This is a genomic window from uncultured Chloroflexus sp., assembly GCF_938091255.1.
Classification (GTDB): Bacteria; Chloroflexota; Chloroflexia; order Chloroflexales; family Chloroflexaceae; genus Chloroflexus.
Genome location: NZ_CALLJH010000012.1, coordinates 1 through 46,455 on the forward strand (window position 1 = coordinate 1; position 46,455 = coordinate 46,455).

At 59.7% G+C, this 46,455-nt stretch carries 37 protein-coding genes and 2 tRNA genes; 25 read left to right on the forward strand and 14 right to left on the reverse strand.

The genetic code is table 11. The features are described 5' to 3' along the window. Positions 1-488: 488 nt before the first annotated feature. From Q1A00_RS05320 to Q1A00_RS05340, 5 genes are all read left to right on the forward strand, one after another. On the forward strand, positions 489-827 hold the full coding sequence (locus Q1A00_RS05320) for a zinc-ribbon domain containing protein (RefSeq protein ID WP_298482670.1): 339 nt from the start codon (positions 489-491) through the stop codon (positions 825-827). Between the two features lie 353 nt (positions 828-1,180). Next, positions 1,181-1,825, forward strand: coding sequence for a TetR/AcrR family transcriptional regulator (locus tag Q1A00_RS05325; protein WP_298400834.1), 645 nt, complete (start codon positions 1,181-1,183; stop codon positions 1,823-1,825). A 3-nt stretch (positions 1,826-1,828) separates the two neighbouring features. Further along, positions 1,829-3,589, forward strand: coding sequence for an efflux RND transporter periplasmic adaptor subunit (locus tag Q1A00_RS05330; RefSeq protein ID WP_298400831.1), 1,761 nt, complete (start codon positions 1,829-1,831; stop codon positions 3,587-3,589). Positions 3,590-3,703: 114 nt separating this feature from the next. Further along, positions 3,704-4,510, forward strand: a complete 807-nt coding sequence (locus Q1A00_RS05335) for an ABC transporter ATP-binding protein (RefSeq protein WP_298400826.1) — start codon at positions 3,704-3,706, stop codon at positions 4,508-4,510. Positions 4,511-4,538: 28 nt separating this feature from the next. After that, entirely contained in the window at positions 4,539-5,789 is a 1,251-nt protein-coding gene (locus Q1A00_RS05340) for an ABC transporter permease (RefSeq protein ID WP_298400823.1), read from the forward strand. 71 nt (positions 5,790-5,860) lie between these two features. On the opposite strand, the gene Q1A00_RS05345 is transcribed toward Q1A00_RS05340, so the two are convergent. After that, positions 5,861-6,508 (reverse strand): SH3 domain-containing protein, encoded by a 648-nt coding sequence (locus Q1A00_RS05345; protein ID WP_298400820.1) that lies wholly within the window; start codon positions 6,506-6,508, stop codon positions 5,861-5,863. 76 nt (positions 6,509-6,584) lie between these two features. Next, complete coding sequence (locus Q1A00_RS05350; RefSeq protein WP_298400817.1) at positions 6,585-7,868, reverse strand: NAD(P)/FAD-dependent oxidoreductase; 1,284 nt, start codon at positions 7,866-7,868, stop codon at positions 6,585-6,587. Positions 7,869-8,096: 228 nt separating this feature from the next. Here Q1A00_RS05350 and serC point away from each other — a divergent pair, with 228 nt between their 5' ends. The 4 genes from serC to dcd all read left to right on the forward strand — a co-directional run bounded on the left by serC (position 8,097) and on the right by dcd (position 11,359). Then, the gene (gene serC / locus Q1A00_RS05355) at positions 8,097-9,179 is read left to right on the forward strand and encodes a 3-phosphoserine/phosphohydroxythreonine transaminase (protein ID WP_298400815.1); all 1,083 of its coding nucleotides are present in this window, start codon (positions 8,097-8,099) and stop codon (positions 9,177-9,179) included. Then, positions 9,172-9,567, forward strand: a complete 396-nt coding sequence (locus Q1A00_RS05360; RefSeq protein WP_298400812.1) for a VOC family protein — start codon at positions 9,172-9,174, stop codon at positions 9,565-9,567. The genes serC and Q1A00_RS05360 overlap by 8 nt, the downstream gene beginning before the upstream one ends. 3 nt (positions 9,568-9,570) lie before the next feature. Continuing rightward, positions 9,571-10,674, forward strand: coding sequence for a glycosyltransferase family 4 protein (locus Q1A00_RS05365; protein ID WP_366917416.1), 1,104 nt, complete (start codon positions 9,571-9,573; stop codon positions 10,672-10,674). Between the two features lie 124 nt (positions 10,675-10,798). After that, on the forward strand, positions 10,799-11,359 hold the full coding sequence (dcd, locus tag Q1A00_RS05370; RefSeq protein ID WP_298400807.1) for a dCTP deaminase: 561 nt from the start codon (positions 10,799-10,801) through the stop codon (positions 11,357-11,359). Positions 11,360-11,407: 48 nt separating this feature from the next. Here the strand turns inward: dcd and Q1A00_RS05375 are convergent, their stop codons facing one another. The 3 genes from Q1A00_RS05375 to Q1A00_RS05385 form a co-directional block, all read right to left on the reverse strand. Beyond that, on the reverse strand, positions 11,408-13,078 hold the full coding sequence (locus Q1A00_RS05375) for a ribonuclease J (RefSeq protein WP_298400805.1): 1,671 nt from the start codon (positions 13,076-13,078) through the stop codon (positions 11,408-11,410). 157 nt (positions 13,079-13,235) lie between these two features. Beyond that, positions 13,236-13,826 carry a hypothetical protein gene (locus Q1A00_RS05380; protein ID WP_298400802.1) on the reverse strand — a complete coding sequence of 197 codons (591 nt, stop codon included), beginning with the start codon at positions 13,824-13,826 and terminating at the stop codon, positions 13,236-13,238. Positions 13,827-13,863: 37 nt separating this feature from the next. Continuing rightward, a complete protein-coding gene (locus Q1A00_RS05385) occupies positions 13,864-14,496 on the reverse strand; it encodes a uracil-DNA glycosylase (protein ID WP_298400799.1) in 633 nt (210 codons plus the stop codon). Positions 14,497-14,619: 123 nt separating this feature from the next. Here Q1A00_RS05385 and Q1A00_RS05390 point away from each other — a divergent pair, with 123 nt between their 5' ends. The 6 genes from Q1A00_RS05390 to Q1A00_RS05415 all read left to right on the forward strand — a co-directional run bounded on the left by Q1A00_RS05390 (position 14,620) and on the right by Q1A00_RS05415 (position 19,290). Then, entirely contained in the window at positions 14,620-15,726 is a 1,107-nt protein-coding gene (locus Q1A00_RS05390; protein WP_298400795.1) for a class I SAM-dependent methyltransferase, read from the forward strand. Between the two features lie 313 nt (positions 15,727-16,039). Beyond that, positions 16,040-16,708: a TIGR04283 family arsenosugar biosynthesis glycosyltransferase gene (locus Q1A00_RS05395; RefSeq protein WP_298400792.1), complete on the forward strand. Its 669-nt coding sequence runs from the start codon at positions 16,040-16,042 to the stop codon at positions 16,706-16,708. A 91-nt stretch (positions 16,709-16,799) separates the two neighbouring features. Beyond that, positions 16,800-17,708 (forward strand): MoxR family ATPase, encoded by a 909-nt coding sequence (locus Q1A00_RS05400; RefSeq protein WP_298400788.1) that lies wholly within the window; start codon positions 16,800-16,802, stop codon positions 17,706-17,708. After that, complete coding sequence (locus Q1A00_RS05405; protein WP_298400785.1) at positions 17,705-18,088, forward strand: hypothetical protein; 384 nt, start codon at positions 17,705-17,707, stop codon at positions 18,086-18,088. The genes Q1A00_RS05400 and Q1A00_RS05405 overlap by 4 nt, the downstream gene beginning before the upstream one ends. Beyond that, positions 18,085-19,122, forward strand: coding sequence for a glycosyltransferase family 4 protein (locus Q1A00_RS05410; RefSeq protein WP_298400783.1), 1,038 nt, complete (start codon positions 18,085-18,087; stop codon positions 19,120-19,122). Before Q1A00_RS05405 ends, Q1A00_RS05410 begins: the two co-directional genes overlap by 4 nt. Positions 19,123-19,199: 77 nt before the next feature. Further along, positions 19,200-19,290 (forward strand) — tRNA-Ser (locus Q1A00_RS05415). Positions 19,291-19,296: 6 nt separating this feature from the next. Here Q1A00_RS05415 and Q1A00_RS05420 read toward each other — a convergent pair. Next, on the reverse strand, positions 19,297-19,911 hold the full coding sequence (locus Q1A00_RS05420; protein ID WP_298400779.1) for a cold shock and DUF1294 domain-containing protein: 615 nt from the start codon (positions 19,909-19,911) through the stop codon (positions 19,297-19,299). Between the two features lie 765 nt (positions 19,912-20,676). Here Q1A00_RS05420 and carB point away from each other — a divergent pair. After that, entirely contained in the window at positions 20,677-23,967 is a 3,291-nt protein-coding gene (gene carB, locus Q1A00_RS05425) for a carbamoyl-phosphate synthase large subunit (protein ID WP_298400776.1), read from the forward strand. A gap of 187 nt (positions 23,968-24,154) precedes the next feature. On the opposite strand, the gene Q1A00_RS05430 is transcribed toward carB, so the two are convergent. Together Q1A00_RS05430 and Q1A00_RS05435 are read right to left on the reverse strand one after the other, a co-directional pair. Then, positions 24,155-25,963 (reverse strand): ABC transporter ATP-binding protein, encoded by a 1,809-nt coding sequence (locus tag Q1A00_RS05430; protein WP_298400775.1) that lies wholly within the window; start codon positions 25,961-25,963, stop codon positions 24,155-24,157. A 38-nt stretch (positions 25,964-26,001) separates the two neighbouring features. Next, positions 26,002-27,804 carry an ABC transporter ATP-binding protein gene (locus Q1A00_RS05435; protein ID WP_298400774.1) on the reverse strand — a complete coding sequence of 601 codons (1,803 nt, stop codon included), beginning with the start codon at positions 27,802-27,804 and terminating at the stop codon, positions 26,002-26,004. A 235-nt stretch (positions 27,805-28,039) separates the two neighbouring features. On the opposite strand from Q1A00_RS05435, the gene Q1A00_RS05440 reads away from it, so the two are divergent. Then, positions 28,040-31,192, forward strand: coding sequence for a clostripain-related cysteine peptidase (locus Q1A00_RS05440; protein ID WP_299755617.1), 3,153 nt, complete (start codon positions 28,040-28,042; stop codon positions 31,190-31,192). Between the two features lie 31 nt (positions 31,193-31,223). After that, the gene (locus Q1A00_RS05445) at positions 31,224-32,480 is read left to right on the forward strand and encodes an ATP-binding protein (RefSeq protein ID WP_299755620.1); all 1,257 of its coding nucleotides are present in this window, start codon (positions 31,224-31,226) and stop codon (positions 32,478-32,480) included. Between the two features lie 108 nt (positions 32,481-32,588). Here Q1A00_RS05445 and mvk read toward each other — a convergent pair whose 3' ends face one another. Both mvk and pheT read right to left on the reverse strand, forming a co-directional pair. Next, on the reverse strand, positions 32,589-33,524 hold the full coding sequence (gene mvk, locus Q1A00_RS05450) for a mevalonate kinase (protein WP_298400767.1): 936 nt from the start codon (positions 33,522-33,524) through the stop codon (positions 32,589-32,591). 3 nt (positions 33,525-33,527) lie between these two features. Further along, on the reverse strand, positions 33,528-36,110 hold the full coding sequence (pheT, locus tag Q1A00_RS05455; RefSeq protein ID WP_299755623.1) for a phenylalanine--tRNA ligase subunit beta: 2,583 nt from the start codon (positions 36,108-36,110) through the stop codon (positions 33,528-33,530). Positions 36,111-36,276: 166 nt separating this feature from the next. Here pheT and Q1A00_RS05460 point away from each other — a divergent pair, with 166 nt between their 5' ends. Next, positions 36,277-36,984, forward strand: a complete 708-nt coding sequence (locus Q1A00_RS05460) for a hypothetical protein (protein WP_298482682.1) — start codon at positions 36,277-36,279, stop codon at positions 36,982-36,984. Between the two features lie 65 nt (positions 36,985-37,049). Here Q1A00_RS05460 and Q1A00_RS05465 read toward each other — a convergent pair whose 3' ends face one another. Then, complete coding sequence (locus tag Q1A00_RS05465; protein ID WP_298400758.1) at positions 37,050-37,544, reverse strand: hypothetical protein; 495 nt, start codon at positions 37,542-37,544, stop codon at positions 37,050-37,052. After that, positions 37,432-37,923 carry a hypothetical protein gene (locus Q1A00_RS05470; protein WP_298400755.1) on the reverse strand — a complete coding sequence of 164 codons (492 nt, stop codon included), beginning with the start codon at positions 37,921-37,923 and terminating at the stop codon, positions 37,432-37,434. Before Q1A00_RS05470 ends, Q1A00_RS05465 begins: the two co-directional genes overlap by 113 nt. Positions 37,924-38,300: 377 nt before the next feature. On the opposite strand from Q1A00_RS05470, the gene Q1A00_RS05475 reads away from it, so the two are divergent. The 6 genes from Q1A00_RS05475 to Q1A00_RS05500 all read left to right on the forward strand — a co-directional run bounded on the left by Q1A00_RS05475 (position 38,301) and on the right by Q1A00_RS05500 (position 44,391). After that, the gene (locus Q1A00_RS05475; protein WP_298400752.1) at positions 38,301-38,756 is read left to right on the forward strand and encodes a division/cell wall cluster transcriptional repressor MraZ; all 456 of its coding nucleotides are present in this window, start codon (positions 38,301-38,303) and stop codon (positions 38,754-38,756) included. Between the two features lie 45 nt (positions 38,757-38,801). Continuing rightward, the gene (locus tag Q1A00_RS05480; protein ID WP_298400748.1) at positions 38,802-38,993 is read left to right on the forward strand and encodes a hypothetical protein; all 192 of its coding nucleotides are present in this window, start codon (positions 38,802-38,804) and stop codon (positions 38,991-38,993) included. 60 nt (positions 38,994-39,053) lie between these two features. Further along, positions 39,054-40,388 carry a CHAT domain-containing protein gene (locus tag Q1A00_RS05485; protein WP_299643568.1) on the forward strand — a complete coding sequence of 445 codons (1,335 nt, stop codon included), beginning with the start codon at positions 39,054-39,056 and terminating at the stop codon, positions 40,386-40,388. 107 nt (positions 40,389-40,495) lie between these two features. Further along, entirely contained in the window at positions 40,496-42,421 is a 1,926-nt protein-coding gene (locus tag Q1A00_RS05490) for an N-acetylmuramoyl-L-alanine amidase (protein WP_299755628.1), read from the forward strand. 27 nt (positions 42,422-42,448) lie between these two features. Then, positions 42,449-43,549: a cell division protein FtsZ gene (locus Q1A00_RS05495; RefSeq protein ID WP_299755631.1), complete on the forward strand. Its 1,101-nt coding sequence runs from the start codon at positions 42,449-42,451 to the stop codon at positions 43,547-43,549. Further along, entirely contained in the window at positions 43,546-44,391 is an 846-nt protein-coding gene (locus Q1A00_RS05500; protein ID WP_298400737.1) for a hypothetical protein, read from the forward strand. Before Q1A00_RS05495 ends, Q1A00_RS05500 begins: the two co-directional genes overlap by 4 nt. A 91-nt stretch (positions 44,392-44,482) precedes the next feature. Here the strand turns inward: Q1A00_RS05500 and Q1A00_RS05505 are convergent, their stop codons facing one another. After that, positions 44,483-45,715, reverse strand: a complete 1,233-nt coding sequence (locus Q1A00_RS05505) for a cysteine desulfurase-like protein (protein ID WP_298400732.1) — start codon at positions 45,713-45,715, stop codon at positions 44,483-44,485. Between the two features lie 646 nt (positions 45,716-46,361). Further along, positions 46,362-46,436 (reverse strand) — tRNA-Met (locus Q1A00_RS05510). Between the last annotated feature and the right edge of the window lie 19 nt (positions 46,437-46,455).

Sequence of the window (46,455 nt, forward strand, 5' to 3'; positions counted from 1 at the left end):
GTGGGGGAGGGGCAAGGGGTGGGGGCACCCTCCCCCTCCCCCCTTGTGGGGGAGGGGCAAGGGGTGGGGGCACCATCCCCCCTTGTGGGGGAGGGGCAAGGGGTGGGGGGGATATCTCCCGCGCCCAGCCGTTTGCGAACGACAGAATGAATTCCGTCCTACAGACGCACCCGTGAGACCGGAGCACGCCCTCTCTCTTCAACGGGGGGCGGGCTGGAGTGCAGGGCCTTTCCACTGCGTCGAGCAGGTGCTTAATGCGAGTTTCAAACCCGCCCCTTCCGCACCGCATTGGCCTTTCCGCCGTTCGTCCTATGCGCCGTTTTGCACACTAGTAAAAATTTGGTATAATCAATATTCAAAGATGGTACGGATCTGGTACGCGCGAGCGATCCCCTGCTGAGCCTCCCCCTCGGTCGAGTTCGGACGCAACGCAGCCCACGCACCGGCCACCTAAACCCTTCGTTGTTCTGCTAGAGGAGTAGCGAGCCATGAGCTTCGCAGACAAGACCCTAACCTGTCGGGATTGCGGGATGGATTTCGTGTTTACAGCGGGAGAACAGCAGTTTTACGCTGCCAAAGGCTTCACGAACGAGCCGGTGCGTTGCCCGTCGTGTCGCAAAGCGCGCAAATCGCAGATGAGCGCGGTCCCCGAACGGGGTCGGGCCAGCCATGCTGCGCCAGTTGCCCGCGAGCGAGTCAATTATCGGGTAACGTGCGCTAGTTGCGGCCAAGAGACCACGGTTCCATTCGTACCCCGCGGTACTAAGCCGGTCTACTGCAGCTCGTGCTTTAACCGAATGCGTGGCGATTCGCGCGCGATGTATTAAACGATAGTCACTTCACCCCTTGCCCCGCTCCCCAATGCCGGGAGCGGGGTTTGTGTTGCTGCTTCATATAGCGGTGGCGACCGCAGCAGCTTGGTTGTTGCACGCTTCCTAACGCCGTGGTCGTCAGCCGAGCGTGTTGTTCGCTTCACCGACCCCGCTCTCTGTATAAACGAGCGGGGTTCAGAGTTCCCCCGCCTATTGTCTGATCTGGGATGGACGGCGTTAATCGAGCGGCCTTCCAGCGCAACGTTCTTCCTCTGTTTGGCAAAATATGTTCAAAATATTGACAATTGCTTTGCATTCTGCTATATTACTTACCGGTCGGTAATAATTAATCAGATTGATCCTGTGAAATGGCAGAACTCAACCTTACGCCCGATCCGCGCATCAGTGACAGTCCGACGGCGCTGCGCATCCTTGATGTGGCAGCCCAACTCTTTATGCAGCGCGGCTACCGGGCCGTTTCGATTAACGACATTATTCACGCCGCCGGCGTAACGAAACCGACTCTCTATTACTACTTCGGCGACAAAGAAGATCTCTTTGTGCAGATGGGGCTACGAGTGCTCGCAACAATGCATCAGCCATTAGCCGAGATCGCTGCTTCTGACCGGCCCTTCGTTGAGCGGTTGCAGGCAATGGCAACGCTGTTGATTACCGGCTACGAGGGCGACATGCGCACGATGCGCCACGAGATGATGGAGCATCTCGGCGAGACGGCTCGCACGCGCCTCAGCGCCGCGTTCTACCAGCACTTGTTTGCACCATTGACAACGGTCATGCACGAGGCCAGCGCCGCCGGGATGGTGCGTGCCGATATAGCCCCGGCGATGTTAGCCATGCTCTTTCTCAGTCTGTGCGAGACCTTTCATGAATTGACGCCGGCCCATCCGATGCTGCGTTGGACCGGCGCCGTTTCACCGGCCCTTTTGGTTGATCTGTTTCTGCGCGGCGCCGGCACGCAGGCCGCGCCCAAGTCTTCAACAGGGATGTCATAATCTATGAGTACCTTACCGCAGTCACGCCCTCGGATCGGATTTCCCCGCCTTTCGTTGCCGGTGTTGATCGCTGCCGGTTTATTGATCGCTGTGATCGCAACCGTCGTCATTCGTTTTGTTTCGACCTCTACCGTTGATCCGCTGGCCGGAGTGACGGTTGTCCCCGTCACTCGCGGCGATTTGCGCTTGACCGTCAATGCAACCGGTTCAGTTGAGCCGAATCAGACAGCTGAGCTGAGTTTGACCCTGCCCGGACGGGTGCAAGAGGTGTTAGTAACGGTTGGTCAGACGGTGGCCGCCGGTGATCCGTTGCTCCGGCTCGACGATCGCCAGTTGCGCGCTGATGTAGCGGCTGCCGAGGCGGCGGTGGCGCTGGCCCAAGCTGATGTGCAAGCCCTGCGTGAGCGGGCTACTCCTGAACAGCGGGCCGAGGCCGCTGCGTTGGTAGCGGCGGCGCAGGCTGGGTTGGCCCAGACTCAAACGAGTGTGACCCCGGCTGATATAGCGGCGGCACAGGCTGCGGTTGAGGAGGCGCGCGCGCGGTTGCAGAAGCTATTGGAAGGCCCGCCAAGCGAGCAGCGGGTGCGGGCTGAGACGGCGCTCACGCAGGCTAAAGCCGAGCTTGATCGCCAGCGCGAGCTGTTGTCGGCGGCGAAGTCGGATGCGCTGGCCCGGGTTGAAGCGCAGGCGAATGTGGTGCGCAACGCTCAGAGCGCCTATAGCGATGCCTACTGGAATTGGGAGCACGTCAAAGCGAACGGCACCGATCCGCGCACTGGCCGTTCGCTCAACGAGACCGAGCAGCGCGATTTCGAGCGTGCCTTCGAGCGGGCGAAGCTAGCCCTATCCGACGCTGAAGCGGCGCTGGCGCAGGCGCAGATCGCCTACCAAACTGCTGTGCAGAACGAGATCAGCGGCTTGGCCGCCGCCGAGGCGCGGGTCGCCAGCGCGCAAGCCGATCTCGACGCGCTGCTGGCCGGGCCAAGCGCCGATGCAGTGGCCGCTGCTCGCGCCCAATTGGCCCGCGCTGAAGCCGAATTAGCTCGCCTGACCGGCGCATCTCGCCAGAATGCTATCGCGGCCCAGCAGGCCCAGTTTGAAGCGGCCCAAGCGCGCTTGGCCCAACTCACCGCCGATCCGCGTGCCAGCGATATTGCCCGTGCCGAAGCTCGGCTAGCCCAAGCGCAGGCCCAGCTCGAAGCTGCCCGCATTCGGCTCGACGAAGCCACCCTGCGCGCGCCATTCGCCGGCATGGTTGCCGCCATCAATGTTACCCCCGGCGAAGCGGTCAGCGGCCAAGCACCGATTGTGTTGATTGATGTGAGCCGCTACCTCGTTAAGGTGACGGTTGATGAAGTGGATATTGCCCGCGTTGCAATTGGCCAGCCGGTCGAGGTAAACGTTGAGGCCCTCAATGCGCCGCCCTTTAGCGGGCAGGTGGTCAATATTGAACCGCTGCCCGCCGGTACTAGCGCCGTCACCGCCTACCGGGTCACGGTTGCCTTCGACCCCGCTGGCCAGCCGGTGCGCCCCGGTATGACCATCAGCGCCGCAATTGTCGCTGCTACCCGCAGCAATGTGTTGCAGATCCCGGCTACGGCGGTGCGTAACGTTGGCGCGAAAACGCTAGTTGAGGTAGTGACGACGGATGAGAACGGCCAGCGCAAACTCGTGGAACGTTCGGTGCTAGTAGGCTTGCGTGCCAATGGCGTGGTCGAGATCAAGAGCGGTTTGACTGACGGCGAGCAGGTCGTCGTGCGGTAGTGACATGGCCGCGCAGTTGACTAGCAGGAAACCGGCTGAGTTGTGACGCGAGCACCAAACTTCGTCACAACTCCGGCATATAGTAAACATAACATTACCAGAAGGGAGACTTCTGTGACGACTGAATATGTAAGCCGCCCGATCGTTGAATTACGGAACATTCGCAAGACCTTCCCGACCGGTGATGGCGAATTTGTCGCGCTCGACGACATTAGCTTGACGATTGCCGAAGGCGAGATGGTTGCCATCATGGGACCATCGGGCAGTGGCAAGAGCACGCTGATGACGTTGATCGGGTTGCTCGACAGCCCGACCTCTGGCCAATACATCCTCGACGGGATCGATGCCTCAAGCCTAACCCGGCACGAGCAAGCGCGCATCCGTAATCGCAAGTTAGGGTTCGTGTTCCAGAACTTTAATCTGTTGCCACGCCTCACCGCGCAGCAGAATGTCGAATTGCCGCTCGTGTATGGGCGGGTCGGCGCCCGCGAGCGGGCCGCCCGCGCCCGCGCGGCGCTCGAAGCGGTTGGCTTGGGCCATAAGCTCGACAGCCTGCCCAACACGCTGTCGGGTGGCCAGAAGCAGCGGGTAGCAATTGCCCGTGCACTGGTGCATGACCCGGCCATCATTCTGGCTGACGAACCGACCGGCGCGCTCGATACGCGCACCGGGGCCGAGATTTTGGCCCTGTTCCGCGAACTGAACCGCGATCAGGGGCGCACGATCATCATCGTTACCCACGATCCCGAAATTGGCCGCCACATGGATCGAGTGATCGGGTTGCGTGATGGGCGGCTGGTTGACAACATTCTCAGCGAGTACTACGGCGTCGAAGTATTGGAAGAGGTCGAGCGCACTCGTGGTCTTGAGCCGGTGCCAGTGCCGGTGGTGCGTCGGCCAGCCGATGAGTCGGCGTCATAGCAGTAGATAACCGGGAAGAGGAAGAGGCATGTTCACTGAACTGATCGCCATGGCCTTTGATAGCCTACGCGCCAATAAATTTCGCTCACTTCTCACGATGCTTGGCGTGATTATTGGCGCCGGCACACTGGTCGCGGTGCTCTCGCTCGGCAATGCGCTGCAAGGCCAAGTCTTCGAGCAGTTTGTTGATCTTGGCACCCGCCGGATTGCGGTTACGCCGGGTGATCCGCGAGCAAAGGGTGCGCGTGACGTGCCCGGCTACGGCTTGCTCTCGGTGCAAGATTATCACGTACTCGAAACGATGGTTGCCAACCGGCCCGATCTGTTCCGCGCTATCGCACCGGAGATCACGATTAGCACGCAGGCCCGTGCCGGCGCGGTCGCCTTGCAGACGCTGCTAGTCGGCACGAGTGCAGATTACCCGCAAGTGCAGCGCACACCAATGTTGTATGGCCGCTTCCTCACCCCGGAAGATGAAGCGGAAGGTGCGCGGGTTGGTGTGTTAGGCTGGCTGGTGGCGCGCGATCTGTTTGGCGCTGACAAAGCGGCACTGCGCAATGTGATCGGCCAAACGATTGAGGTCAATGGCCAGCCGATTGAGATTGTCGGCATCATTAACGAAAACGGCGGCCCCTTCTCGACCGATGGCCGCATCTTTACCCCGGTCAGCACCATGCGCTTGCGCTTGATCGGTGATCTCGATCTGCCGGGCCGGGGACTGCGCATGAGCAGTATTTTGCTCGGCTTGCAAAGTGAGCAGCAAGTCACCGAGGCGGTGGCCTTGATCGAGAACACGCTGCGCACGGCGCGCAATGTGCCGGAGGGTGTGATCAATGACTTCAACCTGCAAACGCCGACGCAGGCGCTGAATGTACTGGCCGGGATTAGTACCGCCATCACCGGGTTTATTGCGGTGGTCGCCGGTATTAGTTTGGTTGTCGGTGGGATTGGGATTATGAACATTATGCTGGTGGCGGTGACTGAACGCACCCGCGAGATTGGCGTGCGCAAGGCGCTGGGAGCTAGCGATGGCGATGTGCTCGGCCAGTTTGTGATGGAGGCGGTGGCACTCAGTCTGGTCGGCAGCCTGATCGGCGTGATCGGCGCGATCGGTATCGTGTGGTTGATCAGCACTGCCAGCGGGATCAACACCGGCATTTCGTGGATCGGGATTGTACTGGCGTTAGGGTTTGCGTCAGCAATCGGGATTGGGTTCGGATATTACCCGGCCCGGCGGGCGGCGTTGTTGCCGCCGATTGAGGCTTTACGGTACGAATAACCGTAACCATACGTAGAGCCGCACGGCTCCCGATCCGGCCCGTGCGGCTCTGCGCCGATCTGCAATTGCGATCAATGTTCCGGCGTGGTCACCAATTCGGTGCCGGCTACCCACCCTTCACGGCCATCGGCGGTGCGGATGCGCCACCACGGATAGCCGTCTTTCTCTTGCGGGCCGGCCAGCAGCGTCAACTGTGTACCGGGGGGCAACCCGTCGAGCACAGTTGAGTCAAGGCCGGGAGCGTTGCGCAGGCGCAGGTTTTTGCCGCCGGCCTTTTGCACGTAGGCCACGCCACCTATCTGCAACCCGCCAGCAGCCGGTGCAGCCGCGGCAGGAGCTGGCGTACTGGGGCCAATCTTGACCGCGCCGCCACTACTGAGGGCGCTGGAAATGGCACTAGCGACACTGCTACTCTCTGCTGGAGCGCCCGCGCTTTTACCGCCTGTCGCCGCTGCGGCGCCGGCAGTGGTGGCCGCTGCTAGTTGTTCCTTCAATTGTTTCAGCTCAGCCTCCATCTGCGCCATGCGTGCCTCGGCGGCGGCCAATGCCTTGCGTGCCTTTTCGGCGGCGGCGGCATCTTGTTGTGCCGACTCGAGTTCCTCTTGCAGCCGCTTAATCTCTTGCGCTTGTCGCCCGATCTGATCACTCATCGAGCGCATCGCTTGACTGATGCCCTCATTCGTATCCCCCTCGTTTTTCTTACCGCCGAAGTTGATCATCTCCCTTGCTCCTTCCCAGCGACCCTGCCAACCGTATCTACGGTTAGATGCATTATAGATGGTTCAGGCCGATTCGTCACCGGGGAAGATCGGCCCGAATCGCTTCGGCGCAGCGTTCGCCACTTAACATCGCTGCATTAATGCTGCTCGCTTCGGTCAATTCGCCAGCCAGATATAATCCGGGCCGGCTAGTGCGGTTGTCGGGTAGGTTGGGATGGATGCCGGGCGGCTGCGGAAATTGGGCGAAGGGGATGCGATCCACCCGTAAGATACGGGCATTCGCTAATGCTGTAGTCGCCACTGCTTCGTTCGCGAAGATACGGTGCAGATCAACTATGGCCCGTGCCACGATTGTACTTTCATCACGATCAGAGACGCCAATCACGGCGGCGGCATAGAGATACCAACCGGCAGGTGCATATCCCGGTGCTACTGCGCTCATAGGGGCTAGCGTATTGACAAAAGCATCATCATTGGCATTAAGTAGCAACTTTTTACCGCGGTAGAGCGGATGGCGGGTAGCCAACCAGACGCACGATGAACCGAGGCTACCTTCCGGTACCGGCAGCCCACTTAGCCGAGCAGTCTCAGGCGCCGGCGTTGCTAATACTACTGCATCGGCGAACAGTTCACTGCCATCAGCTAACTGCACACCGCGCACGTGCTGATCACGCGTGATTAACGCTGTCGCACGGGTATTCAGCCGTACCCTACCGGCGGCCACTAATTCGGCCCCAAGCTGCTCGGCAATCGCTCCCATGCCGCGATTGGGGACAACCGTCTGTCCCTCGCTCATCATCTTGAAATTGAAGCGAAAGCATTTCGCACTCGTTTGCAACGAGCGGTCGAGAAAGATGCCGCCGAAGAAGGGGCGGAAGAAGCGGTCAATCATGTGGTCACTGAAGCCAAGCGCCTTGAGTTCAGCCAGCGTGCTTTGATCGGGTCCGGCAAGAAGATTGTCAATCATCTGTTGGCGTAGTCGCATTGCGAGGCGCAGCGTGCGCAGCTTGTCGGCGGGCGATACGACGCTGGCCAGCGCCGCGCCGATGAGAGCGGACGGATCACGGTCGCGCAGCGGGTCGGTCAACACCTCGCGCCGACCACCCCATGCCACAATTGCGCCGGGATCGAAAGCCCGGAGATCGAGTGCAGTGAGGTTGAGCTGACGCTGCGCTGCTGGGTAGGCGGTGAAGAGTACCTGAAACCCGCGATCAAGCACGAAGCCTTCAACCCGATCCGAACGCACTCTTCCCCCTAGCCCATCACTTGCTTCGATCAACGTCACTTGATAGCCGGCGCGGTGCAGTGTGCGGGCGCAGACCAAACCGGCCACCCCGCCGCCAATAATGAGTATGTGCATGCAACAATCCTTCTAGGCTAGAGCGAACGCTATGCTTGCAAACCGAAGGTGCAGAGGGGCAAAGGTATGAAGATGTGTTCACGCAAAGGCGCAGAGAATACGTAAGATATGTTTTCAGTGCGCTCAAGTGCCTACATCCAATCCATGCCTTTGCGCCGTTGCCTTCCCTGTTTTCGAGTATACTATGACTTACGACAAGCCTGCTCGCAAGGGTAAAGGGGGCGACCGATGATCCACAACTTCAATCCCGGCCCGGCGGCGTTGCCGCCCGAAGTGATTGCGCGCGCGCAAGCGGAATTGGCCGATTACCACGGCACAGGGATGTCGATTCTGGAAATGAGCCATCGTAGTAAAGAGTACGAGGCGATCAACGCCGCTGCTGAGGCCAATCTCAAGGCACTGTTAGGGTTAAGCGATGATTACCGCGTCCTCTTCATGCAGGGCGGTGCATCAATGCAGTTTGCGCTGATCCCGCTTAACTTTTTGCCCGCCGGCAGTGTGGCCGAGTATATCATCACCGGTTCGTGGGGTGAGAAGGCTTATGAAGAGGCGCAACGGATCGGCAATACCCGCTTGCTGGCAAGCACGGCGGCTGAAGGTTATCGTCGCTTGCCCGAGCCGGAGGCATTAACGTCCGACCCGCAAGCGGCGTATCTCCATATCACCACCAACGAAACAATTCAGGGTGTGCAGTGGCCGGCTGAACTGCCCGATTTCGCGCCGGCGCCACTGGTCGCCGATATGAGCAGCGACTTCCTCTCGCGCCCCTTCCCTGCTCATCGCTTTGCCCTGATCTATGCTGGCGCACAGAAGAATCTCGGCCCTGCCGGAGTCACGGTCGTGGTGATCCGGCAAGACCTGATCGAGCGCGGGCGCAAGGATCTGCCGGTGATTATGCGCTACGCCACCTTTGCCAAGAACAACTCGCTCTACAACACGCCGCCGGTATTTGCGGTGTATATGGTTAATCTGGTGCTGGAATGGATCAAGGAGCAAGGTGGGTTGGCAGCAATGGCCGAGCGTAACGCGCGCAAGGCAGCAATGGTCTACGAGGCGATTGACACTAGCAATGGCTTCTACGTTGGTCACGCGGCGCCAGAGGCGCGCTCGCTGATGAATGTCACCTTCCGCTTGCCTTCTGCCGAACTCGAAAAGCAATTCTTGAGTGACGCGCAGGCCGCCGGGATGGTCGGCTTGGCCGGGCACCGCTCGGTCGGCGGTATCCGCGCTTCGCTCTATAACGCGGTCTCGCCCGAGTCGGCGGCGGCGTTGGCGAGCTTTATGCGGGAGTTTGCCGAGCGGTATGGATGAGCAACCTTACGCCGCCGCGATCACGTTTTTTCCGGTTGCCGATTTGCAAGCCAGCGCTGCCTGTTACGGCGCGGCGCTCGGCTTGCCGCTTGTGCTTGATCAAGGTGGCATTCATATCTATCGGGTGGCGCGCAGTGGCTACCTTGGCCTGTGCCAGCAAGCCGCGCCACCCATCGCCGACGATCGCCTAATTTTGACCGTCGTGACCGCCGATGTTGATGCGGTCTACCGGCGGCTGGTCGCTGCTGGCGTTGCGACCGACGGTCCGCCGCGCGAGAATCCGCGTTACCGCATTTACCACTTCTTTGCCCGCGATCCGGATGGCTACCGGCTGGAAGTGCAGCGGTTTCTGCATCCGTTCGATGACGATGGAGGCAAGAACCGCTAGCCTATGCGTGTCGTGATGCTTTCAAAGGCCGTGGTCGCCGGTGCTTACCAGCGCAAGCTGGAGGAGATCGCGCGGTTGGGGGTGGAATTGACGGTGCTCGCGCCGTCGGGATGGCGCGAGCCGCGGGTGGGAATGATCCCGCTTGAACGGTGCTTCACCGCTGGGTATACGCTCTTGACCCTCCCGATGGTTTTGAATGGCCATCATCACATTCACTTCTACCGCGGCCTGCGCCCGCTCATCCGGCACTTACGCCCACAGGTGTTCCATATCGATGAAGAGAGCTTCAATCTCGCCACCTTTCTGGCTATGCGGGAAGGGGTAGCAATAGGCGCGCGCTGTTGTTTCTACAACTGGGCCAATATTGACCGTCGCTACCCACCGCCGTTCAGTTGGTTCGAGCGTTACAACCTACGCCATGCCGCGCATGCCATTGCCGGCAATCAAGAAGCGGCGGCGATTATCCGCCGGCATGGCTATGATGGCCCGATCAGTGTTATTCCCCAGTTTGGCGTTGATCCTGATCTCTTTGCGCCAGCGGATGGGCTACGCCAGCACGATGCCTTTATCATCGGCTATGTAGGCCGGCTGGTGCCGGAAAAGGGGGTGACCGATCTGGTAGCGGCGTTAGCCGGCTTGCCGGCCAATGCGCGGTTACGGCTGATCGGCGACGGGATCGAGCGTCCGCGGCTGTTGCAACTGGCGGCAGAACTGGGTCTCAGCGCGCAAGTCGAGGTCTTACCGGCGGTGAGCAGCACGGCCGTGCCGGCAGCGATGCGCGAGCTGGATGTATTGGTCTTGCCGTCGCGTACCCAACCCAACTGGAAAGAGCAGTTCGGGCGGGTGCTGATCGAGGCGATGAGCTGTGGCGTGCCGGTGATCGGCTCGACTTGCGGTGAAATCCCGCAGGTGATCGGCGCAGCCGGTCTCGTCTTCCCGGAAGGCGATGTGACTGCGTTGCGCGCGGCGCTCAGCCGCTTGATCGACCAGCCTGAACTGCGCGCCGAACTTGCTCGGCGCGGCCGAGCGCGCGTGCTGGCCGAGTTTACGCAGGCAGCGATTGCCCGCCGCTATGTTGCGGTGTATCAGGCGATGCTGGAAACGTGAAAGGGGAAGGCGCAGCGATCCCCCCCTCGTGAAAAGTTGGCTCTTTGCGCGTTCAACCATAACGAAGCGACAAACGGTTGTCCATCTCGACGGCGCACTACCCAACCACAGGAGGAATACCACCATGCCGATCAAATCCGATCGCTGGATTCGGCGCATGGCGCTCGAACACGGCATGATCGAGCCATTCGTCGATCATCAGGTGCGGCAGGGCGTCATCTCGTATGGCTTGACCTCGTATGGCTACGACATGCGGGTCACTGACCACTTCAAGGTCTTTACCAACGTATACAACGCGCTGGTCGATCCAAAGAACTTCGATCCGCGCTCGTTTGTTGACATTCGCGCCGAGTATGTCGATATTCCACCCAACTCGTTTGCGTTAGCCCAATCGTTGGAATATTTTCGCATCCCGCGCACGGTCAGTTGCATCGTGATCGGTAAATCATCCTATGCCCGCTGCGGGATCATCATCAACGTCACCCCGCTCGAACCAGAGTGGGAAGGGCATGTGACGATCGAAATCAGCAATACCACGCCGCTCCCGGCGCGCATCTACGCCAACGAGGGCATTGGGCAAGTCTTGTTTCTCGAGAGCGACGAGCCGTGCGAGGTGTCGTATGCCGATAAAAAGGGGAAATATCAAGGCCAAACCGGGATCGTCTTGCCGCGGATCGATCCGTAAGCGGCACAGCGTAGGGGTACAGCGTCGCTGTACCCCTACGCTGTGCTCCTACACTTCCATCACCATCGGCAACACCATCGGCCGCCGGCGCGTCTCGCGGTAGAGGAATTCGCTCACCACATCGCGGATCTTGCGGTTGATATACGCCGCATCAACCGAACCGGCACCGTTCTTGTTCGCCAGCGCGGCGCGCACCGTCTCCTTCGTCGCTTCGATCAAATCTTGGCTCTGGCGCATATAGACAAAACCGCGCGAGACCACATCTGGCCCGGCGACCAATTCGCCGGTGGCGCTGTCAATGCTCACCACCACGATCAGCATGCCGTCTTTGGCCAGCAGTTGGCGGTCACGCACTACCACATTGCCGACATCGCCGACCGTTGTGCCATCAACGTAGATGTAACCGACCGGCGCCTTGCCGGTGATTTTGCCATAGCCGGGAGAGAACTCCATAATCGAGCCGCCTTCGGCCAACAGCACCCGCTCGCCATCGGGGACTATCCCAATATTGGTCGCCAGTTTGCGGTAGAGCATCAGATGCCGGTAGTCGCCGTGGAACGGCACAATAAAGCTGGGGCGCAGCAGGGCCAACACCAGCTTCAGCTCCTCTTGCGCAGCGTGGCCCGACACATGGACGCGGGCTTCGGGACCGTAGATCACATCGGCCCCGAGCTTGAACAGATTGTTAATCACCTTATTAACGCTGACCTCGTTGCCGGGGATGGGGGTAGCCGAGAACACAACCGTATCGCCGGGTTTAATCTTGACGTGCGGATAGTCGCGGTTGGCCATCCGGTTCAGCGCGGCCATTGGCTCGCCTTGGCTGCCGGTGCAGACGATGGCGATTTGGTCATCGGGGTAAGCCGACATCTCGTGCGGGCGGATGATGGTGCCCTCATCGGCGCGCAAATAACCCAGCTCGAACGCAATCCGCGCATTGGTCTCCATACTGCGTCCAGCCAGCATCACCTTACGCCCATAGGCTTCCGCCGAGTCGATCACCTGCTGCACGCGACTGATATTCGAGGCAAACGTGGCGACGATGATCCGTCCGGGAGCGGTAGCAAAGATATTGTCGAACGCCTCGCCGACTGTGGCTTCGCTCGGGGTATAGCCCTTTGACTCAACCCGCACGCAATCGGTCACCAGCACCAGCGGCTTGCGGTTGCCTAGCTCAGCGATCTTCTCAAGATCGGTCGGGCGGCCATCAACCGGCGTATGATCCAGCTTCCAGTCGGTCAGGTAGATCAACAGACCGGCGGGAGTCGTAATCGCGAAGCCAACGGTATCAGGAATCGAGTGGGCAATATGAAATGCTTCCACCGTGAAGCTGCCCAATTGAAACGGCTCGCGCTCGGTAATTTGAACGGTCGTTACCTTATCTTGCAGCCGGTGCTCTTTAAGCCGGTTGCTGAGCAAGCCAAGCGTGAGCTTCGTGCCGTACACTGGCGGGAAATCGAGTTCGGCGATCAAATGTGGCACAGCGCCGATATGGTCTTCGTGACCATGGGTAATAAGAATCCCTCTAATATGATTCGTCTTCTCGCGCAAATAGGTAATGTCAGGCAAGACGAGATCAACGCCGAGCATATCGGCATCGGGAAACATGACACCGCAGTCGAGGATGACGATATCGTCGCCATACTCAACCACCCACATGTTCCGGCCGACCTCCCCGGCGCCACCGAGTGGAATCACACGGAGACGTTGTTTGGCCATAGGTTTCTTTAGGGCCGGTGTACCAGCGACCCTTGCTCCTTTCTGATACGCTATATTCAACGTTTGCTGAAGGGCGCATCTGCGGTTGCGCCCAAACGAACGATATAATGACAGGGTTTGGCACAACCCTGTTCAGACCACACCCACATGCGCCGTATCATGCCGTCGGCGCATGGTCAACTGCTAACACCTTGGCCCGTGTTTGTGTGCGGGCCATTCCTTGTTCGATCTGCGCGACCAATTCGTCACGGTGCTCGATATCTGGGCCGATAACCAACTGTTGCCGGCCATGGGCCTGCCGGTGGAGCCAGCGCAAGAGCGGGTTAGCAATCGTTTCCGCCGGATCGCACCGACAATAGACGACAACCGCTTCATCAGTAACCGCGGGTGAGGGTCGTAACGCAAGCATTTCTTTCCACGGGCACCACAACCGTACACCCATAGCTTCGTAGGTTAGACCTTCGTCAGCGGGCGTGAACGCAGCGTCCCATTCCGCAATCAGGTTCCAGATCAGCAGTGGTGTGGCGACAATGAGCACCAACAACAACAGCGCCGGCGCCGCTTGTTCGATCGCGGGCGGTTGGGCGAACACTCGTTGCAGATCGGCCCAGAACGCTGCCGGATGAAGGCTGAGGCGCAGCGTGCTGGCAAAACTCCACAGGGTGAAGACCCAGAGGAGCATCGCAACTGTAATCATCAATAGATTGTTGCGCCGGCCAGCCGGCGAGAGACGATAGGATCGTGACATTGATTTGGTCACACCACCGGCAATGGGCGGCCAATGGTCAGAAGAGACGGAGCTGCTCGGGCGGCTCATCGGCTGGCGGCGTTGCTGGGGCAGCCGCGCTCCGTTGGCGTTCGGCATCGGCCAAGATGACGGGCAGGCGGCGAAAATCTTCTTCCAGCAATGGCCGGTTTTGGGGCTGGTGCAAAGCGGCGGCGGGATGGATCATCGGCACAATTAATCGTCCATTGACATAACGAGGTTGGCCGTGGATGCGCGAAATCCGCTCGCCGGGCAGAAACAGGCCCATCGAAAAGCGACCCAGCGTCACAATCACTGCCGGATCAATGGCCGCAATCTGACGCATCAAAAAGAGTTTGGTACAAGTCTCAATTTCGTCCGGCTCAGGATCGCGGTTTTGCGGTGGCCGGCACTTGACGACATTTGCGATATAGACTTCATCGCGACGCAACCCGGCCAGTGCGAGCAGGTCAGTCAAGAATTGGCCGGACGGCCCGACAAAGGGCCGGCCCTGCCGGTCTTCGTGGTAACCGGGGCCTTCGCCGATCAACATCACCCGCGCGTTGGCCGGCCCCTCGCCGGGCACGGCGCGGGTGCGCCCGCGATGAAGGTTACAGGCAGTGCAGTGTTGCACCTCTTGGGCAATCGTAAACAAGATATCACTGGCTGTCACACGCCCATCCTTGCATGTTTCAGCTTTACCTTCTTTATTATAGCATACCAATGGCAATGACATTCGCTCTATCTTATGCTACACTAACCATAACAATGACTGATTCCAGCAGGAATGCTTCCGATGACCGGACGTTCACCTTCGGCCCAGTTGCCGCCAGATGCCGAGTCGCCCCAGTGGCAGCTCAACCGTGAGCTGCTGACAGTAGCGCTCGATGTGCTGCTGGCAGCGCCGGCCCTTGCCGAGCTGCGTGGTGGAGTTGCCGAACTGCGCCGGCGTTTGGCCGATCTCAGTGATCCGTTGCATCATGCTGGCGAGTGTGCGGTTTGCTTCACGCCAGCGGTGTTGCATAGCGAACTCGATCAGATCGCTGCGGCCCGCACGCTCGAACGCGCCCGCTATTATGTGGCCCGCTTGCGCCGCGCGCTCGAGGCGCAACGGTTTGCGCCAGCCAGTGATATCGATCTGCACCGCTGGAAAGAGTATGACGACATCTTGACCGATAGCCTCTGGTTGATCGAGCGGCGCGACAATTCGGGGGTGCATCGGGCTGATTACTGGGGCAATTTCGTGCCCCAAATTCCCCGCCAGTTCATCCGCCGCTATACTCGCCCCGGCGAGTGGGTACTTGACCCATTTGCCGGTTCGGGTACGACGCTGATTGAGGCCCGCCGCCTCGGTCGCCACGTAATCGGTGTTGAACTGCAAGCGCCGATGGTAGAGCGCGTCCAACAGCTACTAGCTGCGGAACCGCCGGCGCACCCGACGGTTGCAGCTATCGAGCAGGGCGACAGTCTGTTAATGGATTTTCCAGCGTTGCTAGGCCGATACGGTGCAGCTAGCGTGCAGTTGGTGTTGCTCCATCCGCCTTACCACGACATTATTCGCTTTAGCGACGATCCACGCGATCTGTCAAATGCGCCGAGTATTGACGAATTTCTTACCCGCCTTACCCTAGTTGCCGAACGGGTGGCGGCGGTGCTCGACCGGGGCCGCTACTTGGTGTTGGTGATTGGCGACACCTACCGCCACGGTGAATGGTGTCCGCTCGGCTTTCAAGCGATGGAAGCGATCCGGGCCTGTGGGTTTAGCCTCAAGAGCATTATCGTCAAAAACTTTACCGGCACCCTCGGTAAGCGCGGCAGCGCCGATCTTTGGCGCTACCGGGCTTTGGCTGGCGGCTTTTACGTCTTCAAGCACGAATATATCTTTTTGTTGCGCCGGCGGTAATGGGGCAAGGTTAGAGGTTGTTTTGCCACTCTTCCCCCTTGAGGTTTAAGGGGTGAGGGGCTAAACGCAAAGGCGTAGAGGACGCAAAGGTGCGCAAAGGGTTGGTGATGGGAATTATCCCCGGCACCTTGGAGCGGTTATCAGCCTGCGCAGCGGGCTTCATCCCAGTAGGCTGACCCTTTAGGGGTGAGAAACATAGCCACGACAACACACAACCGGCGCAACATGGTTTTGTGCCTTTTGTGTTTCTTTGGAGCTATTACGACGAGGCCCCTTGAGATTGGGCTAACAGCGATCCAAGGAGAAAGACCCTATGCCAACCTTCAGCGTCATCATTCCTGCGCTCAACGAAGCCGATCACATCACAGCGTGCGTGCAAGCTGTGCGCCGACTTGATCCCGCAATCGAGGTAATTGTGGCCGATGGCGGTAGCCACGATGGCACGCCGGCACTGGCCCGTGCTGCCGGTGCGCGGCTGGTGCTGGCGCCGCGCGGTCGCGGCCCCCAACTCAACGCTGGCGCGGCCATCGCCAGCGGTGACATCTTTGTCTTTTTGCACGCCGATACGCGCTTACCGGTCAATGCCTTCCCGCTCCTGCGCGGCATGTTCGCCGATCCGCAGGTGCAAGTCGCCAAATTTCGCCTCTCGTTCGATGATCCCGACTGGCTGTTGGCGTTGGCTGCCCGCTTGATGTGGTTCGACTCGCTGCTCACTAGCTACGGCGATCAGTGTATGGTGATGCGGCGCGATCTCTTTCGTGTACTCGGTGGCTTTCCTGATTGGCCGCTCTTCGAAGACGTTGAACTCTTCCGTCGTGCCCGCGCTCGTACTCGCGTCCATGTTGTGCCGGCACAGGTTGTAACCTCGGCCCGCCGCTTTCGCGCTAACGGTATTCTCCGTCAACTGTTGCACGATGTTTGGTTATGGTTGCAATACCTGAGTGGCGTTTCGCCCTACGAGATTGCGCGCCAGTATCGGTGAGGCGAAAGAGTTGCGCTCGTTGTGCAAATACACAGTATCCCGAGTCGGTGTACAATTGAGAAAGAAATCTAACCCTGCGGAGCGCGCTGTTATGACGTATGCTTCTTTTGCCTCGATCGACGAATTGCAAGCGGCCCTTGCCGAACATGCATACATTGCCGATCGTGCCTTGACCACTGCTATCTTTTTGGCCCTCAAACTCAACAAGCCTCTGTTGCTTGAGGGTGAGGCCGGCGTTGGTAAGACTGAAATCGCCAAGACGCTCGCGCGCGTGCAGGGCCGCGAGTTGATTCGGCTGCAATGCTATGAAGGGCTTGATGTGAACACCACCATTTACGAGTGGAACTACGCCCGCCAAATGTTGCAGATCCGCCTGCTCGAAGCCCAAGGTACCGCCCAGCATGCCGCCGCTCAGCAGAGCATCTTTGGCCCGGAGTTTTTGATCAAGCGCCCGCTACTACAGGCGATCGAGGCTCGTGGCGACCGGCCGCCGATCTTGCTGATTGATGAACTCGACCGCGCTGACGAGGAGTTTGAAGCCTTCCTGCTTGAGCTGCTCTCGGACTGGCAGATTTCGATCCCGGAGATCGGCACTATCCGCGCCGAGACGCCGCCAACCGTGATCATTACCTCGAACCGCACCCGCGAAGTGCATGATGCGCTTAAGCGACGCTGTCTCTTTTACTGGGTTGATTATCCGACTCTTGATAAAGAGATACAGATCGTCAAGGCCCGCGTGCCCGGCGCAAGCGAGCGGCTAGCCCGGCAAGTGGTGCTGGTTGTGCAAGAGTTGCGCCGGATGGATCTCTATAAGCTGCCCGGTGTGGCTGAGACGCTCGATTGGGTGACGGCGCTGGTCGCGCTCGATCAAACCGAGTTGACGCCGCAGGCAGTCGAGGATACACTAGGCGCGATTTTGAAGTATCAAGACGACATCGCGCAGGTGCGCGGGCAGCGGTTGAACGAGTTGTTGAAACGGGCAAGTGTGAGTGTGTCATGAGCAGCGAGATTGATGTTGCGGCGACGTTGGCGGCGTTGCGAGCCGAGGTGCGCGCTCAACGAGCGGCATTGCCGGCGGCTGAGCCAACCCCTGCCGAGCGTGAGTTGCAGCGGGTGGTGGAAGAACTCGAATATACTCGCGTGGTCAGTGCGCACTGGCCGCTTGAAGGGCGTAATCCGCTTGAGCAAGTGATGGCCTTTGTCAACAAGGTGGTGCGCCGCTACTTGCGCTGGTACATTAACCCGATCGTTGAGCAGCAGAACGCTTTCAACGACACTGCCGCCCGTGCTATTCGCCTACTGGCCGCTGAGAATGCTGCTTTGCGCGCCGAATTGGCTGCGTTGCGCGCTCAGTTGCAACAGTCCTCACCATCATCATGAGCCGTATCTTGATCTGTGCTACGCAGGTGCCCTTTACGCGGGGTGGCGCTGAGTATCTGGTCGAGAGTCTGCGCGACGAGTTGCAGCGCCGTGGTCACACCGTTGATGTGGTGGCGTTGCCCTTTCAATGGCATCCAGTGGAACGGATTATCGACAGCGCGCTGGCGTGGCGGCTGCTTGACATTAGCCACGTCAACGGCGAAGCGGTTGACCTCGTGATTGCAACCAAATTCCCGTCATACCTTATTCGCCATCCGCGCAAGGTGCTCTGGTTGGTGCATCAGCATCGGCAAGCCTACGACTGGTACGGTACCTCGCTCAGTGATTTCGACGGCTCACCCGCCCATCGTGCAGTGCGCGAACAGATCTTTCGCATCGACGGGCGCGCGCTCAGCGAATGCCAAGCCCGCTATACCATCTCGCGCAACGTCAGTCGCCGGCTCGAACGCTTCAACGGCCTCAGCAGCACGCCGCTCTACCCGCCGAGCCGCTACGCCGGGCAGTTGTGGGCCGGGCCTTACCACGACTACATCCTCTCGCCGGCCCGCCTCGACCGCGCCAAGCGGATCGATTTGCTGCTGGCGGCGCTAGCCCGTACCACCACACCGGTGCGCGTTATCATCGCCGGCACCGGCCCCGACCGCGACCGCCTCCAACGTCTCGCTGCCGACCTTGGTCTCGGTGAACGAGTCAGTTTTCGTGGGTTTGTAGCTGATAACGAATTGATCGACCTATACGCCCATGCCCGCGCCGTCTACTACGCACCGATCGATGAAGACTACGGCTTTGCCACGGTGGAAGCGTTCGGCGCTAGCCGGCCGGTGATTACGACCGATGACGCTGGCGGCGTGCTCGAATTTGTTCGTCACGGCGAGAACGGCCTCGTCTCGCCGCCCGACCCGGCGGCGATTGCCGTACATCTCGACCGGCTGACTGCCGATCCGGTTGAAGCGGCCCGCTTGGGGTGCGCGGGCCGCCCGCTGGTTGACGCGATTACGTGGGAAAGGGTTGTGACGGCTTTGGTCGGTAAATAGTCGTTTATCACCTGCTATGCCGTAGCGAACACACTCTTGCACCACCCGTCACCTTGTGGTAATATCGCAAACGGTGCGGGCAGGTCGCATAGTTGGTCTAGTGCGCGGCACTGGAAATGCCGTACAGCGGCAACGCTGTCGTGGGTTCGAATCCCACCCTGCCCGCCACCGCTATTACCAAGTCGCCAGACCGATGCGCACCACGATGTACCCGATCAACCCCAGTAGGTGCAGCCACACAATCCACCAGAACACGCTCGCATACGATCCTTTGCTGACTTTGTGGCGCACCAGCTCTTGCCCGATCAACGCCCCCGGCCACCCACCGAGCAACTCCCACCAGTGCAGTGTCTTTTCGCGGATCCGCCGCACGCCGTGCTGCGCACGCTGTTTGTCTTCGATATAGAGCATCAGTGTCACTACACTGGCCGCCAGATACCAGCCGATAATCCATACCGATAGCCCTACCGTGATCGTTGCTAGTCCGAGCAGGGCAATGAACGCCGCACATACCAGCAGCGCCAGTATGGTATCGCCCGGATTGACCCGCGGCGGCGCGATGCGTGGTGCCGGCGACTGCGACTCGACGTTGATCGCTTGCAGACGCCCCTGTGCATCTTGGCCAACCTCGAATCTGACCAGTTCACCAATCTGCGGCAGCCAATCGCGGTGATAGCATTGGTTGATGTGAAAGAAGATGTCATTGGGGTGGTTCGGCGTTTGAATGAAGCCGTACTTTTCCTGCGCTTTCCACGTGACAATACGGCCAATATAGCGTTGGTTGTTCATGGTAATAATGATAAGTGAAATGATGAAACCTTTACGAAAAAGAATACCACGCCAAACATCTTCGGTCAAATAGGAGTGATGTTATGGCATAGGGCGTGTACAGTTGTTGTTGCGAGGGCGCGTGGGGGCAGTGCGTCGCGCTGCCCGCGCGCCTGCAGCCATCTCCCGCTTCAGCAGAAAACGCCCCCGCAGCGGGTAACTCTCGTGCTCGGCGGGCATCGCTTCGCCGTCTCTGGCGGCTCGCAATGACAAGCGGAGAATGGGGGGGCGTGTGCGGTTGTTATGGCGAGGGGGTGAGTTAACCCCGCAGAGCAGTGGCACAGCCCCCACCCCAGCCCTCCCCCGCTGGGGGAGGGAGTTAACCCCCCTCGTCCAGCGGGTTTAGGGGCGAACAGAATACATGAGCAAAAATACGGTTGATAGTCTTGGAATGCGCCGTTTCACCCTCACCCCCAGCCTCGCTCCCACTGGCGCGGGAGTGGGGCGATCATTCCTTCCACCTCAACACGTGACTGTGCCGGTAACACAGCCGCTTCCCCCCTCCCGCCGTGAGGTAGGAGCAGGGGGCCGGGGTGAGAGCCAACCCGCACTGCGGGCTTCGTAACCACAGCCCGGCCCTTTGGGCCGGGTTGCCCTGTTCCCCAGCAGTTTGTTCTTTCTCCACCAGACCGGCATCGTGAAACCTTCATCAATCGTATTGTATAATCAAGCAGCGCCGTGCGGGGCGCGCTGGTTTGCTCCGCGCCAAAGGAGTCTGAGACAAAGATGCCGAAGCGCACCGATCTCCATACTATTCTCATTATCGGCTCTGGCCCAATTGTGATCGGCCAAGCCTGCGAATTCGACTATTCCGGCACTCAAGCGTGTAAGGCGTTGCGCGAAGAGGGCTACCGGGTGGTACTCGTCAATTCCAACCCGGCCACCATCATGACCGATCCCAGCCTCGCCGACGCTACCTACATCGAACCGTTGACCGTCCCTAGTCTCGAACGCATCATTGCCCGTGAGCGGCCCGACGCGATTTTGCCCACCGTCGGCGGTCAAACTGCGCTCAATTTGGCGGTAGCCCTGCACGAGGCCGGTATCCTCGCTACGTATGGCGTCGAGCTGATTGGCGCATCGGTCGAAGCGGTGCGTATCGCCGAAGATCGCCAACGCTTTAAGGATAAAATGATCGAAATTGGCTTGCAGGTGCCACGTTCTGGTACCGCGACCACGCTCGATGAGGCGCTGGCAGTGGTGGCGCAGACCGGTTTCCCGGCCATTATTCGACCTTCGTTCACTCTCGGCGGCGAAGGCGGCGGCATTGCCTACAACATGGAAGAGTTCCGCGCCATTGTTGAACGTGGTCTCGATGCTTCACCGGTATCGCAAGTGTTGATCGAAGAGAGTGTGCTGGGCTGGAAGGAGTTTGAGCTAGAGGTGATGCGCGACCGCAACGATAACGGCGTTATCATCTGCTCGATCGAGAATATTGACCCGATGGGCGTGCATACCGGCGATAGCATTACGGTTGCCCCGGCGATGACCCTCACCGACCGCGAGTACGAGCGGATGCGCGATATGGGGTTGGCAGTGTTGCGCGCCGTCGGTGTTGAAACCGGTGGTTCCAATGTTCAGTTTGCCGTTTCGCCCACCGATGGCCGCATCTACGTGATCGAGATGAACCCCCGTGTCTCACGTTCGTCAGCGTTGGCCTCGAAAGCAACTGGCTTTCCGATTGCCAAGATTGCAGCGAAGTTGGCTGTCGGCTATACCCTCGATGAGTTGCCGAACGACATCACGCGCGAGACGCCGGCCTCGTTCGAGCCGACCCTCGACTATGTGGTGGTGAAGATTCCGCGCTTCACCTTCGAGAAGTTTCCCCAAGCCGATCAGACGCTCACCACGTCGATGAAGTCGGTCGGTGAGGTGATGGCGATCGGGCGTACCTTCCCCGAAGCCTTTCAGAAGGCGTGGCGCTCGCTCGAGCAGGGGCGAGCTGGGTGGGGTGCCGATGGCCGCGATGCGATTGAGCCGGAACGGTTGCGCGAGCGGTTGATTACGCCCCATCCTGATCGCATGTTTTACATTCGCTATGCTTTGCAAAGCGGGATGTCGGTCGAGCAGATTAGTGCGCTGACCAAGATCGATCCGTGGTTCATCCGTCAGCTCGAGCAGCTCGTCAATCTTGAAGGCCGCCTGCGCGCCTTTGATCTCAACACCATCCCGCCCGATCTGCTGCGCCAAGCCAAGCGTATGGGGTTCAGCGATGCGCAGCTTGCCCACTTGCTGCGCGTGCCTCCCGGCCCGCAGCGCTGGTCGGCAGAATTGGCGGTGCGTCAGCGCCGTCTGGCGCTCGGCATTCGCCCGACCTTTCACCGCGTTGATACCTGTGCTGCCGAGTTCCCCGCCTACACGCCTTATCTTTATTCGTCATACGAAAGCGAAGATGAGGCGGAGCCGTCCGATCGCAAGAAGGTGGTGATCCTTGGTTCTGGCCCCAACCGGATCGGGCAGGGCATCGAGTTTGACTATTGCTGTAGCCACGCCGTCTTTGGGCTGCGTGCTCTTGGTTACGAGACCATTATGGTCAACTGCAACCCAGAGACGGTCTCGACCGACTACGATACCGCTGACCGGCTCTATTTCGAGCCGCTGACCCTCGAAGATGTGTTGAACGTGGTTGACGAAGAGCGGCCCGATGGCGTGATCATTCAGTTTGGCGGGCAGACGCCACTCAAATTGGCGCGGGCGCTCGAAGCAATCGGGGTACCAATCTGGGGCACGGCCCCCGAAGCGATCGATCTGGCCGAGGATCGTGACCGGTTTGGCGCGTTGTTGAAGGAGTTGCATATTCCCGCCCCCGAACATGGCAGCGCCACCTCGTGGGAAGAGGCGCTCGCCGTAGCCCGCCGGATCGGTTATCCAGTTGTAGTTCGGCCCAGCTACGTGCTGGGTGGGCGGGCGATGGCGATTGTTTACGACGACGCTGCCCTCGAACGCTATATGCGTGAGGCGGTCGCCGCTTCGCCGGAGCATCCGGTGTTAATTGACCGCTTCCTCGAAGATGCGTTTGAGATGGATGTCGACGCGATCTGCGATGGCGAGACGGTTGTGATTGCCGGGATTATGGAGCAAATTGAGTTGGCCGGCGTTCATTCCGGCGATAGCGCCTGCGTGATCCCAACTTACATGGTGGCCGAAGAGCACGTCGAAACTATGCGCCGGTATACCGAGCAATTGGCCCGCGCGCTGGGGGTGGTCGGCCTGATGAATATCCAGTACGCGATGAAAGACGGTGTTGTCTACGTGCTCGAAGTCAACCCGCGCGCCTCGCGTACCGTGCCCTTTGTCGCCAAGGCGACCGGTGTACCGTGGGCGCAATTGGCGGTGCAATGCGCCGCCGGCGCGCGGCTGCGGCACGAGCATGGTCGCATTGAGATCATGCATCCGGCCATGGTTAATCTGCCCCGCTACCGGTTGGATGTGACGAGCGAGCAGCGCTACCACGTCAAAGAAGTTGTGCTGCCGTGGTCGCGCTTCAGTGGCGTTGACACGCTGCTCGGCCCAGAGATGAAGTCCACCGGCGAGGGGATGGGCAGCGGCGCGACGTTTGGTGAGGCGTTTGCCAAGGCGCAGATGGCGTGCAATAGTCACCTACCCACCAGCGGCAATGCCTTCCTCAGCGTCAACGACCGCGACAAGGCCAATCTGTTGCCAATTGCCCGTGATTTAGCAGCCCTCGGCTTCAAACTGCTGGCCACCAGCGGCACGGCTGCCTTTCTTCAACAGCACGGTCTTGAGGTGAAGCCAATCTACAAGGTGAACGAGGGCCGACCCAATGCGGTTGACTATATCAAGAATGGTGAGATTGCCCTTATCGTGAACACACCGCTCGGCAAGGCCAGCTTCTTTGACGAGGGGGCCATCCGCCGGGCCGCGATTGTGTATGGTGTGCCGACCTTGACCACGCTGTCGGGAGCAGCAGCGGCGGTGCAAGCGATCCAAGCTATGCGCGCTGGCCAATGGACGTTGCTATCGCTGCAAGAACGGTCAGCGTTGGAAAAGGTGTAACGTCCCCAGTAGAGCTAGACGGCGTCCGGCTCTACGCAAAGGCGCCCAAGACTGCAAAGCGGCGCAGAGGGGTTTGGTGATATAAACTGTCCTCTGCGTCCTACGCGCCTTTGCGTTTACAATCTTTGCGTTCTCTGCGTCTGGGCGTTAACCCCTTTGCGCCTTTGCTTCCATCGCGCCTTTGCGTTTACCGCTGACCCGCCGCCTCGATGTATTCAAGGCTCTGGTGGCGGAAGTAGGTGTTATACAGCTCAGCATAGTGCCCGCCAGCAGCCAGCAACTGGTCGTGCGTCCCCTGTTCGAGAATCTCGCCGCGGCGTAGCACGATGATCCGGTCAACTTCGCGCACCGTGCTCAAGCGGTGGGCGATGATGATCGCGGTTCGATCCCGCATCGCCTCATCCAAACCCTCTTGAATCAAGGCTTCGGTGAGCGGATCAATGCTAGCGGTGGCTTCATCCAAAATGAGAATCGCCGGGTCTTGCAATAACACTCGCGCCAATGCCACCAGTTGCCGCTGGCCCATGCTCAGGCTGCTGCCGCGCTCGCCGACCGGCGTATCGAGACCCGCTGGCAGGGTTGCTAGCCAATCGCCGTGCCCCACCCGTTGCGCCGCCGCCAGCACCTCATCGTCGCTCGCGTCTGGTTTCCCGTAGCGAATATTCTCGCGCACTGTGCCATCGAATAGAAATGGCGTCTGCGTCACCATACCCAATTGGCTGCGATAGGCGGCCAGATCAAGCCGGCGAATGTCGTAGCCGTCGATCTTGATCTGCCCGCCTTGAAACTCGTAGAAGCGGGCGATTAGCTTGGCAATGCTGCTCTTGCCGGAACCAGTATGACCAACCAGCGCCACTCGCTCTCCCGGTTGAATATGCAGATTGAACTGGCGTAAGACCGGTTCGCCCGGTTTGTACGCAAAATCAACCCGATCGAAGATAATCTCGCCGCGCAACCGGCCCGGATCGAGCCGGTCGCTCTGCGTCACCCGCGGTTCGGCGTCGATCAGCGCGAACACCCGCTCGCCGGCGGCTAACCCGAGTTGGAACTGGCTCCAGAATGAGGCGATGCTGGTCAGCGGGAACCAAAAGCTCTGCAGGCCTTGGATGAAGAGAAACCACGTGCCGGTGGTGAGTTCGCCGGCATAGACCTTCTGCCCACCGAGGTAGACGAGCAACGCGGTGCCGGCGGCAGCCAGCAGATTGAGCAGCGGAAAGATGCTGCTAAAGGTATAACGGGTGTACAAGTTGACTCGCCGGCTCTTTTGGTTGACATCGAGAAAGTCGGCGTACACCGCCTGCTCTTGGCGGAAGGTCTTGGCGACCCCGATCCCGCTCACCGTTTCTTGAATGTGATTACTGACTTCGGCATTCACCCGCCGCGAGGCGGTAATGACCTTACGCGCAATAGTACGAAACGCTAATGCGGCACCAATGATGAGTGGCGCCAACCCGAGCAGCACCAGCGTCAGCGACCAACTGACGGTTGTCAGATAACCGACCAGCACTACCACCAGCAGCAACCGGCTGAGCAGATCCATGGTCAGCGTCATCACCTGCGCAAAAGCTGCTGTGTCGGAATTCACACGACTGACGATTTTGCCCGACGGAAACTCGTCGTAGAAGCTGAGGTCGCGGGCCAGCACGGCATCGGCAGCATCGCGACGCAGCGCCAGCACCACGTCGCCGATGGCCCGCACCGACATTGTTTGCCGGATCAGGTTAAACACCCACGACAAACAGGCGATCAGGGCCAGCGCACCGGCCAGCACTGCCGCCTGATTGAGCGAGGTTGCGGTCTGAATCTCGTCAATACTGTACGAGATAAAGATCGGGATGAGCGCCTCGATCAGCGCAGTGGCGCTAATCATCAACGCGGCGGTGATGATCTTGGCGGCTTGCGGGCGAAAATAGCGCAGAATCCGCCGCACGAGTTCGCCATCGCTGTATGTGCGATCGTAGCCTTCAGCATCGAGGCCATCAAACAGAAAACCCATGACCGTCCTTTCTACTCATCAGCGCCATCATCACGCCGTCAACTTGCCGCTGGCGCCGGGCGCGCCGCCGGATGCTCATAGCGAGCAAAGATCCGCCGGTAGTGCGGCGAGGTGCGCAGCAGCTCCTCGTGGGTACCGGCGGCGACCAATCTGCCGCCATCGAGCACCAGTATCTGATCGGCCCAGCGGATCTGCGCCAGCCGGTGGGTGATCAACAACACCGTGCGCCCTTGCTGCGCATGCCGGATCGCACGCTGAATCTCATCTTCGGTCGCACTATCGATCGCGCTGGTGCTATCGTCGAGAATAAGAATGCGCGGGTTGGCGAGAAACGCGCGGGCCAGTGCGATCCGCTGCCGTTGCCCGCCCGACAGGGTCACGCCGCGTTCGCCGATCACCGTCTGGTAGCCATTGGGCATGCGGCTAATAAACTCGTGGGCTTGGGCGGCGCGCGCCGCTGCCTCGATCTGCTCTTGGGTCGCGCCGGGCGCGCCAAAGGCGATATTTTCGCCGATCGTGCGTGAGAAGAGGAAGATATCTTGCTCAATCTTGCCGATCTGCGAGCGCAGGGCATCGAGATTCCACTCCCGCACATCTACCCCATCAATCAACACCCGCCCGCTGGTTGCGTCGTATGTACGGTTGACGAGTTGGGTCAGCGCGCTCTTGCCGCTGCCCGTCTGCCCGACAATCGCCACCGTCTGCCCGGCGGCAATACGGAACGAGATGTCGCGTAGCACCTGATGCGGCTCTTCGCCGGGGTGAGCGGCAAAGCTAAAGCTCACCTTCTCGAACTCGATCTCGCCGCGCATTGGCGCGCGATAGCCGTTCGGATTCTCGTCAAGATCAGTGGTGGCGTTGATGACCGAAAGAATGCGACGTGCGCCGGCCAACCCGGCCTGAAAGACCGAGAAGGCGAAGAGCGAGATGAAGGTTGGGAAGCGCAAGACATTCATCAGCCCGATCACCGCCACTACTTGCCCCAACCCGATTTCACCAGCGCTGTAGAGCCACAGGGCATGGAAAAACTCCGCGCCTAGCGCAATCCCAAACAGCAAGAGCGGCAGATAGCGCGCCTCAATGTCACCTTGCTGCACAAACAGATCGCGGAAGCGTTGGGCGTTGCGCAGATACTTCGAGCGCTCGAGTGCCTCGCGAGCACTGGCCTTCACTACCTCGATCCCGCTGATCGTCTCTTCCAACCCAGCATTCATTACCCCATACTGCTCGCGCTGGCGCTGGATCACCGGCATCAACCGGCGCAGATACCAGCGCGCGGTGATAATATAGCCCGCCACGAAGAGCAATGGCACGATGATCAGGCGTGGTTCGGTGAAGAAGATGAAGGTCAGCGGCACCACGATCCCCAACACCGTTTCAGAGATCAAAGTAGCGCCGGGCACCATCATATTCGCTACGAAATTGGTATCATCGGTGGCGCGCGCCATGAGGTCGCCTGCGCGCTGGCGATCGTGAAACGCCTTGCTCTTGGCCAGCAAGCTCTCGTAAAACTCTTGCCGCACATCAGCTTCGACCCGCGCTGCGACATTCTCAGCCGACAAACTGCCAATCAACGCCGTTACGCTATCCGTCACCATTACGGCCAGCACCGCCAGTGCCAACCCGGTCAAGGCGGCGTAATCGGGCGGGCCGCTCAGCACGTCGGCAACGCGCCCAATTAACGCTTGCGCCCCTGAATAAGCCGCCCATGCGGTGATGAAACAGAGGTAAAATCCCAACACAAACGGCCAGTAACGCGCCACGTGCGAGAGCAGCCAACGCGCTACGCTGCGCCGGTCGTAAACGTAGGCCGAAGCAACCGTAAATTCACTACGCTGCACGATTAGTGGCTCCTCTCATGTCATCGCAACGTGGCCGCCAGTCGCAATCGTATTGGCACTGCGCCGCCGTGCGTATTGTGGCGAACATAGAACATTATTGCGAGTATATCCTACTTTCCCACCCTACGAGATCAGCCGTAAGGTGTAACCTTTTGCCTATGTTCAACGTAGAGATCGCGTGCTACAATGCGGTTGTGCTTGCGTTCTGCTGTGCGTCATCACGAGGAATCTTGTTATGTCTGCACGTGTGGTAGCGGTGAGTGGCCCGCTGGCCGGTCGGATGTTTCAATTGGGCGAAACATCGCTCACGTTTGGACGTTCGCCTGATAACGCGGTTGTGATCGCTAGCCAGCGCGCTTCTCGCCGGCATGCCGAGATTAGGCGTGAAGGCGGGGCGTATGTGCTGGTCGATCTGGGCAGCTCGAATGGTACGTTGCTCAACGGCCAGCTAGTGCAGCGGCAACTCTTGCGCACCGGCGATACGTTTGCAATCGGTGATGAGGTATTTCGGTTTGAAGAACTAGCTGGAGCTGTGCTCGAACCGACTTTGCCCGTTGGTTCATCACCACCGTCCGTTTCGCCACCCGCCGCTCCCGGATGGTCGGGGCAGCCCCAGCCGCCACCCGCCGCTCCCGGATGGTCGGGGCAGCCCCAGCCGCCGCCTGCCGCTCCCGGATGGTCGGGGCAGCCCCAGCCGCCACCCGCCGCTCCCGGATGGTCGAGGCAGCCCCAGCCGCCACCCGCCGCTCCCGGATGGTCGAGGCAGCCCCAGCCGCCGCCGCCTGCCGCTGGCGGTTTTCAATTGCCGCCTGTCCCCCCTTCCGCGCTGCCGCCGGCAACCCAACCCCGTCGCTTCCCAATCTGGCTTATACTCGTTGGTGTGTTTACCTGCATCGTTCTCGCGGTTGCCGTTGCTGGCGGTGTGATCTTCTTTAACCGCGGCGGCAGTAATGGTGGCGGCAACAATAACTCTAGCGGCGGCGGGTTCAATACATCTCCTATCGCGCAGCCAACCACGCCGACCCGTGTGCCGCCGCCTAATGCGGCGGAGTGGACGGTGCTGGTCTATCTCGATGGCGATAACAATCTTGAGTCTGATGCGATTGATGACTTTGAAGAAATGGCGCGGGTTGGCTCAACCGATCAGGTGCATATTGTGGTGCAAATGGATCGGATTCGTTCGCCAGAAGTGTGGGATGACCGTCGCTACGGCAACTGGGATAGCACGCTGAGGTTTCGGGTCGAAGCCGGAATGGAACCAACCCGCGAGAATGCACTGACCGATCTCGGCGAGCGCAATATGGGTGATCCGGCTACCCTGAGTGACTTCTTGATCTGGGGAATTGAGAACTACCCAGCCAAACGTTACGCCATCATTCTCTGGGATCATGGCGCGTCGTGGCTAGGCATCGCCAGCGATGATACCGATGGGGATGTGTTGAATCTGCCCGAGATCAGCTCTGCCTTTGAGACGGCAATCGCGCGCACCCGTATCGGTGGCTTTGAGATGATCGGCTTTGATGCTTGCCTCATGGCCCAGTTTGACGTGCTGCACACGGTTGCTCCGTATGGCCGGGTGGCAGTCGCTTCCGCCGAACTCGAACCTAACAGCGGTTGGGCTTGGGATGCGTGGCTTGAGCAGGTGGTTGCTAAACCCGAACAAGATGGCTACGCGATTGGGCCGGTCATTGTGCAAACCTATATGGATTCGTTTCGCGGCCAAAGCGCTGATGAAGTGACACTCTCGGCCTTTGATCTCACCCGCATGAATGAGCTGGTGAGCGGGCTCGATGCTTTAGCGCAAGAATTGCAACGGGGGGTGCAACAAAGCTATACTGCTATCGGCCAAGCCCGTTCATTTACCAATGTGTATGCGCCATCGTATGCCGAAGAGTTTAATGCGATCGATCTGCCGCACTTTCTGAACTTGCTCCCCCAACAAGGTGCAACTGGCGCTGTACGTGAGCGGGCCGCGCAACTGCTGCGCGCAATTGAATCGGCCCGGCTAGCTAATGGCGTCGGGTCGTATCACCGCGAGAGCGGCGGACTCTCGATCTACTTCCCACAGTTGGCTAATCTGTATGCTGAGGCATACGAACGCGCTTCACCGACGCCGCGCGCCACGGCGTGGGAAGAGTTTCTGACCACGTACTATCAGGCAAGCAGTACGGTTGTGCAACGGCCAACGATTCGTGATTTAGCCATTAATCGCGATGTGGTGAGTGTCAATGCGCCCGCTAGTCTCACCGGCACCTTGGCCGGCAGTGATATTGCTTATGTGTTCCAATTTATCGGCATTCCCAACGATCGGCGCGATACGGTCGATCTGATTTTGGTTGATTTCATCTACCCGCCGGGCGCTGCGCCGGGCAGCCAAGTGCCCAATTGGAGCGATGGCGAATTTAGCTTGCGCCTGAATTGGGACGCCACCAATTGGTACTTAAGCAACGGGAATGATTCGATTGAGGTCTTACTAGGACCCATTAAATATGGCTTTGAGTTTTACGGCGTTGAAGGCATCTATACATCAACCGCCACCGGTGAGCAAATCAACGCTGGGCTCGTCTTTGCAATACAGGGCAATGAAGCGCAATTGCTCCGGGTTTGGGGTTTTCCCCGCACCGCTGGCAAGCAAGAACCGCAACCGTTTGAGTTGTTCCCCCGCGCTGGTGATACCTTTACCGCTTACTATCGCTCGTACACTGATACTGGGAGTGGACTGGAAGCTAATCGGTTTGAGGGCCAAACGATTACATTTGGTGATGCGCCGCTCAAGGCGGTGCGTGGCCCGACTCTAAGCGGCGATTATGTGATGGGTTTTCTGGTGCGCGATATTGCCGGCAATTATCACTACAGCTATGTGGATGTGGCGGTAGACAATACCAATGTGCCAACCACGCCGGGTGGTGGTGTGGCGCCGCCTGCCGGTGCAGCCCAAACCGGTTACCAACGCTACGAAGGCGCGCTTAGTTTCGCTATTGATTATCCGCAAAATTGGCGCGCATTTGATACTGGCAACGACCGGATCATCTTCTCGAATCGCGCGGTTGATGATGGTGTGTATGTGGTGGTTGACGTCTACAAGTTTGTTGACGACGATCCAACCGTTGCGACCCGCACCTTGATGGCAGAGCTAAAGACTGTCGTGAACCAGCAAGGCGAGCTGCGCGTTGATGTCACCGATTTCCAGATAGCAGGCCTGAATGGTTTGAAGCTTGAGTATACTTATCCTCTCGATCAAGGCGGTAACAGTTATGTCGTCGCAGTTATCGTCACGAGTCCGAATACGTTGTGGACCTATCTGATCATGTTTGAAGCGCCGGAAAGCGGCTTTGATAGCCAGCTTGAACTCTTCAATGCCATGCTCAGCAGCCTCGTGATCGGGTAGCGAATGCTACGCAGCGGGGAAGGAACGAACCGTGGGAGGGGGCAATCAACGTGAAGTGGGTGAGCGAGCAGTAGCCCAGCTCATCCCAGACATTGTTCAGCTCAAATCGTGTCTGCGGATGGGAGTAGCGGGCGGATATACACCAGCGGCGCTTATCCAACTAGCCCAGACGTTGAGTTATGCAACGCTCGCTGAGGGTGGATCGGTACTCGTCGCTGGGTCAGCTGGTGGTCATTGGGCCGATCTGGCCTTGCAGGACGTGGCGTTGCCGATTCAGCGTAGTAATATCGTGCTCCAAGGTGCGGGAGTGGCGCTGGTTGGGGTGGGGCTGCGTTATGGCTATGCGTTGGTCGCTATTCCGATGGAGTCGTTGGAACGTGAAGCTGATCTGCAATTGCATGATGCCCATTGGAGCTGCGCGCCTGACGATTTGTTGGCCCTGAGCGAGCTGCTCGAACACTCTATCCCGATGCTGCAACGCGCCGCTTTGCAGCGTTTGCAGCCGCCGCCTAGCCATTTGCTCTTGCAGATCGCGCATCAGGCGCTCGATTTTGCCGCTCGCCAACACGTGACGTTGGCGCTAGCCAATCGCGCGCTCACCGAACGGCTGCGCAATCACGAAGATCAGACCCAGATGGTTGTTCATGATATGCGCGCGCCGCTGCATACGCTGCTGATCAGTCTCAAAGCCTTACAGCGACAGGGGTTTGATGCCAACGCGCGTGATGAATTGCTCGAAGTAGCGCGGGAGAGCGCCAATTATCTGCTGAGCTTGACCGAAACGGTGCTCGATTCGGCCCGGCTCGAGACGAGCAGTTGGTCGTTGCAGTTGCAGCCGGCTAACCTCGTTGCGCTGATCAAGGCCGTGTGTGAGCCGTTTCGTCACTTGGCCCATCCCGATCAGCCGTATGTGCGGGTGGAATTGCCGGTTGAGCTGCCGGCAGTGATGTTGGATCCGCACTTAATCGAACGGGTGATCGCGAATCTGGTCTCGAATGCGGTGAAGTTTACACCGTCAAGGGGTGAAGTGGTGGTGTCCGCTCGTCTGACCAACGATGGCCATAGCGTAGAGCTGCGGGTGAGCGATACCGGTCCGGGTATTCCGCGCGAGGCGCAAGAGCGGATCTTCGATCGCTTCTATCAGGCACGTGAGAATGATCGGGGCCGTGGGACCGGCTTGGGTCTCTACTTCTGCCGGTTGGCGGTTGCAGCCCACGGCGGTAACATTATGCTTGAGAGTGAAGTGGGTTGTGGCAGCACGTTCATTGTGCAGTTACCGGTTGGGTAAGCTTGCCGAACATTGAGCAGTCTCCCTACCGCATCCAATGCGCTACCACCGTTGCCGGCGGGTCGGTGAACATCTAGAGTGCGGCAGTTCTACTGCCGCATTCCACTATCATCCAGTTGCGGCAATCGTCGTCACGAGTGTGTTGGTTGCGCCGGCGGCGCGCAATGCGCCAGCGATCGTTGTCGCTTGTTCTGGCGTGGTTAACGCCAGCATCACACCACCCCAGCCAGCACCGGCCAGCTTTGCCCCCAATGCACCGGCGGCATGCGCTGCCGCGACCAGCCGGTCAAGTTCCGGCGACGAGACGCCGATCTCGCGTAGTAGCTCGTGGTTGGCGCTGAGGAGCGGCCCTAACCGTGCCGCATCACCCGTTGCCAGCGCCGTGCGCGCTTGCTCTACCAACGCGCCCACCTGATCGAACAATGCTTCGTAGCGTACCGGATCGGCCTGCCATCGCTCGCGCACCGCACCGACCGGTAAGCGGGTCGGGCTGCGCACGCCACTGTCACCAACGACCAGCGTCAGCGGCGCGCCGATGGGTAATGGCTCGATCAACGGCGGGAGCGATGGCCGGCGCTGAAACCAGATCGGCTGCTCGAACGCCACCACGGTGTTGTCAATCCCGCTGGGGGTGCCGTGATAGCCGCGTTCGCTCTCGTACACGAGTTCGGAAATGGCTGTTGGCGGGAGGGTTTGGCCGCTGTGCGCCAGCAACTCGCGCACAATCGCCGTGGCGATAGCTGCCCCGCTGCCCATGCCGCTAGCGATCGGGATCGCTGAGCGGATGGTGATTTCAACATCAGCCGGGAGGCCAAACCGCTCGATGACCGCCATCACCAACCCGCTGAGCGGTTCATCGGGCCGCTCAACTACTCGCCACTGCCCGCCGAGATCGGGCGCACTGATCAGCGGGCCGCACCCCGGCGGGATCGGCGTGACAGTTGCCGTCGCCCGAATGTCGGCCAGCGGCAACGCAATCGCTGGCCGTCCGTAGACGACGGCATGTTCGCCGCAGAGAATGAGTTTGGCCGGCGCGGTTGCCATGGCTCAACTGCGAATCGTCGCCCCTAGCTCGCGTTCGAGGTTGCCGACGATCTTCTTGCGAATCTTGGCTAACGTCTCGTCGAGCAGGGTGCGGTCAGGCGCACGGAAGACGAGGTGATAGGTCAGGCTGCGTTTGCCTGCCCCCACTTGCGGCCCGCTGTAGCGATCAAACAGCGTAAGGCTCTCTAGATACTCGCCGGCGCTACGCTGGATAACGGCCCGAATCTGCGCCTCGCTGACAGTTTCATCAGCCACAATCGACAGATCTTGCACACTGGCCGGGAAACGCGAGATGGGCCGGTACACCGCTTGCCCAGCGTGGGCAAACAGCGTCTCGAGATCGATCTCGGCCAGCAACACTCGCGGCGCTGACACCTCTAGCCGCGCGCGCACCTGCGGATGGGCTTCGCCGAGCACGCCAACCGGTTGCTGATCAACTGGCTGCCCCCGGCTATCGCGTCTGCGCACCAACATCAGTGCCGCCGAGCGTCCGGGGTGGAAGCGCTCGTCATCGGTCAGCGGCACAAAGTTGAGTTGCTCGGCCAACCCTAACCGTTTGCCGAGCAGCTCGACGATCCCCTTCAGATCGTAGAAATCGAGCCACTCGCGGTCGGTGTTCAGCCAGCTTTCCGGCTGGCGCGGGCCGGCCATTGCAATCGCCAGCCGGCGTGGTTCGTCGGGCAGCCAGCGATCATCTTTGCCCGGCTCGGCTGGGGGCAGGTAGACCCGCCCAATCTCGAATACCAGCGAACGCTCGCGCTCGCGCAGGTTCATGGCCAGCGCCGCCGCGATCGAGGGCAGCAACGAGCGGCGCAAATAGACGTGTTCCGGCGTACTGGGATTGCTCAGCTTGAGGTATCGCTCGGCGACGGCCTCAGAGGGCTGGACCTGCGCAACCAGCGCCATATCGATCAGTGAATAGGTGATCAGTTCAGTCAAGCCGGCGCCGACCATCAGATCGCGCACCTGCTCTTCGAGTTCGATCGCCTTGAGCGTCACTGGCGGCGGCAATTCATCGGCCAGTCGGGTGGACGGAATCTGATCGTAGCCGTAGACGCGGGCAATCTCTTCGCACAGATCGGCAGCCATCGTCACATCTTGGCGGAACGACGGTACCTGCACGTGAATCACCGGCTCGGCGGCTAGCATTGCGAAATCGCCGACTGGTGCGCTGCCGCTGATCGAGCATTCAAATCCTAGCCGGCCTAAAATTTCGGTGATGGCGTGGGCGTCGAGATGAATGCCGAGCAGGCGGCGCACTTCCGAGGGTGGCAGATTGATCGTCACCGGCTGCCACGGGCGCGAATAGACATCGATGAAATCGGCGGCAATCGTTGCCCCTGCGTATAAGCGCATCAGTTCCAAACAGCGGTGCAGCGCGATCGGCGGTAACTCATAGTCAACCCCGCGCTCGAAACGGCGCGATGCTTCACTGGGTAACTTCAGGCCGCGCGCCGTGCGGCGAATCTGTACCGGCTCCCAGATGGCTGCTTCGAGCAACACATTGGTCGTCGTCTCGCTCACCTCAGAGCTAGCGCCGCCCATCACACCGGCGACCGCCAGCGGCCCGGTGGCGTCGCACACCATTAGCGGCGGGTGGGTCAAGCCGCTCTCCGGGCCGGGGGTCAGATCGCGATCGCGATCATCGAGCGTCTTCAACCGTTCGCCGGGTTGGGCTAGGCGTACAATAAGGTGGCGATCGGCTACCCGATCAGCATCGAAGGCGTGAGTTGGTTGGCCCCATTCAAGCATCACGTAGTTAGAAATATCGACAATATTGTTGATCGGGCGCATGCCGGCATTGATCAAGCGGCGCTGCATCCAGAATGGTGATGGCCCAATTCTGACGCCCTCGGCCAATCCCACCATAAAGCGTGGACAGAGATCGGGTTCGCGGACGGTGACGTTGGCCCGCCCAATGATCGACGGGCCGGTGGCAACGACCTGCGGATCGGGCAAGGTAAGTGGCGCGCCGGTCAGTGCAGCGACTTCGCGGGCCACCCCAACGATCGAGAGACAACGGGCGAAGTTGGGGGTCAGGTCGATTTCCAGCACAATCTCGCCCAAATAATCGCGTAGCGGCATTCCTACCGGCGCATCGTCAGGCAAGATCAAAATCCCCTCGTGATCCTCGCTCAGGCCCAGCTCTTTCTCCGAGCAGAGCATCGCATCACTCATCACACCGCGCACTGGCCGGCCCTTGAGTTTCGTAATCACCCAGCCCTCGGCGTGGCCATCGTACAACTGTGCCCCTTCGCGGGCAAACACCGCTTTCAGCGGATGGGTCAAGCGGCCCTGATCGCGATAGGGAAAGAGATTAGGCGCGCCGGTGACAACCGTATGGGGCTGGGCCGCGCCATAATCAACCTCGGCCAACACCAGCCGGTCGGCATTCGGATGCGACCGCACCTCAAGCACATTGGCAACGACAATCAATTCAGGATCCCACGGCAGCGGTGCGCCCTCAACCCCGATCCGGTGGATCTGGGCGACCTCCATGCCGCCGAAGGTCAAGCGCCGGGCCAACTCTTCGACCGGCAGATCGACCGCAACAAATTCACGCAACCATGACAGCGGAACTCTCATAGGCTCCTCGGCATAGCAATCTGGCTGGTGCGATTGTAGCTAGCGCCTTGCAGACTGTCAAATGACGCTGACTACGGGCGTCATTTGCCGTCTAACGGTGCGATCGTGGATTGCCAGCCGGCATGCTACAATAGCAGTGTGTTCGCGCTAATGCAGTAGGATAACAATGACCCAATCTGACTCGAATGAAGCGCCGGTATCCCCGCCGCCGGCGCCGCCCGCACCGCGTCCGCGGAGTTGTGTTAGCCGGATCATCGGTGTGATTGGCTGGTTCTTGACTGTGATCATCGCGGCTGGGTTGGCGCTAGCTGTTGCCGGAGGCATACTGGTGCTGTTGGGAGTTGATCTCGCCACGCCGCAGCAGATCAGGCAAGCGAGCGTTGATGTGCAGCGGTTGCAAGCAGCGGCCACCGCTCAAGCCGATACGGTGGCCCAACTGCAAACCGTGCAGGCGCAGGCCAGCATCGATCTGGGCAATGCGCGCGAGCGGATCGATGATCTCGAAGCGCAGGCGGGACGACTGGCAGCGGCGGCGACTGCCCAAGCCGGGCAAGCCGCGACGGCAGTAGCCTTGGGGCAGGCACTGCAAACCGCAGTCGCTGAAGCGGCAGCGTTGCAAGATCAGTTGCGCGAGGGGCAAGTTGTGGTGGCGGTAGTGGCAACTGTTCAAGCCGAGCAAAATGCGCGGCTACGCGAGATTGAACGGCGCAGCGAGCGGTTAACCCGTTTTCTTGATCGGCTGAGCGACATTGCTGCCGATACCGTGGATGATGTTGGCTTGCCTACACCAACCGCGACACCTCCTGCGACGCCGTCTCCGTTGACGGCAACGCCAACTGCGACGTCCGTCCCTCCTGTTACGCCAACGCCGTAGTAGACGGTTTCGGTTGCGCTGTGAGTCATAGCTGATCGGTTGCGCTGCGTGATTGCAGGCAAGGCCTAATCACGTCCGATGGCCGCTTCAGTAAGCAAGCGCACCATCTGTTCGATCGAACGGCGAGCGCGGGCAAGGGCGAGCGTCATATCGGCCAGAATCGCCTCGGCGAGCGTGAAATTCGAATGATAACTCTCGCGTAACGCCTCAAACATGTCTTGCGCTTCTTCGAGGTTTTGGGCGGCTCGATCCAACGCTTGCTCGCTATCGTCGCGTTGGCGAGCCGCTGTCATCGGCCAGCGTCCATGAATTTCAGCGCCGCGCACGACGGCCAAGTAGCGCCGCATGCGTTCAGTGCAGGTCAAGGCATCGTACACAGTGCGCTCGGCGGTCACGATTAATACCCGCGCAAGATGAATATTGCGCCCTAATTCGGCGCGCACCTCTTCAAGCGTACTCCGGGCCTGCTGGATGTACTGAACCGCCTCGTCCGCAATGCGGATCAGCTCCACCCTCTCGGTCTCTAATTCGGTTGGCCAGCGGCGTGGTATCGTCGGCATAATCAACAGCGCTCCTTCGTGATCGGCGCAGGTAATCTTCGGCTGCGCGGCGGCGCAGTACATTTTCGCCGAGTTGCCATAGAATGATGGGAATGCCCGCAGCCACAAAGCTCCGCCAGACCAGATCTTCATATCGGCGCCAATCGAGGCCGCTCAAACGGCGAGCAGCCAACGCAACTGGCGCGAGCGAGAGAACGACCCCGCCCGCAACTTCCGCCCACAAATGATCAGGCAAGACTGTCGGGTAACGGCGCTGGAGGAATTCAAGCGTAGCAGCATAGATAGTGGACAGTCCCATTACCTGAAGCGGTAATTGCACCGCCAGATGATCAGCTTCAGTCACTGTGTTGAGCGTTGGGTTGTGATTCACTGCTTGCATTGCGGGGTTCCTTTCGGGTTCCTTTCAGGAATTACTATACCACTAATAAACCGTTTTGTCCAGTCTTTCGGGTGCTTGTTGGGTATTTTTTTGGTGTTGGTAGGTGAGTGATAGTTGCCCCTCCTATGCAGTTTGTCTCGTCATTTTCGTCAGTAACAACGGGCAGGCGATTATAGGCAAGACGGCGTCAAAACGCGGTTCAGTTTTATAATACTACATACTGTAGTAATGTCAAGGCCCCGCCGAGAAATTCCCGCGAGAAACTCTAGACGGCTCGAATATTATATGCTATAGTAACTTAGAAAGGTGTATTTAAGAACCCAACAAGAACCCGAAAAGGATCGTCAAACCTATCGTTCTAACCCTGTGAGGAGGCAATGCTGCTCGGTACTTGGCCGGTGTCGCTCGATGAACAAGGCCGCTTGACCATTCCCGCCCCGATCCGCCCCGTGTTTAACGCTGGTGTGGTCGTGACGCGCGGCTTTGAACGCTGTCTCCAACTGTGCCCCGAACCGTTCTGGCGTGGGTTGGTCCAGCGGGTGAGCAATCTGACCCTCAGCGGGGCTGATGAGCGCTGGTTACGCCGGCTGCTGTTTGCCGATGCCAGCGCTTTGTCACTCAATGAACAGGCAATGATCGTTATCTCTGCACCGCTCCGCGCTTATGCCGGTCTTGATCGCACGGCTGTTCTGGTTGGGATGGATCAGTATCTGGAAGTGTGGACGCCTGAACGCTGGCAAGAATGCGAGTCGACCATTACCGCTTCTGCCGGCCGTTGGTCTCGCCATGATTGGGATGTCGCAGTAGCGCGCAACAACGCGTTTTCTTTGTGATCTTGTCTACTACAATTTGTAGTAAATTGTCGAAAGGATTGTGCCATGAACAGCGCCCTGATGCTCCAATCGCGCCTCGTGATCGATCGTCCCTCCGGCAGTGCTCTCATCGCTCGCCAGCGCCTGCGCCAAACGTTGCAGCGCGAGCGGTTGCTCGTGCGCGATCAGGTCGCTGATCAGGCGTTGCTGTTCGCTTTGCTGATGACGGAGCTGCCCGCTGCTTCTCGTGAAGGATAAGCCGCTCGCTGCCGGATAAGACGGTGTCTTCCCGCTGTTAGTCATACCCATCTGATTTTTATGCGACCAACGTACCAGCCTGTTCTGCTCTCGGTCGATTTTAGTTCGTATCATCGCGGCTTTTTTGTCCGCTGGGAAGCTAATGAGGTGATCGATATCACCCAGAGCCAGATGCCAATGCCGATCGCCGCCCACGATGTGCCGCTCGTGTTGCGTGCTCTTGATGTGTTGCAAGACCCGGCCTACCCGCATCCGTGGACGGCGGCGCAAGAGGCTTCCTTTACCTTTACCTCCGCTGAACAAGATCGGCTGCGCGAACTCGATTTCTGGGGCGACGGTGATCGGGTGCCGGCCGATTTGCCGCGCCGGGTCGGTCGTCGCCTCTTTCGTGCGCTCACCCACGATAAGCGCGGCGCTGAAGCGCTGAAGATTGTGCGTAACTATGCGCTGGCGGTCGATCGTCCGTTGCTTATGGCTTGCCATTTCAATGCCCACGCGCCGGCTGATATTGCTCTCGCTGCGCTCCCGTGGGAGTTGCTATGGGCCGATGAGCCAACGCCACTCCTCGCCGAGCGCCGCTTGTCGGCAACAATCGAACGCCGTCTTAAGCATACCGGCCCGCCGCCGCAACCGGTGCCGGGCAGCGGTGCGCTGCGCATTCTCGCGCTCTCGCCGCAAGCCGGGATTCCGCCCGAATTGCGCCAGCTTGAACGCAGCGCCCGCACGAGCGCGTTGCAACCGTTGCTCGAGCGACAGTTGGCTGAAGTGCGCGAGTTGAGTCCGGTGACCCGCCGTGAACTCGAACGAGTGGTGCGTGAGTGGTCGCCTGATGTGCTCCACTACTATGGCCACGGGCGCTATGAGCAAGGTACCGGCGCGCTCTTGCTCGACCGCGAGAGCGGCGGTGAAGAATGGACGCCGCCGGGGGCGTTGGCCGCTGCTGCTGGTGGGGTGCGGATGGTCTTGTTACATGCTTGCCAAGGGGCGATGGCTACCCCCGGCTCGGCCTTGCTCAGTAGTGTTGCCCCTGCCCTGAGCATCGCTGGGGTGCCGGTGGTGATTGGGATGCAGTTTACGATCCGGGCCGATGCCGCAACTCGTATCGCCAGCATCGTCTATGCCGGGCTGGCGCAGGGACGGAGTGTGCAAGAGGCGTTAGTCGCTGCTCGAATCGCGCTGTATGTCGGCGAGACCGATCAGGTGTCGTGGTTTGTGCCGGCGCTGTATGTGCGTAATCGTACCCTTGGGCCGATTTATTTGCGCCCGCCGAGTGACCAGCCATCGGCGTTGACCTTGGGCAACCAGTATCCGCCGCGCCATCCGTCGCCGGTTATTCGCCGGTTGCGCATCCAAGACGAATGGTATCGCCGGCGATATGGCATCGATTCTGTGTAGCACTGTAATTGGGGGTAGCGCTCTGGCCGTGCGGCGGTGCGACCCACTCGCCAATCCTCTGTACAGCGGCTATGCGGTCCCCATGATAACTATCGCATAGGTGTCTCATGTATCAGATCGAATGGGTTGGTATGACCCGCAATCACTTCAAACCGGGCACTCCTGATCGGATTAGAATGGTGGTGCTCCATTCCACTGCCGGTTCGTACCCCGGCGACTTTAAGTGGCTCCGGCAGGGCGGTACTCCCGGTCGTGAGGTTTCCGTCCATTATTACATCAGCAAGCGTGGCCAGATTTTTCAACTGGTTGCGGATCAAGATATCGCGTGGCATGCTGGCGTGAGCCGCTGGGAGGTAGATGGCCGCACTGTGTATGGCTGTAACGATGTATCGGTGGGGATCGAACTCGAGAACCGCAACGATGGCCGTGATCCGTACCCGCCCGAACAGTACGCCGCTGCGCTCTGGCTAACTCGCGAGCTGGTGCAGAAGTACCGGATTCCGCCTGCCCAAGTGGTGCGCCATCTCGATATTTCCCCCGGACGGAAGACCGATCCGGCCGGTTTTCCGTGGCAACGCTTTCTGGCCGAGGTGTTCGCCGGTTTGCCTGATGCTCCTACCTTGCCGCCGGGCGAGCAGTTGCGCCAATACATGCTTGATGCCGCGTATCGCGCCGCCGGTAGTGGCCTGCCCGCCGAGTGGCCCTTTTTCGCCCAAGCCCGCGCCGCCAATCTCGGCATGCCGGTCGCCTCGCTGGTCGCCCGCCCTCTCGCTCCGCGTCCGGCATCAGCACCGAACGATCGCGAACGCGCGTTGTCATTGCCTGACGGGACGCGCTATCTGGTTGAAGTCTATGCGCGCGATGCGCTGTTTGCTGCCGTTGGGCCCGATGACTCCCTCCGCCCCAGAGAGAGCGTCAATCGTCTCAATACCGTCCCCGCTAGCCCACAACGGATGGCCCTGCTGGAGGCAATCTTTCGCGCCGCCGATCCCGTCAATGGTTTTCAACCCGGTTGGGCCTTCCACCAGTATTTTCTCCAGCATCCTGATGAATTAGGGATGCCGATCAGCCATAATCACCGGCTGGCGCTGGCACCGGGATTGAATTTCGCGTGCCAACACTTTGCCCTCGATAGTCTATGCTCGCCGGTGGGCCAGTGGCAGGTGATCTACCGGCTTAGCGAGCTTCGTCGCGTCGCTGCTGACCAGTTGGCGCCGTCCGGCCTCAGCCGCGAGCGCGCAACCCAATTGGCCCGGCTCTTACTTGACGATCTCTTCGCCCTCCGCACTGGTCGCCGCTACCAACCTGATGCAGCCCTGATCCAGTATGCGTTAGGGGAAGAACTCGGCGCGCCGCTGGGCCAAACTGAAGTCGTGGTGATCGATGGCGTGCCGGTGGTGTTGATGCCGTTTGCGCTCGATGTGATTGCTTGTCGCCTGCCGGCGCCGGATTGGCCGCTCGACCGTCCATTACCACCGGCAAGCCCCTTTGGCCGCTTGACGGCGTTGCTTGGCAGCCATCGCCAGCTTGCGACCGGTGTGGTTCGGCTATCGCGGGTTGATGACCAGCGCCTGCCATCGCCGCCGGTTACGTCTGCTCCCCTACTCGGCCCAGTTCGTCAAGGCCAGCCATTGATCGACGTGAGCCTGTTTGCCGGTGATGGTGAAATACGCCGCCGTCCGCTTGATACCATTTTGCTTGTGCCAACGCCCGGCCCAACTAGTTTACAGTTGGTCAATGCCCACACCAATGCGCGCTGGCACTACTACGTGGATCATACCGGCACTGTGTTTCGTCTGCGCCACGAACGCTACATTGCCCGCACTGCGCGCGGGGTTGGCTTGCCCGCCGAGCAGCTCGATCAACGCGCCGTCGTGATTGCCGTAGAAGGATCGCTCGAACATGCGCCGCCGCCCTTGCGTAGCGCGGTACAGGCGCTGGTGCAGTTCCTGCGCCGGCAGTTTCACATTGGCGCTGGCCGGGTGCGGGTGAGCGAGCCCATTGCTGAGCTTCCGTTGAGCGAGCAGGCGTGATACCAACCATTATTCACGGGGGAGAGTATGCAATCTGCAGATGTATCGTTTCAGCCGCGTACCCCGATTATCATCAAGCTGATCGGTTTGGGTGGCTGTGGCGGGAATTTGGTTAGTACATTACAACTGCCGACCGATCAGATTGGTGTGATTGTTGCCAATACCGATCAACAAGATCTGGTTGGACGCACCACGGTGCCAACGCGCATTTTATTGGGGCCGCAGCTCACGGCAGGCAAGGGCGCCGGCGGCCATCCTCAAGTCGGCGCAGAGGCAACGCTCGAAAGCGAACCGGTGTTGGCCCAAGCCCTTGCCGGTGCTGATCTGGTGGTGATTGTCGCCGGTATGGGTGGGGGTACCGGCACCGGCGCCGCGCCAGTGGTCGCCCGTCTTGCCCGCCAACTTGGCGCGTTGACCCTCGCGTTTGTCACGATGCCGTTTCACGTCGAGAAGGGCCAACGTAGTCGCACTGCCGAACAGGGGCTTGCCTCGCTAACCGCGACTGCCGATGCGGTGGTGGTCGTGTCAAATCAGAAGATCCTCAGTTTTGTGAATCCACGTGAAACGCTAAGCAAAGCGCTCACCTATAGCAATACAATTTTGAGTGCTGCGATCAGTGGTGTTGTCGAGCAGCTCTCCTTGCCTTCACTAATGCAGCTCGACTTTTCCCACGTTCGCCAAACGCTCAGCAATGCCGGTCAGACGATGCTTGGGATTGGCAGCGCAACTGGTAGCGATGCCGCCCAGCGCGCTGTGCAGCAGGCGCTCAGATGCGATTTGTTGGAAGGAAATTTGATGAAAGCGCGGCGTATGCTGATTTCGATCATCGGCGGCAATAATCTAGGTCTGCTCGATGTTAACAATGCGATCGCACAGATTTACCAGACGATTGATAGCGAGATGGATTTAGCGATTGGTGTGGTCAGCTCACCGCACCAAGCCAACCCTGATCGCGTGCGCGTTACCCTGATCGCAAGCGAGGTTGCCTCGTTTCGCCGGCCACCTAGCACTATCGCCAACAAATCTGCTCCGAGCTCGAAACCGCCTGTTCAATCTCTGGTCCCTGCGTTGCTTCAGTATGCCGATCTTCCACCCTTTTTGAAGCTTCACCGCCGAGGCAGCCTATGATCCTGCATCTGTGCTCGAATGACCCCCTCGTCGCGCTTGTGCATGACCTGTTTGGCGCTAATCCGGTGCGCGTCCCCGATGCTCGCATCCGTCCGCTCTCAGTTGTTGTGCATCGCCATGGGCGCAGTATCTTTCGCGGCTCGCTCTTACCACTCTTGACCGACTCTAGCCCGCTCAGTGTCCAACCATCGGTGTCACAACTGATCGACATTAGCGGTCGTCGTTCGCGGCGGGTGAGTCTTGAATTAGGGCTAGCCATTTTGAAAGGTTTCTTGCGCGGCTTTGGCATCCCCACCGCTGAGTTGTCCACGACGTTGCAAGGTGCTGCCGCTATCTCCTTCTCATTTCCTACCGCGATGCGTCTCGCCTACGATGTCAATGCCCTCGGTTGGGCGCTGGCCGGTCGTGCAATTGATCGCGCCAATCCGGCGGCGGCAATACTGTTCGAGCAAACTCCTTACGAATTGTTGTTGATCGACTCGGTTCTCACCAGCCGCCATATCACCATCACAATTAGCGGCTCAAAAGGCCAACGGCTGAATGTCGATATTGATGCGTTGCGCCATATGCTGGGCGATCTTGGCGCTCAGGCGAGTGTCAACAACGACTCCGATCTCGAAATCACCCTCGCCAGCCCGCACGATTTGACCTTCGCTTTTTCGTGTGTGCGCCTCTTTTTCAATGATGAAGGGTATATCACTACGATGCCGCCCGATCTCGACCGGCGCGTGTTGGGGAGTGCGAGCGGCATCAGAGTGCGTTATAGTCCCGACCGCGTCATGCTCAGCGAGCAGCCGGGGCTGTTAATGTGGGATCATGCTGAGGCGATGCTCAAAGCCTAATGCCAAGCGACGCGGGTCGCCGGCCTGCCAAGAGCAGGGGCTGCGGGGCAGCGCGGGGCGCGGGCCGCCGGCCCGCCATCTATCCATCCTGCTATATGGTGGCAAGCTCTTGCAACACTTCAAGCAAATAATCCACTTCAGCAGCCGTGTTGTAATGTACCAACCCTACCCGCACCATGCCGCCAAGTAGCTCCACCCCGAGCCGTTCGCTCAAGCTCAGCGCATAGTAGTTGCCATCCCAGACGAAAATGCCGCGTTCAGCTAGTTTTTCGGCCACCATCCGCGGTGATAGGTTCGCTAATCGGAACGAGACCGTCGGGGTGCGCCACCCAAACCGTTCCGGCTCGCGAATCCCATACAATGTGAGGCCGGGGATTGCGAGTAAACCCTCGATCAACTGCACAGCCAAGCTCCGTTCGTAGCTGGCGATTCGCGTCATAGCCGTCACGAGCGCCTCGCGCCGGCTCGCAGCCGGTTGACCTAAGCTGGCCAAGTACTCAATTGCTGCTGTCACGCCGGCCAAGCCTTCATGGTTCTGGGTGCCGGTCATCCAACGTTCGGGTAAAGTGTCAGCCGCCGGGCGCACTTTGTAGGGCTGCAATCGCTGTAAATGCTCGCGTTTGCCGTAGATGGCCCCTACGTGCGGCCCAAAAAATTTGTAGACGCTACAGGCCAAAAAATCGCAGTCGAGCGCTTTGACATCGATCGGGCCGTGTGGCGCATAATGCACGGCATCCACAAAGACCAGCGCGCCTGCCTGATGCGCCCATTCGACCACCTGCTGCACATTGTTGATCGTGCCAACTGCATTTGAAGCATAGCCAATCGCCACCAACTTGGTGCGCGGCCCGATCTTCGCCGCCATATCCGCCATGTCGAGCGTACAGTCTTCAATGTCAATATCCACCTCGCGAATCACTACCCCCCGCTCACTCAATGCTTGCCACGGCGCGACATTAGCGTCATGGTCAAGCCGTGTCACCACGATTTCATCGCCGGGTTGCAATTCGCGCCCAATTGCCCGGCTGAGCGCAAAGGTCAGCGAGGTCATATTCTGGCCGAAAAAAACCTCTTCGGGCGCGCAGCCAAGCAGATCGGCCATCGCAGCATGCGCCGTGGCAATCGTCACATCGGTGCGTTGGCTGGTGGCGAACGCGCCATGCGTATTGGCATTGTCACGCGCCAGATATCCGCTGATCGCGTCGATCACCATCTGCGGTACCTGCGTGCCACCGGGGCCATCGAAAAAGACTGCTGCTCGTCCGGCAACCTCTTGCGCCAATGCCGGGAAGAGTGGACGAATAGTGGATGGATCGAAGAACATTACAATCTCCGTGGCAAATCACTGTTTCAGCAAATAATACCAGATGTTAATGAATAGCCAACAGCCTAGGTATGACCGTAGAGGGGATAAAGGTGCAGAGTAGGCAAAGACGGTTAACTCCAAGCCGCCAAGAGAGCAGAGGCGCAGAAGATTCAAACGCAAAGGCGCAGGAAAACCGGAGGGCTGTTCGGCTCCGCAAGGGACGTTTGGGGCAGCGTCACCAAGAGACGCTCTATGTTCGTGTCTGGGGCGTCGTTTCTTGCCCCTCTGTGTTCTCGCCGCTCGCTGCGGTTAACCGATGTGCCCCTCAGCTCCTGCCGGCTCCTGCGTGGTAAAGGCGGGGTGCTACGGTGTCCCGCTGCCGTTCCGTTAACACAGTGGTTCCCCCGCTCCCAACTCACGGCGGGAGCGGGGGCTGGAGGTAGGGGCGAGTGACACAAAAGTGTAGGAAAGCCGGAGGGCTGTTCGGCTCCGCAAGGGACTTTTGGGGCAGCGTCACCAAGAGACGCTCTATGTTCGTGTCTGGGGCGTCGTTTCTTGCCCCTCTGTGTTCTCGCCGCTCGCTGCGGTTAACCTGATATCCTTACCTTTCTCCTCTCAAACACTCTCACCCCCGCCGGTATACCGGCGGGGGTGAGGGTAAGATTGGTAGCGGCGGCAGGATTCGAACCTGCGACCTTCGGGTTATGAGCCCGACGAGCTGCCACTGCTCCACGCCGCGTCAGAGCAATGGGGGAACT

Coding starts and splice junctions, on each gene's coding strand:
- Q1A00_RS05430 (WP_298400775.1), bottom strand. CDS start 25,963: ATGGGTTTTCTGTTTGATGGCCTCGATGCTGAAGGCTACGATCGCACA.
- Q1A00_RS05410 (WP_298400783.1), top strand. CDS start 18,085: ATGAGCCGTATCTTGATCTGTGCTACGCAGGTGCCCTTTACGCGGGGT.
- Q1A00_RS05470 (WP_298400755.1), bottom strand. CDS start 37,923: ATGCAAGCAGTGAATCACAACCCAACGCTCAACACAGTGACTGAAGCT.
- Q1A00_RS05390 (WP_298400795.1), top strand. CDS start 14,620: ATGACCGGACGTTCACCTTCGGCCCAGTTGCCGCCAGATGCCGAGTCG.
- Q1A00_RS05480 (WP_298400748.1), top strand. CDS start 38,802: ATGAACAGCGCCCTGATGCTCCAATCGCGCCTCGTGATCGATCGTCCC.
- carB (WP_298400776.1), top strand. CDS start 20,677: ATGCCGAAGCGCACCGATCTCCATACTATTCTCATTATCGGCTCTGGC.
- Q1A00_RS05345 (WP_298400820.1), bottom strand. CDS start 6,508: ATGATCAACTTCGGCGGTAAGAAAAACGAGGGGGATACGAATGAGGGC.
- Q1A00_RS05490 (WP_299755628.1), top strand. CDS start 40,496: ATGTATCAGATCGAATGGGTTGGTATGACCCGCAATCACTTCAAACCG.
- Q1A00_RS05380 (WP_298400802.1), bottom strand. CDS start 13,826: ATGTCACGATCCTATCGTCTCTCGCCGGCTGGCCGGCGCAACAATCTA.
- pheT (WP_299755623.1), bottom strand. CDS start 36,110: ATGAGAGTTCCGCTGTCATGGTTGCGTGAATTTGTTGCGGTCGATCTG.
- Q1A00_RS05400 (WP_298400788.1), top strand. CDS start 16,800: ATGACGTATGCTTCTTTTGCCTCGATCGACGAATTGCAAGCGGCCCTT.
- Q1A00_RS05340 (WP_298400823.1), top strand. CDS start 4,539: ATGTTCACTGAACTGATCGCCATGGCCTTTGATAGCCTACGCGCCAAT.
- Q1A00_RS05475 (WP_298400752.1), top strand. CDS start 38,301: ATGCTGCTCGGTACTTGGCCGGTGTCGCTCGATGAACAAGGCCGCTTG.
- serC (WP_298400815.1), top strand. CDS start 8,097: ATGATCCACAACTTCAATCCCGGCCCGGCGGCGTTGCCGCCCGAAGTG.
- Q1A00_RS05485 (WP_299643568.1), top strand. CDS start 39,054: ATGCGACCAACGTACCAGCCTGTTCTGCTCTCGGTCGATTTTAGTTCG.
- Q1A00_RS05505 (WP_298400732.1), bottom strand. CDS start 45,715: ATGTTCTTCGATCCATCCACTATTCGTCCACTCTTCCCGGCATTGGCG.
- Q1A00_RS05420 (WP_298400779.1), bottom strand. CDS start 19,911: ATGAACAACCAACGCTATATTGGCCGTATTGTCACGTGGAAAGCGCAG.
- Q1A00_RS05460 (WP_298482682.1), top strand. CDS start 36,277: ATGACCCAATCTGACTCGAATGAAGCGCCGGTATCCCCGCCGCCGGCG.
- Q1A00_RS05405 (WP_298400785.1), top strand. CDS start 17,705: ATGAGCAGCGAGATTGATGTTGCGGCGACGTTGGCGGCGTTGCGAGCC.
- Q1A00_RS05440 (WP_299755617.1), top strand. CDS start 28,040: ATGTCTGCACGTGTGGTAGCGGTGAGTGGCCCGCTGGCCGGTCGGATG.
- Q1A00_RS05350 (WP_298400817.1), bottom strand. CDS start 7,868: ATGCACATACTCATTATTGGCGGCGGGGTGGCCGGTTTGGTCTGCGCC.
- Q1A00_RS05395 (WP_298400792.1), top strand. CDS start 16,040: ATGCCAACCTTCAGCGTCATCATTCCTGCGCTCAACGAAGCCGATCAC.
- Q1A00_RS05320 (WP_298482670.1), top strand. CDS start 489: ATGAGCTTCGCAGACAAGACCCTAACCTGTCGGGATTGCGGGATGGAT.
- Q1A00_RS05500 (WP_298400737.1), top strand. CDS start 43,546: ATGATCCTGCATCTGTGCTCGAATGACCCCCTCGTCGCGCTTGTGCAT.
- Q1A00_RS05325 (WP_298400834.1), top strand. CDS start 1,181: ATGGCAGAACTCAACCTTACGCCCGATCCGCGCATCAGTGACAGTCCG.
- Q1A00_RS05365 (WP_366917416.1), top strand. CDS start 9,571: ATGCGTGTCGTGATGCTTTCAAAGGCCGTGGTCGCCGGTGCTTACCAG.
- Q1A00_RS05330 (WP_298400831.1), top strand. CDS start 1,829: ATGAGTACCTTACCGCAGTCACGCCCTCGGATCGGATTTCCCCGCCTT.
- Q1A00_RS05360 (WP_298400812.1), top strand. CDS start 9,172: ATGGATGAGCAACCTTACGCCGCCGCGATCACGTTTTTTCCGGTTGCC.
- Q1A00_RS05495 (WP_299755631.1), top strand. CDS start 42,449: ATGCAATCTGCAGATGTATCGTTTCAGCCGCGTACCCCGATTATCATC.
- dcd (WP_298400807.1), top strand. CDS start 10,799: ATGCCGATCAAATCCGATCGCTGGATTCGGCGCATGGCGCTCGAACAC.
- Q1A00_RS05465 (WP_298400758.1), bottom strand. CDS start 37,544: ATGCCGACGATACCACGCCGCTGGCCAACCGAATTAGAGACCGAGAGG.
- Q1A00_RS05375 (WP_298400805.1), bottom strand. CDS start 13,078: ATGGCCAAACAACGTCTCCGTGTGATTCCACTCGGTGGCGCCGGGGAG.
- mvk (WP_298400767.1), bottom strand. CDS start 33,524: ATGGCAACCGCGCCGGCCAAACTCATTCTCTGCGGCGAACATGCCGTC.